The 54,086-nt window shown below is 62.7% G+C and carries 60 protein-coding genes (1 of these 60 running past the window's edge); 24 read left to right on the top strand and 36 right to left on the bottom strand.

What is annotated here, in order from left to right:
- Together OPC11_RS11215 and OPC11_RS11210 are read right to left on the bottom strand one after the other, a co-directional pair.
- Positions 1-1,679, bottom strand: partial view of a ribosome biogenesis/translation initiation ATPase RLI gene (locus OPC11_RS11215; RefSeq protein ID WP_069449523.1) — the 5' portion only. It extends 133 nt beyond the left edge of the window; only the first 1,679 of its 1,812 coding nucleotides appear in the window; its start codon is at positions 1,677-1,679; the stop codon falls past the left edge of the window.
- Between the two features lie 2 nt (positions 1,680-1,681).
- Complete coding sequence (locus OPC11_RS11210; RefSeq protein ID WP_026177831.1) at positions 1,682-1,993, bottom strand: hypothetical protein; 312 nt, start codon at positions 1,991-1,993, stop codon at positions 1,682-1,684.
- Positions 1,994-2,277: 284 nt separating this feature from the next.
- On the opposite strand from OPC11_RS11210, the gene OPC11_RS11205 reads away from it, so the two are divergent.
- Positions 2,278-2,556 (top strand): winged helix-turn-helix domain-containing protein, encoded by a 279-nt coding sequence (locus OPC11_RS11205; protein WP_026177832.1) that lies wholly within the window; start codon positions 2,278-2,280, stop codon positions 2,554-2,556.
- Positions 2,557-2,642: 86 nt separating this feature from the next.
- Complete coding sequence (locus OPC11_RS11200; protein WP_264781912.1) at positions 2,643-3,662, top strand: NAD-dependent epimerase/dehydratase family protein; 1,020 nt, start codon at positions 2,643-2,645, stop codon at positions 3,660-3,662.
- Between the two features lie 33 nt (positions 3,663-3,695).
- On the opposite strand, the gene OPC11_RS11195 is transcribed toward OPC11_RS11200, so the two are convergent.
- The gene (locus tag OPC11_RS11195; RefSeq protein WP_007979915.1) at positions 3,696-5,528 is read right to left on the bottom strand and encodes a PINc/VapC family ATPase; all 1,833 of its coding nucleotides are present in this window, start codon (positions 5,526-5,528) and stop codon (positions 3,696-3,698) included.
- An 81-nt stretch (positions 5,529-5,609) separates the two neighbouring features.
- On the opposite strand from OPC11_RS11195, the gene OPC11_RS11190 reads away from it, so the two are divergent.
- From OPC11_RS11190 to OPC11_RS11170, 5 genes are all read left to right on the top strand, one after another.
- Complete coding sequence (locus tag OPC11_RS11190) at positions 5,610-5,771, top strand: hypothetical protein (RefSeq protein ID WP_264781911.1); 162 nt, start codon at positions 5,610-5,612, stop codon at positions 5,769-5,771.
- A 59-nt stretch (positions 5,772-5,830) separates the two neighbouring features.
- Entirely contained in the window at positions 5,831-6,157 is a 327-nt protein-coding gene (locus tag OPC11_RS11185; RefSeq protein WP_007979912.1) for a hypothetical protein, read from the top strand.
- A 54-nt stretch (positions 6,158-6,211) separates the two neighbouring features.
- On the top strand, positions 6,212-6,472 hold the full coding sequence (locus OPC11_RS11180) for a hypothetical protein (protein ID WP_232423791.1): 261 nt from the start codon (positions 6,212-6,214) through the stop codon (positions 6,470-6,472).
- Positions 6,473-6,496: 24 nt separating this feature from the next.
- Positions 6,497-7,579: a M20/M25/M40 family metallo-hydrolase gene (locus tag OPC11_RS11175; protein ID WP_264781910.1), complete on the top strand. Its 1,083-nt coding sequence runs from the start codon at positions 6,497-6,499 to the stop codon at positions 7,577-7,579.
- 71 nt (positions 7,580-7,650) lie between these two features.
- Positions 7,651-9,162: a carboxypeptidase M32 gene (locus OPC11_RS11170; protein WP_264781909.1), complete on the top strand. Its 1,512-nt coding sequence runs from the start codon at positions 7,651-7,653 to the stop codon at positions 9,160-9,162.
- 127 nt (positions 9,163-9,289) lie between these two features.
- On the opposite strand, the gene OPC11_RS11165 is transcribed toward OPC11_RS11170, so the two are convergent.
- From OPC11_RS11165 to uvrA, 4 genes are all read right to left on the bottom strand, one after another.
- On the bottom strand, positions 9,290-9,886 hold the full coding sequence (locus tag OPC11_RS11165) for a peptidoglycan recognition family protein (protein ID WP_254662845.1): 597 nt from the start codon (positions 9,884-9,886) through the stop codon (positions 9,290-9,292).
- A 309-nt stretch (positions 9,887-10,195) separates the two neighbouring features.
- Complete coding sequence (locus OPC11_RS11160; protein WP_264781908.1) at positions 10,196-11,284, bottom strand: geranylgeranyl reductase family protein; 1,089 nt, start codon at positions 11,282-11,284, stop codon at positions 10,196-10,198.
- Between the two features lie 54 nt (positions 11,285-11,338).
- On the bottom strand, positions 11,339-11,884 hold the full coding sequence (locus OPC11_RS11155) for a hypothetical protein (protein WP_007979899.1): 546 nt from the start codon (positions 11,882-11,884) through the stop codon (positions 11,339-11,341).
- 253 nt (positions 11,885-12,137) lie between these two features.
- Complete coding sequence (gene uvrA / locus OPC11_RS11150) at positions 12,138-15,080, bottom strand: excinuclease ABC subunit UvrA (protein ID WP_007979897.1); 2,943 nt, start codon at positions 15,078-15,080, stop codon at positions 12,138-12,140.
- Between the two features lie 188 nt (positions 15,081-15,268).
- On the opposite strand from uvrA, the gene OPC11_RS11145 reads away from it, so the two are divergent.
- The gene (locus OPC11_RS11145) at positions 15,269-17,158 is read left to right on the top strand and encodes an ABC transporter ATP-binding protein (RefSeq protein ID WP_264782001.1); all 1,890 of its coding nucleotides are present in this window, start codon (positions 15,269-15,271) and stop codon (positions 17,156-17,158) included.
- Between the two features lie 45 nt (positions 17,159-17,203).
- The gene (locus OPC11_RS11140; RefSeq protein ID WP_264781907.1) at positions 17,204-17,782 is read left to right on the top strand and encodes an LURP-one-related family protein; all 579 of its coding nucleotides are present in this window, start codon (positions 17,204-17,206) and stop codon (positions 17,780-17,782) included.
- Between the two features lie 6 nt (positions 17,783-17,788).
- On the opposite strand, the gene OPC11_RS11135 is transcribed toward OPC11_RS11140, so the two are convergent.
- A complete protein-coding gene (locus tag OPC11_RS11135; RefSeq protein WP_264781906.1) occupies positions 17,789-18,526 on the bottom strand; it encodes an SDR family oxidoreductase in 738 nt (245 codons plus the stop codon).
- A gap of 105 nt (positions 18,527-18,631) precedes the next feature.
- On the opposite strand from OPC11_RS11135, the gene OPC11_RS11130 reads away from it, so the two are divergent.
- The gene (locus OPC11_RS11130) at positions 18,632-19,081 is read left to right on the top strand and encodes a universal stress protein (RefSeq protein ID WP_264781905.1); all 450 of its coding nucleotides are present in this window, start codon (positions 18,632-18,634) and stop codon (positions 19,079-19,081) included.
- Positions 19,082-19,115: 34 nt separating this feature from the next.
- Here the strand turns inward: OPC11_RS11130 and OPC11_RS11125 are convergent, their stop codons facing one another.
- Positions 19,116-19,508, bottom strand: coding sequence for a hypothetical protein (locus OPC11_RS11125; protein WP_007979886.1), 393 nt, complete (start codon positions 19,506-19,508; stop codon positions 19,116-19,118).
- A gap of 130 nt (positions 19,509-19,638) precedes the next feature.
- Here OPC11_RS11125 and OPC11_RS11120 point away from each other — a divergent pair, with 130 nt between their 5' ends.
- On the top strand, positions 19,639-20,616 hold the full coding sequence (locus OPC11_RS11120; protein ID WP_007979884.1) for an ROK family protein: 978 nt from the start codon (positions 19,639-19,641) through the stop codon (positions 20,614-20,616).
- A gap of 859 nt (positions 20,617-21,475) precedes the next feature.
- Here OPC11_RS11120 and OPC11_RS11115 read toward each other — a convergent pair.
- Positions 21,476-22,192: a DUF2103 domain-containing protein gene (locus OPC11_RS11115; protein WP_264781904.1), complete on the bottom strand. Its 717-nt coding sequence runs from the start codon at positions 22,190-22,192 to the stop codon at positions 21,476-21,478.
- A gap of 95 nt (positions 22,193-22,287) precedes the next feature.
- Here OPC11_RS11115 and OPC11_RS11110 point away from each other — a divergent pair, with 95 nt between their 5' ends.
- Entirely contained in the window at positions 22,288-23,718 is a 1,431-nt protein-coding gene (locus OPC11_RS11110; RefSeq protein WP_264781903.1) for a hypothetical protein, read from the top strand.
- A gap of 94 nt (positions 23,719-23,812) precedes the next feature.
- Here the strand turns inward: OPC11_RS11110 and truD are convergent, their stop codons facing one another.
- From truD to pth2, 4 genes are all read right to left on the bottom strand, one after another.
- A complete protein-coding gene (truD, locus tag OPC11_RS11105) occupies positions 23,813-25,138 on the bottom strand; it encodes a tRNA pseudouridine(13) synthase TruD (RefSeq protein ID WP_264781902.1) in 1,326 nt (441 codons plus the stop codon).
- 37 nt (positions 25,139-25,175) lie between these two features.
- Positions 25,176-25,535, bottom strand: a complete 360-nt coding sequence (locus OPC11_RS11100; RefSeq protein ID WP_264781901.1) for a hypothetical protein — start codon at positions 25,533-25,535, stop codon at positions 25,176-25,178.
- Positions 25,536-25,652: 117 nt separating this feature from the next.
- Entirely contained in the window at positions 25,653-27,644 is a 1,992-nt protein-coding gene (locus tag OPC11_RS11095; protein ID WP_264781900.1) for a PAS domain S-box protein, read from the bottom strand.
- Positions 27,645-27,755: 111 nt separating this feature from the next.
- Positions 27,756-28,094 carry a peptidyl-tRNA hydrolase Pth2 gene (gene pth2, locus OPC11_RS11090; RefSeq protein ID WP_007979870.1) on the bottom strand — a complete coding sequence of 113 codons (339 nt, stop codon included), beginning with the start codon at positions 28,092-28,094 and terminating at the stop codon, positions 27,756-27,758.
- An 81-nt stretch (positions 28,095-28,175) separates the two neighbouring features.
- Between pth2 and OPC11_RS11085 the strand changes: the two genes are divergently transcribed.
- From OPC11_RS11085 to OPC11_RS11075, 3 genes are read left to right on the top strand one after another with little or no spacing between them, the layout of a single operon-like run.
- On the top strand, positions 28,176-28,898 hold the full coding sequence (locus tag OPC11_RS11085; protein ID WP_007979868.1) for a Yip1 family protein: 723 nt from the start codon (positions 28,176-28,178) through the stop codon (positions 28,896-28,898).
- 42 nt (positions 28,899-28,940) lie between these two features.
- Positions 28,941-29,531 (top strand): dCTP deaminase, encoded by a 591-nt coding sequence (gene dcd / locus OPC11_RS11080; RefSeq protein WP_007979866.1) that lies wholly within the window; start codon positions 28,941-28,943, stop codon positions 29,529-29,531.
- On the top strand, positions 29,528-30,427 hold the full coding sequence (locus OPC11_RS11075; RefSeq protein ID WP_069450514.1) for a thiamine-phosphate synthase family protein: 900 nt from the start codon (positions 29,528-29,530) through the stop codon (positions 30,425-30,427). Before dcd ends, OPC11_RS11075 begins: the two co-directional genes overlap by 4 nt.
- On the opposite strand, the gene OPC11_RS11070 is transcribed toward OPC11_RS11075, so the two are convergent.
- The 4 genes from OPC11_RS11070 to OPC11_RS11055 all read right to left on the bottom strand — a co-directional run bounded on the left by OPC11_RS11070 (position 30,424) and on the right by OPC11_RS11055 (position 33,282).
- Complete coding sequence (locus OPC11_RS11070; protein WP_007979862.1) at positions 30,424-30,759, bottom strand: hypothetical protein; 336 nt, start codon at positions 30,757-30,759, stop codon at positions 30,424-30,426. The two genes, OPC11_RS11075 and OPC11_RS11070, sit on opposite strands and share 4 nt — an antisense overlap.
- 172 nt (positions 30,760-30,931) lie before the next feature.
- Positions 30,932-31,174 (bottom strand): PRC-barrel domain containing protein, encoded by a 243-nt coding sequence (locus OPC11_RS11065; protein ID WP_264781899.1) that lies wholly within the window; start codon positions 31,172-31,174, stop codon positions 30,932-30,934.
- A 28-nt stretch (positions 31,175-31,202) separates the two neighbouring features.
- Positions 31,203-32,141 carry a halocyanin domain-containing protein gene (locus OPC11_RS11060; protein WP_264781898.1) on the bottom strand — a complete coding sequence of 313 codons (939 nt, stop codon included), beginning with the start codon at positions 32,139-32,141 and terminating at the stop codon, positions 31,203-31,205.
- A gap of 4 nt (positions 32,142-32,145) precedes the next feature.
- Complete coding sequence (locus OPC11_RS11055; protein ID WP_264781897.1) at positions 32,146-33,282, bottom strand: multicopper oxidase domain-containing protein; 1,137 nt, start codon at positions 33,280-33,282, stop codon at positions 32,146-32,148.
- 139 nt (positions 33,283-33,421) lie between these two features.
- On the opposite strand from OPC11_RS11055, the gene OPC11_RS11050 reads away from it, so the two are divergent.
- Complete coding sequence (locus OPC11_RS11050) at positions 33,422-34,108, top strand: class I SAM-dependent methyltransferase (protein ID WP_264781896.1); 687 nt, start codon at positions 33,422-33,424, stop codon at positions 34,106-34,108.
- Here the strand turns inward: OPC11_RS11050 and OPC11_RS11045 are convergent.
- From OPC11_RS11045 to OPC11_RS11025, 5 genes are all read right to left on the bottom strand, one after another.
- Positions 34,102-34,506 carry a PIN domain-containing protein gene (locus OPC11_RS11045; protein WP_264781895.1) on the bottom strand — a complete coding sequence of 135 codons (405 nt, stop codon included), beginning with the start codon at positions 34,504-34,506 and terminating at the stop codon, positions 34,102-34,104. The two genes, OPC11_RS11050 and OPC11_RS11045, sit on opposite strands and share 7 nt — an antisense overlap.
- Positions 34,507-34,737, bottom strand: coding sequence for an antitoxin VapB family protein (locus tag OPC11_RS11040; RefSeq protein WP_264781894.1), 231 nt, complete (start codon positions 34,735-34,737; stop codon positions 34,507-34,509).
- A 51-nt stretch (positions 34,738-34,788) separates the two neighbouring features.
- Positions 34,789-35,715 (bottom strand): sulfide-dependent adenosine diphosphate thiazole synthase, encoded by a 927-nt coding sequence (locus OPC11_RS11035; RefSeq protein ID WP_264781893.1) that lies wholly within the window; start codon positions 35,713-35,715, stop codon positions 34,789-34,791.
- Positions 35,716-35,858: 143 nt separating this feature from the next.
- Positions 35,859-36,977 carry an aminomethyltransferase family protein gene (locus OPC11_RS11030; RefSeq protein ID WP_264781892.1) on the bottom strand — a complete coding sequence of 373 codons (1,119 nt, stop codon included), beginning with the start codon at positions 36,975-36,977 and terminating at the stop codon, positions 35,859-35,861.
- A gap of 42 nt (positions 36,978-37,019) precedes the next feature.
- Positions 37,020-37,316 (bottom strand): DUF6432 family protein, encoded by a 297-nt coding sequence (locus OPC11_RS11025; protein ID WP_007979856.1) that lies wholly within the window; start codon positions 37,314-37,316, stop codon positions 37,020-37,022.
- A 208-nt stretch (positions 37,317-37,524) separates the two neighbouring features.
- Between OPC11_RS11025 and OPC11_RS11020 the strand changes: the two genes are divergently transcribed.
- Positions 37,525-38,010, top strand: coding sequence for an Lrp/AsnC family transcriptional regulator (locus OPC11_RS11020; RefSeq protein WP_007979855.1), 486 nt, complete (start codon positions 37,525-37,527; stop codon positions 38,008-38,010).
- Positions 38,011-38,137: 127 nt separating this feature from the next.
- On the top strand, positions 38,138-38,503 hold the full coding sequence (locus OPC11_RS11015; protein ID WP_264781891.1) for a hypothetical protein: 366 nt from the start codon (positions 38,138-38,140) through the stop codon (positions 38,501-38,503).
- A 46-nt stretch (positions 38,504-38,549) separates the two neighbouring features.
- On the opposite strand, the gene OPC11_RS11010 is transcribed toward OPC11_RS11015, so the two are convergent.
- The 3 genes from OPC11_RS11010 to OPC11_RS11000 all read right to left on the bottom strand — a co-directional run bounded on the left by OPC11_RS11010 (position 38,550) and on the right by OPC11_RS11000 (position 42,401).
- Positions 38,550-39,998: an NAD(P)/FAD-dependent oxidoreductase gene (locus tag OPC11_RS11010; protein WP_264781890.1), complete on the bottom strand. Its 1,449-nt coding sequence runs from the start codon at positions 39,996-39,998 to the stop codon at positions 38,550-38,552.
- 545 nt (positions 39,999-40,543) lie between these two features.
- The gene (kdgK1, locus tag OPC11_RS11005; protein WP_026177835.1) at positions 40,544-41,497 is read right to left on the bottom strand and encodes a bifunctional 2-dehydro-3-deoxygluconokinase/2-dehydro-3-deoxygalactonokinase; all 954 of its coding nucleotides are present in this window, start codon (positions 41,495-41,497) and stop codon (positions 40,544-40,546) included.
- 88 nt (positions 41,498-41,585) lie between these two features.
- A complete protein-coding gene (locus OPC11_RS11000; RefSeq protein WP_264781889.1) occupies positions 41,586-42,401 on the bottom strand; it encodes an aldo/keto reductase in 816 nt (271 codons plus the stop codon).
- A 123-nt stretch (positions 42,402-42,524) separates the two neighbouring features.
- On the opposite strand from OPC11_RS11000, the gene npdG reads away from it, so the two are divergent.
- Positions 42,525-43,193 (top strand): NADPH-dependent F420 reductase, encoded by a 669-nt coding sequence (npdG, locus tag OPC11_RS10995; protein WP_007979847.1) that lies wholly within the window; start codon positions 42,525-42,527, stop codon positions 43,191-43,193.
- A gap of 70 nt (positions 43,194-43,263) precedes the next feature.
- On the opposite strand, the gene trxA is transcribed toward npdG, so the two are convergent.
- Complete coding sequence (trxA, locus tag OPC11_RS10990) at positions 43,264-43,533, bottom strand: thioredoxin (protein ID WP_007979845.1); 270 nt, start codon at positions 43,531-43,533, stop codon at positions 43,264-43,266.
- 102 nt (positions 43,534-43,635) lie between these two features.
- Positions 43,636-44,607 carry a phosphotransferase gene (locus OPC11_RS10985; RefSeq protein ID WP_264781888.1) on the bottom strand — a complete coding sequence of 324 codons (972 nt, stop codon included), beginning with the start codon at positions 44,605-44,607 and terminating at the stop codon, positions 43,636-43,638.
- Positions 44,608-44,709: 102 nt separating this feature from the next.
- Here OPC11_RS10985 and OPC11_RS10980 point away from each other — a divergent pair, with 102 nt between their 5' ends.
- From OPC11_RS10980 to hisE, 4 genes are all read left to right on the top strand, one after another.
- Complete coding sequence (locus tag OPC11_RS10980) at positions 44,710-44,874, top strand: preprotein translocase subunit Sec61beta (protein ID WP_264781887.1); 165 nt, start codon at positions 44,710-44,712, stop codon at positions 44,872-44,874.
- A gap of 36 nt (positions 44,875-44,910) precedes the next feature.
- Positions 44,911-45,495 carry a pyridoxal 5'-phosphate synthase glutaminase subunit PdxT gene (gene pdxT, locus OPC11_RS10975; protein WP_264781886.1) on the top strand — a complete coding sequence of 195 codons (585 nt, stop codon included), beginning with the start codon at positions 44,911-44,913 and terminating at the stop codon, positions 45,493-45,495.
- 86 nt (positions 45,496-45,581) lie between these two features.
- On the top strand, positions 45,582-46,034 hold the full coding sequence (locus OPC11_RS10970) for a bifunctional nuclease family protein (protein WP_264781885.1): 453 nt from the start codon (positions 45,582-45,584) through the stop codon (positions 46,032-46,034).
- A complete protein-coding gene (gene hisE / locus OPC11_RS10965; protein ID WP_007979835.1) occupies positions 46,031-46,315 on the top strand; it encodes a phosphoribosyl-ATP diphosphatase in 285 nt (94 codons plus the stop codon). Before OPC11_RS10970 ends, hisE begins: the two co-directional genes overlap by 4 nt.
- 56 nt (positions 46,316-46,371) lie before the next feature.
- Here the strand turns inward: hisE and OPC11_RS10960 are convergent, their stop codons facing one another.
- Both OPC11_RS10960 and OPC11_RS10955 read right to left on the bottom strand, forming a co-directional pair.
- Positions 46,372-46,902: a 50S ribosomal protein L16 gene (locus OPC11_RS10960; RefSeq protein WP_007979833.1), complete on the bottom strand. Its 531-nt coding sequence runs from the start codon at positions 46,900-46,902 to the stop codon at positions 46,372-46,374.
- A 59-nt stretch (positions 46,903-46,961) separates the two neighbouring features.
- Complete coding sequence (locus tag OPC11_RS10955; protein WP_007979831.1) at positions 46,962-47,576, bottom strand: hypothetical protein; 615 nt, start codon at positions 47,574-47,576, stop codon at positions 46,962-46,964.
- 111 nt (positions 47,577-47,687) lie between these two features.
- On the opposite strand from OPC11_RS10955, the gene OPC11_RS10950 reads away from it, so the two are divergent.
- The gene (locus OPC11_RS10950; protein WP_007979829.1) at positions 47,688-48,305 is read left to right on the top strand and encodes a hypothetical protein; all 618 of its coding nucleotides are present in this window, start codon (positions 47,688-47,690) and stop codon (positions 48,303-48,305) included.
- A 114-nt stretch (positions 48,306-48,419) separates the two neighbouring features.
- Here OPC11_RS10950 and OPC11_RS10945 read toward each other — a convergent pair whose 3' ends face one another.
- The 6 genes from OPC11_RS10945 to OPC11_RS10920 all read right to left on the bottom strand — a co-directional run bounded on the left by OPC11_RS10945 (position 48,420) and on the right by OPC11_RS10920 (position 54,001).
- A complete protein-coding gene (locus OPC11_RS10945; protein ID WP_007979826.1) occupies positions 48,420-49,130 on the bottom strand; it encodes a DUF2270 domain-containing protein in 711 nt (236 codons plus the stop codon).
- A 265-nt stretch (positions 49,131-49,395) separates the two neighbouring features.
- A complete protein-coding gene (locus tag OPC11_RS10940) occupies positions 49,396-49,590 on the bottom strand; it encodes a cold-shock protein (protein ID WP_007979825.1) in 195 nt (64 codons plus the stop codon).
- A 71-nt stretch (positions 49,591-49,661) separates the two neighbouring features.
- Positions 49,662-49,787, bottom strand: coding sequence for a hypothetical protein (locus OPC11_RS10935; RefSeq protein WP_264781884.1), 126 nt, complete (start codon positions 49,785-49,787; stop codon positions 49,662-49,664).
- 78 nt (positions 49,788-49,865) lie between these two features.
- Entirely contained in the window at positions 49,866-50,651 is a 786-nt protein-coding gene (locus OPC11_RS10930; protein ID WP_264781883.1) for a DUF2182 domain-containing protein, read from the bottom strand.
- An 85-nt stretch (positions 50,652-50,736) separates the two neighbouring features.
- Entirely contained in the window at positions 50,737-52,185 is a 1,449-nt protein-coding gene (locus tag OPC11_RS10925; protein WP_007979819.1) for an MATE family efflux transporter, read from the bottom strand.
- A gap of 118 nt (positions 52,186-52,303) precedes the next feature.
- Positions 52,304-54,001, bottom strand: a complete 1,698-nt coding sequence (locus OPC11_RS10920; RefSeq protein ID WP_264781882.1) for a glycosyltransferase family 39 protein — start codon at positions 53,999-54,001, stop codon at positions 52,304-52,306.
- Between the last annotated feature and the right edge of the window lie 85 nt (positions 54,002-54,086).

The raw sequence follows: 54,086 nt of genomic DNA, 5'->3' as shown, positions 1-54,086 counted from the left end.
CCGTCGCGCATTCCCTTCGGGCGTCCGGCGTGCCCGTGCTCCGCGGGTTCGCCGTCGAACACCATTAGGCGGTCCGAGAGCAGGTCTATCATGTACGTGTCGTGGTCGATGACCAACACCGTCGCGTCCTGAATCTCGGCGTAGCGGCGGATGGCGCGCGTCGCGCGGACGCGCTGTTCGACGTCGAGGTACGCCGACGGCTCGTCCAGCAGGTAGAGGTCGGCGGGCTTCGACAGGCAGGCCGCGATGGCGACTCGCTGGCGCTCGCCGCCGGAGAGGTCCGTGAGGTCCTGCTCCATGATGCGGTCGAGTTGGAGCGGTTGGGCAATTTCGGTATCCCAGTAGGACGTGCCCATGTCGTCGGTCAGCGACGAGAGGAAGACGTCCACGCGCATCGGCTGGTCGATTTCGATGTACTGCGGTTTGTACGAGATGTCGAGCGCGAAGTCCACGTCGCCCTCGTCCGGTTCGAGCCGTCCGGCGAGGAGCTTTGCGAACGTCGATTTCCCGATACCGTTCGGGCCGACGATGCCCAGCACTTCGTTCTCGTAAATCGTGCCGCCTTCGACGTCGAGCGAGAACTCGCCCTCGCCGTACGATTTTCTGAGGTCCGGGTACTCAACGAGCGGGTCGGCGGTGACCGTCTCCCGCGGGGCGTGTTCGTCGAACTCGATGGCGTTCGGACGAATCCGCATGTTCTCGTTGTTGAGGTACCCCTTGAGGTACTCGTTGATGCCGTTGCGCACCGATTTCGGCGTCGTGATGACACCGTACGCGCCGGGTTCGCCGTACGCGACGTGCAGGTTGTCGGCCACGAGGTCGAGGATGGCGAGGTCGTGTTCGACCACGAGCATGGAACGACCCTGCTCGTTCGCCATCTCCTGTAGCAGGCGGGCGACCGTGACCCGCTGGCTGATGTCGAGGTACGGCGTGATTTCGTCGAGGAAGTAGAAGTCGGCGTCCCGGGCGAGCGCCGCCGTCAGAGCGACGCGCTGGAGCTCACCGCCCGAGAGGCTGTCGATGTCCTGGTCCATCACGTGCTCGATTTCGAGCCGCTCGAGGAGGTCGTCGAGGACGCCGCGCTCGTCGGTTCGGGAGAGCAGGTCGGCGGTGCTTCCATCGAACTGGTCGGGAATCTTATCGACGTACTGCGGTTTTCGCGCGACTGTTACGTCGCCGTCGCGGACTTCGCTCAGGTAGTCCTGAAGCTCGGTTCCGCGGTAGCGGTCGAGGATGGTGTCCCATCCCGGCGGGTCGTCGAACTGGCCGAGGTTCGGCGCGAGTTCTCCCGCGAGAATTCGCACGGCCGTCGTTTTCCCGCTCCCGTTCGGTCCGAGAATCCCCGTGACCTGTCCCTCTTGGGGTACCGGCAGTCCGTAGAGCGAGAAGGCGTTTTCGCCGTAGCGGTGGACGGGGTCCTCCTGCAGCTCGCTCGGGAGGTTGATGATCTCGATGGCGTCGAACGGACACTTCTCGACGCAGATGCCGCAGGTTTCGCCGAGGCATATTTCCTCGCTGATGTGCACCTGGTCGGGCTGTCCCTCGGCGGTGTCCTCGCCACGGAGCGTGATACACTCCTTGCCCGTCCGGTTCGGCGGGCAGAAGTTCTTACACTCGTAGTTGCATCGGTCGGGGGAACACCGCTCGAGGTCCACGACCGCGATACTGTCGTCCGCCATGTTTAGAGGCTCACGTTGTTGATGAGGAGAATACCCCACGTGATGTACCAGAGCGAGAACGTCATGAACGCGACGAAGAGTGTGTCTTTGATTCCGTCCAACTCATAGCCCATGAGATACAATAGCGGGAGTTGGACGACCACGAACGCGAGCATGATGGTCAATCCCATCTGGTCTGTCGCCGCCGTCTCCGACGTCCCCACTATCATAGCGGAGGCGAACCCGGCAACGATGCCAGATATCGAAGCGAGCGACGTGACGGTGATGCTCCTGAGATGGGCCGCCCGTCGCTCTGATGCCTTTTCAGTCGCCATGAGTGGCAATCGGGTACCCGGCCTCAAAAGATGTTCGCTTGTCCATACCTCTTCTCGCCGTTCGAGATGCTCCCCGCGAACGCCGACCCGAATACTGACGGTGGGTGACTTTTGGGGCATGCGTGTGATACTGTACCAACGTCGGCACAGGGTGTCGTCGAAAACGCTCCGAGACCGGCTTCGTCATTCGAACTCGTCTTGCCGTAGCGGTGCCCTCGGAGCGTCTCCGTGCCATTGCGTCTCAATAGCTTTATCACGATGGCGTGTTTCGATTCGTAACGATGATGAGCCAGACCGAACGGGAGCAAATCGACGATCTCCCCCCAAGTGCCAAACTCGTTTTCAAGGTTCTCGAATACAAAGGGTCGCTCACCCAGAAGCAGATCGTGGACGAGTCGATGCTGTCCGCACGGACAGTCCGCTACGCGCTCGAACGACTCGAAGACATCGGCGTCGTGGACGAGGACATCTACTTCGCGGACGCGCGGCAGAACCTCTACGAAATCGACGTGCCGACCGAAGTGGAACCGGACCAGTGTGCGGACGCCCAGTGCGCGGAATAGTCGCGCCGTCTTTCTTTTCTGTCTCTCACAAAAGCCGCAGTGCCCGCTATCCACACCGCTTTGTGTTCCCGCGTGGATGACCGGATATGAACGTGTTCGTCATCGGCGGTACCGGACTCATCAGCACCGGAATCGTCGCTCGACTCGCCGACGACGGCGACACCGTGACGGTGTTCACGCGCGGGAATCACGACGAGGAACTGCCGGACGGAATCACGCACGTCGAAGGGGACCGACACGATACGGACGTCCTCGAAGCAGCGGTCGCGGACGCCGACCCCGACGCGATAGTGGACATGGTCTGTTTCTCGCCGGAAACGGCGCGTGAGACCGTCGATGCAGTCGCGCCCCACATCGACCAGTACGTCTTCTGTAGCACCGTCGATGTCTACCACCGCCCGCCAGAGCGCAACCCCATCACCGAGGACGCAGCTAGACACCCGAACGTGAGCGACTACGGCCGCAACAAGGCCGACGCCGAGGACGTGTTCATGGATGCCCACGAGGACGGGAGATTCGAGACGACCGTCATCCGCCCGTGGAGCACTTACGGCGAAGGCGGCGGCGTCCTCCACACCTTCGGCGACGACACGTACTACCTCGACCGCCTTCGGGCGGGAAAGCCCGTCGTCGTCCACGGCGACGGCACCTCGATTTGGGGGCCGTGCCACCGCGACGACGTGGCCCGCGCGTTCGTGAACGCCGTCGGCAACGAGGACGCCTTCGGCGAGGCCTACCACGTCACGAGCGAGGAGTTCATCACGTGGAACCAGTACCACCGCCGAGTCGCCAGCGCCATCGGCGCGCCCGAACCGGAACTCGTCCACGTCCCGACCGAGGTGCTGACCGCCGTCGCACCGGAACGAACCGCGATGCTCCGAGACCACTTCCAGTACGCGACGACGTTCGACAACCGCAAGGCGAAACGCGACCTCGATTTCGAGTACACGATAGACTTCGAGACGGGCGTCGCCCGGACGGTCGAATGGCTGGACGAGCGGGACCGAATCGACGACTGGGAGGAAGAACCGTTCGAGGACGCGCTCATCGAGGAGTGGCGGGCCGCCACGTCCGACGTGGTCGCGGAAATGGGGACGTATCGATAATCGAAAACCGAGAGACGACCGCGGTGTCGGCGGTTACGCCGACACGACCGTAATCTGCCGCTCCCGGTCGATGGCGTACTCCAGTTCCTCCGCGATGGCGCTGCCGCGGGAGACTTGAATGTCGCCGCCGCGGCCGACCGTCGCGGTGAACAGGTACTCGCCGTCGGCCTGCACTTCGACGGTTTCCCCGGCGTGACCGTCCAACGGGATGATGATGTGGCGGGAGGTGATTTCCGGCGTCACCACGTCGCCCTTCGGGGTCGTCGCCGTCGTGCCGACCGAGGACGGTTTCTCGTCGTGGGTGCGCACGTCGATGTCGATGCCGAGGCGGTTCTCGATGTCGTCGATTCGGCCGCCGCCCTTGCCGATGACGTAGGAGATGTCGTTTTCGTCCACGTAGACGACGGCCTTGTTCTGGCCCTGGAGGTCCACGTCGACGTGTCCGCGGGAGACGGACTGGATTTCGCGCTCGATTTCCTGTCGGGCGAGGCGCGAGACGCCGGTCTCCTTTTCGTCACCCTCCTCCAAAGGGACCGTGACGACCTGCCGGTTGAAGGTGTAGATTTCGTACTCCGGCGTTCCCGTCTCGAACTCCTCCACGAGGATGACGGGGCGGGCGAGGTCCTCCTCGGTCATGCCCGCGGGCACCTTGACCTGCGTCCGCACGTCGTAGACCTTCTCTATCTGTCCGGCCTCGATGTAGACGACGGTATCGACGATTTGCGGAATCATGCCGAGTTCGACCCGGCCGATGAGTCGCTGGAGCGCGTCGATGGGCCGCGTGGCGTGGACGACGCCGACCATGCCGACACCGGCGAGGCGCATGTCGGCGAACACCTCGAAGTCGTTCGTCTTGCGCACCTCGTCGTAGATGGTGTAGTCGGGGCGAACCATCAGCAGGGAGTCCGCCGTCTTCTCCATCTCGCCGGCCAGTTCGGTGTACTGGGTGACTTCCGGGCCGACCTGCAAGTCGCGGGGTTTCTCCATCGTCTTCACGGCGAAGTCGTTGTCCGCGAGGAACTCCGCGACGGCTTGCGCGAAGGTGGACTTCCCGGCACCGGGTGCGCCGGAGATGAGGACGCCGCGCTGGCGTTCGAGGAGTCGCCCGCGGAGTTCGTCCGCGTGCTCGTAGTCGTCCAACGAGGTCTTGACGATGGGTCGGACCGCGGTTATCTCCCACGCGTCGGCGAACGGCGGTTCCGCGATGGCGATGCGGTAATCGCGGAACTGGACGATGGTCATGCCGGGTTCGTCGATTTCGATGAACCCGTCGTGGCTCTGTTTCGCGCTCTGGATTATCTCCTGGGCGTACTCCTTCAACTGCTCGTCCGTCGAGGGGTCGTCGCGGATTCGCTGATAGTGCATCTCGCCGATTTCGCCGCGCTTCGCCATCGGCGGGACCCGCGACCGGAGGTGGACGCTCATCGTCTGCTCGTCGAAGAAGTCCTCGATGCTGAGTCGCCCCACGTCCTCCGTTTTCGGCGCGATGTACTCGACCTCCAATCCCTTGGCTTTCGCCACCTCGCTCTGCACGAGGTCGCTGGTGACGAACGTGGCGTCGTGTTCGTCCGCCAGTTCGCGGATGAGCGCGTCGATTTCTCCGCGGTGGGCGTAACCCTGTTCTTCGGGTCCGGGGCGCACCCCGACGTAATCGAGGTCGATGTCGCCAGCGTCCGCGAGGTCCGCGAGCCGCTGGAGTTCGGACAGTCCGTCCCACCCGCTCTCCTCTCCTTTGTTCGCCTGCGATTCGAGTTCGCTGACGACGGCCTCGGGGATGAGAACCGTCGCCCCGGCGAAGTCGCCGTCATCGACTCGTTGGGAAATGCGGCCATCGACGACGGCGCTCGTGTCCGGCACTACGTTCATGGCTGTCGGTTCGTGTGGTAGCCTGATAAGGGTTTCAGCGTGTGGGTCATCCTTTTGCCCCTCGGTGACGTACGACGGTCGATGCGCCACGCCCACATCGTGCTCACCGTCGACGAAGAGACTCGGGACCGAATCGAGGCCGACCTCGCGGACGAAACCGTCGACGAGTGGCTGCTGGACGCCATCGAGCGAAAACTCGACCGATACGACGAATACGAGTTCGTCGACGACTGCGCCATCTGAGCGGGTCCTTGCGAGTTCAGGCAGTAGGATTAGGGGAATGTTTTCCCAAACACTGGTAGATGTTGCCATTCGAATTCAGGGATTCCCCGGACTCGTCGAACCTCGACAGCGTGTTCGAAACCTTCTCCGACGACCAACGCCGCCAATTGCTGTGCCATCTCTCCGAATCGTCGGACGGGACCGCGACGGTCGACGAACTTCGAGACGTGCTCGATGGGGATTCGCGCCGGACCGAAACGCGTCTTCGACACGTCCACCTTCCGCACCTCGAATCGCTTTCGCTCGTCGAATACGACGAGCGGAGCGAGACGGTTCGGTATCGGGAGACCCCGCTTCTCGAGGAGCTATTGGACTGCTGTTTCGAACACCGAACGCCGCAAGCGTGAGACGGGACACTTCGGGCCAGCATCGATTTGTTTTCGGATGCCATCGTCCCGACCATGGCACGAGAACTCGACGAGATTCGGATGGATTTGGATTCGGTCGCCGACGACGCTTCGCCGGACGTCGCCGGAGAAATCCGGTCGATTCGGAAGGGGCTGACCAACATCCCGGAGGACAAGGAGGCGAGACGGACGCAATTCCGCGAGACGGAAGACAGGATTTCGGAAATCGAGCATCAAGCCGACAGGTCGGTCGCCGAACGGTTGCACACGCTGCAGGAGGACATCCACGTTCTTGCCGAGGACGTTGGATATTAACCCCCTCGCCGAACTGGAAGGTGCATGGACGAACTGGTCGAACTGACCCGTGACCTGGTTTCGATTCCGAGTCACGAGGACGAGACGGCGGCGGGGGATTTTATCGAAGAATGGCTTCGCTCCGAGACTGACGCGGACGTAACGCGGGACGACATCGGGAACGTCATCGCACGAAAACCGGCCACAGACGGCGACTCCGATACCTCTCTCGCCTTGGTCGGCCACCACGACGTCGTGCCCCCGGACGACTCGCAAGTGGATGGTGAAGAGTACGTGGTCGAGGAGCGCGACGGACGACTGTACGGCCGCGGCGCGGCGGACATGAAGGGTGCCGTGGCCGCGTCGATGCTCGCGTTCCGCGACGCCGACCCGTCATGTGACCTCGTGTTCGCCAGTTTCGTCGCCGAGGAGTTGGGCGGCGACGGCGCGCGTCACGCCATCGAGGGCGGCTTTTCGCCCGACTGCGCTATCGTCGCCGAAGGGTCAACGAACTACTCGGGGCCGGACGTCACGGACGTCGTTGTCGCCCACCGCGGACGGCGGGCGAGCACCGTCACGGCGCACGGAACCGCCGCGCACGCGAGCGAACCGGAAGCAGGAGTGAACGCCATCTACCGCGCCAGCGACGCCGTGGACGTCGTTCGGGACTGCGACGTCCCGACCGTCTCCGTGTTGGGCAACGACCTCTCGGGGAGCGTCGTCGCCACCGAAATCCACGGCGGGAGCGCGTGGAACGTCATCCCGGACACGTGCGAGATAACCATCGACGAGCGAACCGTCCCCGGCGAGCGCGCCGACCTCGACGCCGTGGAGGACATCGAAGGCGTCGAGTGGACCGTCGAACAGGACTTGCCGCCGATGGAGTGCGACGACCCCGACTTCGCGGACGCGGTGCTGGCCGCCGCCCGCGACGCGCAGGACGGCGACCCGGAACAGGTGACGAAACCCCACGCGACGGACGCCGGATGGCTGGCACAAGCGGGCGTCACGTGCGTCGTTTGCGGAGCTTCGGAACCCGGCGAGGCACACACGAAAGACGAGAGCGTCGGCATCGGCGTGCTGGAACGCTGCTACCGGATTTATCGGACCACGGCGGAGCGACTATAACGAACCGAGCCGCCGACCTATTTCGTACCGAAACCCATTCATTGATAATCGGTGACAGCAAACACCCGGTGATGGCAACTGAAGCCACCGCGGAAAACACCACGTACGAGGAGTTTCTCGGGAAAGTAAAACGGATTTCGAACGTCCAGAACGCCGCCGGAATTCTCGGCTGGGACCAAGAAGTCGTGATGCCCGAGGGTGGCACCCCCGCGCGGTCACAACAGCGGTCGGCCCTGTCGGCTATTTCGCACGAACTGCTCACCGACGACGAGATGGGTGAGCTGTTGGACGAACTGGAGAGCGAGGACTTGGACGACGAGCAGGCCGCCGTCGTCCGCGAGGTCCGACGCGAGTACGAGCGGGCGACCCGCGTCCCCGGCGAGTTGGTCGAGGAGATTTCGCGCACCACGTCCGAGGCGCTGCCGAAGTGGAAGAAGGCGCGCGAGGAGGACGACTTCTCGATTTTCGCCCCGACGCTCGAAAAACTGGTCGAGTTGGAGCGCGAGTACGCCGACCACATCGACCCGGACAAGGACCCCTACGAGGTCCTGTTCGAGGAGTACGAACCCTATCTCGGCATCGACACCGCCGAGGAGACGCTGGCCGAACTCCGCGACGAACTCGTCCCGCTCATCGAGGACGTCCGCGAGAGCGACGTCGAACTCGCCACGCCGTTCGAGGGCACCTACGACGCCGAGACGCAGGAGGAACTCTCGCGCGACGTGCTCGACACGCTCGGCTACGACTGGGACCGCGGCCGTCTCGACACCGCGCCGCACCCGTTCTCCAGCGGGACGCAGTTCGACGCCCGCGTGACGACGCGCTTCGACGAGAGCGACCCGCTCGGCGCGCTGATGAGCACCGTTCACGAGTTCGGTCACGCGACCTATACGCAGGGCCTGCCTGACGAGCAGTACGGCACGCCGCTCGGCCAAGCCCGCGACCTAACGGTCCACGAGTCCCAGTCCCGCGTCTGGGAGAACAACGTCGGTCGCTCGCGCGCCTTCTGGGAGAACTTCCTCCCGCTCGTCAAGGAGCGCTTCTCGGACGTCGAGGACGTCTCCGTCGAGGAGATGTACGAGGCCGCGAACGAGGTCTACGAAGATAACCTCATCCGCGTCGAGGCGGATGAACTGACCTACCACATGCACATCGTGGTGCGCTTCGAAATCGAGAAGGCGCTCATCCGCGGCGAAATCGAAGTGGACGAGGTGCCGGAACTCTGGAACGACAAGTACGAGGAGTACCTCGGCGTCCGTCCCGACACCGACGCCGACGGCTGCCTGCAGGACATCCACTGGAGCCACGGTAGCTTCGGTTACTTCCCGACCTACTCGCTCGGCAGCGTCCTCGCCGCCCAACTGTACGCGAAAGCCAACGAGGACATCGACGACCTCGACGGCCAGATTCGCGCGGGCGAGTTCGACGACTTCCACGACTGGCTCACCGAGAACATCCACGAGTACGGCTGTCTGTACACCACGGACGACCTCATCGAACACGCGACGGGCGAGTCGTTCACCGCCGAGTACTTCCTCGACTACGTGACCGAGAAGTACGGCGCGCTGTACGACCTCGAATAGGCGCGAAACCTTCTTTCCGTAACAATGGGTCGAGACTGATCTTTCTCCCGTCGTCGTTCGACCCCTCCCGCGGCTACTTCGCGTCCGTTTCGAAGCCGTCGCAAAATAATGCGGTTCGCTCCCTGTCTCAGTACGAGTTCACGAGGTCGATGTAGTAGTCCCAGTCCCAGTTGCTGCCGGGGTCGGTGTGACTGCTGGCCGGAACCTGCTCGTGGCCGATGATGCCGCCGTTGGCCGGGTTCGCCGCGTCGCTCGGGACGCTCGTCGGGTGCTGTTTCGGAATGCCGTACTGGTCACAGAGCCAACTGGCCAGTTTGGCCGACGCACGGTACTGAGCGTCCTCGTAGGTTCCGCTGACGTAGCCGCCGTGTTCGATGCCGACGGAGTACTGGTTGTAGTCCCAATCCCCGGCGTGCCACGCGATGTTGATGTCACTGACGCTCTGGTACTTGTAGCCGCTCTCGGAGACGGTGTAGTGGGCGCTGACGTCCGCGTCGGGGTTCTGGAACCAGCTGACCGCACCGCTGGCCGACCCCTGAACGGTGTGGATGATGACCCAATCGATTTCTGCCGCACCGCGGTTCGCTGCCGTGTAGTTGCTCGAATCCGCCACTTCCCAATCGACCGTCGGTTTGGCCGCGGCGGTTCCGCTGAACGCGGCCGCACCGAGACCTGCTGTTCCTGCCACTCCGATCGTCTTGAGTAGGTTACGTCTGGATGTCATGGTCCAATTAAACCTTACAAACTCTGATTTAAAATATTTTTCTAGAAATTTAATCAATTAATTATCTGTTGAATCGATAGATAGGACTGAAAATGGGCTAGCTCGCTCGACGTCACGCGTTGGAAACCGCTGTCGAGACCGTTCGGTCGATTCCGGTCTGCGCAGCGTGCGTCGTCCGGGACGGGCGTGGGGATGGCGGTGGTGCGCCGCTTCGAACGCGGAACGATGGGTCGGGCTATATCCCGAAACAGAGCGGGACGATGACCGCAGGTTCGGAACGGTGTCACACACCGTCGGGATAGTCCGACCCTACGACGAGCGCGAGAGGAGTTTCCGGAGGTGGTCCGTCGAGAAGAACGAGGTCGGTTTGTCCATGTGAACGCCGATTTCGCCCTCCATCGCCGTGAGTCCCACCTTCTGGACGGGTGTCGGGAGGGAGTACGCTCGGCGGACCCAGTGGCCCAGTCGAATCTCGTTTTTCAACTCCCCGCGCCACGCGCGCTCGTAGTCGGCGAGCGTGGCGGGGTCGTCGGGGTCCACGGTTTCGACGGCGTGGTCCGCCGCGGTCATGCCGTAGAGGATGCCGCCGCCGGTGAAGGGCTTCGTCTGTGCGGCGGCGTCCCCGATGAGGAAACCGCGGTGGGCGGTGACGCTCCGTGCCGGGCCGATGGGAATCATCCCGGCACAGAAATTCTCGGTTTCGACGCCGTAATCGGCCGTAAACCGGTCGAACAGCTCGCGGGCGTTCTCACCCGGCGGTGCGGCCAGTCCGTACTCGACACCGGCCGTCCCGCGGGGGATTCGCCACGCGAAGAATCGCGGCGCGGTGAGGTGGACGTCCACGAAATTACCGTTGTGCGTGTCGGTCGTGAACCCGAGTACGCCCTGCAGTTTCTCGCCCGGTTCCGGCAGGTGGAGTTCCCGACGGACGCGCGAGACGGGACCGTCACAGCCGACGACCATCTTCCCGCGAAACGTCTCGGTTCCGTCGGGCGTGTTGGCGGTGACGTCCACGTACTCGCCGTGTTCGTCCACGTCCGAGACGCTGTGTCCTTCGCGCAAATCGGCTCCAGCGTCCTCCGCGGCGCGCGCGAGCGTCCGGTCGAGTCCCACCCGGTCGATGACGTTCGAGATAACCTCGTCTTTGTAGAAGGGATGTTCGGGGGACCGCGGGCCGTCGATGTGGAAGCGCGCGCCGTAGACTTCGTTCTGGAGGAGGTCGTCACGGGCACCCTCGGGGGTGAACTTCCAGATATCGGTACTGACGTGACCGGAGCACGCGAGCGGCGTTCCCACCTGCCCGCGTTCGAGAACGAGAACGTCGTGTCCCGCGTCCGCGGCCCGTCGCGCGAACCGCGACCCGGCGGGACCGGCACCGACCACCACGAAATCGTACATTATCGTCGGTTGTTCGCCGCGGGGCAAAATAGCTTCTTTCTCGGGTCGGGGTCGCTACCGCGCCGATGGTGGTCGTTCTCCCGTCCCGAGTTGCCGACGTCGGAGGTAATGAACGAGCGCGGAGAGCGCGAACGCGGCGACGATGAGGACGCCCCAAATCTTGTCGGGGATGGCCGAAAACGGCGGAATACCGAGGAAGTCGGCGAAGACGAGAATCGCGCTCACGATGGCGAGACCGAGGTAATACCGAATCCACGGGAACTCGTCCTGTGGCCGCAAGTATCCCTCCAATTGCGCGGCGTTGTCGGAGAGTTCGACGATGCCGCGGCTCTGGTTGTACTCTACGATACCCGCATCCGAGAGCTTCGGGAGATGTGTCTGGTACAGCGAGGTGTACACCGACTTGCGCTCGTTCGCGGACAGGCCCTCGACCGTGGTGTCGTTCTCCCACGCGGCGACCTGTTCGGCAAGCTCGCTCAGTTCCACCGGCCGGCCCTGCTGCTTGAGGTAGTGGAGCGTGTACCGTCGTCGTCTATTTTTCAGAACGTCGAAGATGAGATCTTCGGACAGTTCTTGAGGGGTTCCATCAGTCGAACTCATGCCACCGGAGAGTCGCAATCGGTTGTTTCGGCTATGCCACCGCCACCCGGACGTAACACGAGTGCGAAGTTACCGCGGACGACACTTTGTTATCCAGTGCTTAGCTGCCTGTAGTTTTCAAACTAATTACGATAACCGGGCTTAAGCGGCCGATTCTCCCGGGTAAGCCCGCCATTCCGCTTCGAAAAATCGTTCCGTATCTCGCTCGAGAACAGTTGCATCCCGGTTTGCGAGCGGTCTCGCGCGCCGGTCCTCAATCGTCCATCGCCGCGGGTGCGGGTCTGTCCGCACGGGGCCCGTCGAGTTCGACGTGCGGGAGTTTATCGCGGAGATACTGCCCCGTGTAGGAGTCGTCGGCGCGCGCGATCTCCTCCGGCGTTCCGGTGGCGACGATTTCGCCGCCCTTCTCGCCGCCCTCGGGACCGAGGTCGATAACGTGGTCCGCGTTCTTCACGAGGTCGAGTTCGTGTTCGATGACGGCGATGGTGTTGCCCTTGTCCGTCAGTCGCTGGAGCACCGAGACGAGTTTGCGCTCGTCCTCGTGATGCAGGCCGGTCGTCGGTTCGTCCAGCAGGTACAGCGTCTCGCCCGTGTCCTTCTTGCCGAGTTCCTCGGCGAGTTTGATGCGCTGGGCTTCCCCGCCGGAGAGGGTCGTGGACGGCTGACCGAGTTTCATGTAGTCCAGTCCCACGTCCTTCAGCAGTTTCAGCCGCCGACGGATGCGCGAGTCGTGCTCGAAGAAGTCGTGGGCCTCCTCGACGGACATGTCGAGCACGTCCGCGATGGTCGCGCCGCGGTAGGTCACGTCCAGCGTCTCGTCGTTGTAGCGCGCGCCGTCACACTCCTCGCACGGAACGTACACGTCCGAGAGGAAGTTCATCTCGATTTTGACGGTGCCCTGCCCGCCACACTCCTCACAGCGCCCGCCCTTGACGTTGAACGAGAAGCGACCCTTCTCGTAGCCGCGCTGTTTGGCGAGTTTCGTCTCGGCGAACGATTTGCGGACGTAATCGAACACGCCCGTGTAGGTCGCGGGGTTCGACCGCGGCGTCCGACCGATTGGCGACTGGTCGATGAGTCGCACCTTCTCGATGTTCTCCATCCCCTCGATGGCGTCGTGCTCGCCGGGGTCCACCGAGGTGTTGTCGTTCATCTCGCGGGCCAGTCCCTTGTAGAGGATGTCGTGCATCAGCGTGGATTTGCCCGACCCGGACACGCCCGTGATGGCCGTGAACTTCCCGACCGGAATCTCCACGTCGAGGTCCTTGAGGTTGTGCTGGCGCGCTCCTCGAACCGTGAGATGTGCGTCGCTCTCCCGACGCTCCTCGGGCACGGGAATTTCCTTTCGTCCGGCGAGGTAGTCGCCCGTGATGCTCTCCTCGTGGGCCATCACGTCCTCCACGTCGCCCTGCACGACGACTTCGCCGCCGCGTCTGCCGGGGCCGGGACCGATGTCGATAACGTTGTCCGCCCGGCGCATCGTCTCCTCGTCGTGTTCGACGACGATGAGGGTGTTGCCCAAGTCGCGGAGTTCACACAGCGTGTTCAGCAGGCGGTCGTTGTCGCGCTGGTGAAGACCGATGGAGGGTTCGTCCAGCACGTAGAGGACACCGACCAGTCCCGATCCGATTTGGGTCGCAAGTCGAATCCGCTGACTCTCCCCGCCCGAGAGCGTCGAGGCCTCCCGGTCGAGCGTGAGATACTGCAGGCCGACCTCCTCCATGAAGCCGAGTCGCGCGCGAATCTCCTTGAGAATCTCCTCGGCGATGCGGTTCTGGCGGTCGGTCAGGTTCGCTTCGAGGTTTTCGAAGTGCTCCAGTGCGTCCCCGATGGACATCCGGTTGACTTCGGAAATCGACGTGCCGTCGACGTACACCGAGCGACTTTCGGGGCGGAGTCGCGTGCCGTCACAGGCCGGACACTCGGTTACGGCCATGTAGTCCTCGATGTGGCCGCGCGCCCGGTCGCTGTCAGTTTCGACGTAGCGTCGTTCGAGGTTCGGGATGACGCCCTCGAACGGTTCCTCCTTCCGGCGGATGCCGTTCTTCGTGTTCCACTTGAACAGCACGTCCTCGTCGGTTCCGTAGAGGAATCCCTGTCGAACCTCCTCGCTGAGGTCCTCGAACGGCGTCGTCAACTCCACGCCGAAGTGTTCGGCGACGGAATCGAGTTGGCGGCGGTAGTACGTCCGCTGGTAACTCCACGGCTCGAAGACGTGTTTGAGCTGTTTCGACGGGTCCTCCACGACGAGGTCCTCGTCTATCTCCTTCGTCTCGCCGATACCCTCACACTCGGGACACGCGCCGTGCGGACTGTTGAACGAGAAGCTCCGCGTCTCGATTTCGCGGAAGTCGATGCCGCAACTCGTGCAGGCCAACTCCTCGGAGAACTCCACGACGAGTCGGTCGTCGCCGTCCCCGGCCAAGTCGCCCGTCGAACGGGATTCGGACCCGAGATTCGCGTCTTCGGGTGCGTTCGGGACGATGAGTTTCATCACGCCTTCGGCCTCCTCCAGCGCGGTCTCCACGCTGTCGTTGATGCGGCTTCGGGCCTCCTCGCTGACCTTCACGCGGTCCACGATGACGTCGATGGTGTGGTCGTAGTTCTTGTCGAGGTCCGGCCGGTCGAGCGTCAAATCGAACTCCTCGCCGTCCACTTCGACGCGCGAGTAGCCGTCCGAAACGAGGTCGTCGAACAGGTCTGCGAACGCGCCCTTCTGGTCGCGGACGACCGGCGCGGCGATTTTCGCCTTGGTCCCTTCGGGCAAATCGAGCACCCGACGAACCATGTTCTGGGCGCTCTGTTCGCCGACCTCTCGTCCACACTGCGGACAGTGCGGCGTGCCGACGCGAGCGTAGAGCAGTCGCAAGTAGTCGTGCAGTTCCGTCACGGTACCGACCGTCGAACGCGGGTTGTTCGCCGCGTTCTTCTGGTCGATGGAGATGGCGGGCGACAGGCCTTCGACGTTCTCGACCTGCGGTTTGTCCATCTGCCCGAGGAAGTTCCGGGCGTAGGCCGACAGGCTCTCGATGTAGCGTCGCTGTCCCTCAGCGTACACCGTCTCGAAGGCGAGCGAGGACTTCCCCGACCCGGACAGGCCGGTGACGACGTTGAACTCCTCGCGCGGAATCTTCACATCGAGGTCTTTGAGGTTGTGCTCCTCGGCCCCCCGCACTTCGATGTAGTCCTTGCTCATCTATACTCAGACAGCGACTGGACGAGGGTATGCCTATCGGTTGGGAATGCAAGCGGAGTGAAAGTGAAGCGTGAGGAGACGGAACCGGGAGCCGAGACGGACCACCGAACGGGACATATTCGTTCGGTCCTTACCGAACGTAAGTGCCATCGAACACAGCGATACCGGAGGAAGCGGAACGGCACACGATGTGGCGACTCTTCGCCGAGTACGGCCGCGGCTACTGGCCGCAGTTCGTCGCGGGGTTCGTCGGGACGATACTCGGACGCCTCTCGGGTCTCCTGCCGCCGGTCATCCTCGGTATCGCCATCGACTCCATCTTCCTGAACGAACAGGCGTTCCACATTCGATTCATTCCGGCGGCGTGGACGCCGACGACGCCGAGCGGCCAGCTTTGGCTCTCCATCGGTATCGTCCTCGCCTCGTTCCTCGTCGGGGCGGCGTTCTCGTGGCTGGAAGGCTGGGGCTGGAACGCGTTCGCACAGGGAGTCCAGCACAGGCTCCGCGTGGACACCTACGACAGGATGCAACTGCTCGACATGAACTTCTTCGACGGCAAGCAGACGGGCGAGTTGATGTCCATCCTGAACAACGACGTGAACCAGTTGGAGACGTTTCTGAACGACGGGCTGAGTTCGGCGCTCCGAATCGGCGTCCTCATCGTCGGCATCGGCGGCATTCTGTTCACCCTCAATCCGGCGCTCGCGCTGGTGGCGCTGCTGCCGGTGCCCGTCCTCGCGGCGTTCACGTACCTGTTCGTCAGAACCATCCAGCCGAAGTACGCCGCGATGCGGGCGAGCGTCGGCGCGCTCAACTCCCGACTGGAGAACAACCTCGGCGGCATCCGCGTCATCAAGTCCGAAACCGCGGAGGACTACGAATCCGGCAGAATCGAGGAGGCGTCCGGCGACTACTACGACGCGAACTGGGACGCCATCACGACCCGAATCACCTTCTTCCCCGGCCTGAGCCTCCTGACCGGCATCGGCTACGCCGTCACCTTCGCAGTCGGCGGTTTTTGGCTGCTATCGGGCGCGCCGGGGCCGCTCACCGGCGCGCTCGAACCCGGCGTGTTCGTCACCTTCGTCATCCTGAGCCAGCAGTTCATCTGGCCCATGGCGCAGTTCGGACAGATAATCAATATCTACCAGCGCGCCGAGGCGTCGAGCGACCGGGTGTACTCGCTGATGAACGAACGGGGAACGCTGGACGAGAGCGCCGACGCGCCGGATTTGGTGGTCACGGACGGCACCGTCGAGTACGACGACGTGGGATTCGGCTACGACGAGGAGCAAGTCGTCTCGAACATCGACTTGCGTGCCGGACGCGGCGACACGCTGGCGCTCGTCGGTCCGACCGGGGCCGGGAAATCCACCGTCCTCAAACTCCTGCTCCGCATGTACGACGTTGACGAGGGGGCCATCCGCATCGACGGTACCGACATCCGCGACGTGAACCTCCGCAGTTTGCGGCGGGCGGTCGGTCACGTCAGTCAGGAACCGTTCCTGTTCTACGGGACGGTCAAGGAGAACATCGCCTACGGGACGTTCGACGCGACGGACGACGAAATCGAAGCGGCCGCGAAAGCCGCCGAAGCGCACGAGTTCATCGTCAATCTGCCCGACGGCTACGACACCAAGGTCGGCGAGCGCGGCGTGAAACTCTCGGGCGGTCAGCGCCAGCGACTCTCCATCGCGCGGACGGTTCTGAAGGACCCCGACATCCTCGTCCTCGACGAGGCGACGAGCCACGTCGATACCGAAACCGAAGCCCTCATCCAGCGAAGCCTCGCCTCGCTCGTGGACGAGAAGACCACGTTCGCCATCGCCCACCGCCTCTCGACTATCAAGGATGCGGACGAAATCGTCGTCTTGGACGAGGGCGAGATAGTCGAACGCGGCACTCACGACGAACTGCTGGCGTTCGAGGGCCTGTACGCGAACCTCTGGCACGTGCAGGCTGGCGAAATCGAAGCCCTTCCGCGGGAGTTCATCGAGCGGGCGATTCGACGGCGGGCGGAAATCGAAGACGACGATGTCGAGGGAACGGAGGCACAGGCGGACGGCGGAGAGCGATAGCCTCGCCCCCATATTTAAATACAATAACACGACAAGCTGTGAACAATGGAACCTCCAACGCAGCGCGACATCGGCGGCGTCGTTCTCGACGACGACACGTACACGGTCAAACAGAGCCACTTCCGGAACAAGTACAAGGTGTACGATTCCGCCGGAAACCTCGTCCTGAAGTCGAAACAGAAGCTGTTCAAGATGAAAGAGGAGTTCCCGTTTTACGACGCCGACGGGAACGTCGTCTTTCGGGTGAAGGCGAAGAACGTCTTCGATGTCGCCGGTGATTACGTCCTCGTGGACGAACGCTCTGGCGACCCCGTTTTAGTACTCAACAAGAACTTCACCTTCTTCCACCACCGCTGGACGATACAACTCCCGGACGGAACCGAACTCGCGGAAGTCGCCTCCAGAAGTGCGGTCCTCGAAGCGCTGCGGTCACTCATCGACGTCCTCTCGTTCCTCCCGCACAAGTACTCCATCACCTCGCCCGAGGGAGATTCCATCGGCGAAATCCAGGGCCATTTCTCGCTCCGCGATAAGTACGACGTTCGCATCCACGACACGGGGTCGATACCGAAAACGGCGCTCGTCGCGGGAGCGATAGCCATCGACGCGCTGGAAGGGAACTGACCGGACTCAGACCTTCTCCGGCAACCAACCGCCGTCCACTTCGACGTTCACGCCGCTCAGGTAGTCGCTGTCTTCGTCCACGAAGAAGCGCAGCGCCTGCCCCATGTCCTCGAACTTCGCCGGTTCGCCGCGAGGCAGGTCGTCGGGGAATACCTCCGAGTTTTCGACCACGTAGGGCGAAATCGCGTTGACGGTCACGCCGTCCGCTTGGGTGTCCGCGGCGAGCATCCGGGTGAACATCAGGACGCCCGCCTTGGCGATGAAGTACGGGGCGTTCTTCGGGTTGATGAGTCCCTTCTCCGCGCTGGCGTAGCCGACGTTGACGATTCGACCGAATCCCGCCTCGCGCATCTCCGGGAGCGCCCGCTTCGAACAGAGGTAGGTTCCGTTGATGTTGCCGTCGAGCACGGCGTTCCATCGGTCGAACGAGATGTCTTCCCAGTGGTCGGGAGCGAACGGGCCGACGTTGTTCACCAGCACGTCCACGCTTCCGAGTTCGGACTCGACGGTCGAAAAGAGGGCGTCCACTTCGTCCGGGTCGGTGACGTTCCCCTGCACGGTCGTCGCTTCGACGCCGTTCTCCCGTGCGGTCTCGGCGACGTCCCGCGCCTCGTCCGCACTCGAATGGTAGTGAACGGCCACGTCGGCCCCGCAGTCGGCGAGCGAGAGGAGGAGTTCCCGCCCGACGCCCTTCGAACTTCCCGTGACCAGCGCGACTCGTCCGTCCAGTTTCGGCGTTATCATACGGTCCGCTTCGCGGCGGAGTCCCAACTATCTTGACATCCCGATTATCTCGATTTTGAGTGAATCTCCCCCTATATTTAATATTCTCCATGGAGAGGTGCTACCATGGCAATAGAGACGATTCTTCTCGCGGTAGGACCGGGCGACGCGGACCGAACCGGGCGACTCGCAGACGCCGTTATCGACGTGGCCGGACCGACCGGCGCGACGGTCGTTTTGGCACACGTCTTCACCGACGACGAGTTCGACGACGTCGTGGACCAACTCGACTATGACCCCGCCGGGGCACCCAACTCGGACGAGGTGGCGGCGCGACACGCGACGATTCGCTCGCTTTCGGACGCGCTGGACGCCGAGGACATCGGCTACTCGGTCCGGGGCGCAATCGGCGAGCACGGCGAAACCATCGTCGAACTCGCCGAGGACGTGAACGCCGATAGCGTCTTCGTCGGCGGCCGCAAGCGCTCACCGACCGGGAAGGCCGTTTTCGGCAGCACCGCACAGGAAGTGATGCTTTCCGCTCCCTGCCCCGTGACGTTCGTCCGCGAGGACTGAACCCCCGCAATCGGACGTCGCGCTTTTTTGTCTCTCACTCCTCCGCGCGTTCCTGCCAGCGTCGTTGGATTCGTCGTTCGCGGATGTGTCGCTCCCCGTCGGCGACTTCCTCTCGCGTCGTGCGTTCGAACGCCTCGATGTTGCGGAGGAACTCCGTTTCGAACGATTCGACCAACTCGTAGGTCCACCGGTCGCCGCCGAGGACGCCGCACGGGAGGATTTCGTCGCGGATGTGGTCCGCGAGGTCGTCGTGCCCGGCGTCCCGGAGGTGGGTTTCGGCCTCGCTGAAGTGCTCCATCGCGTGGCCGGTGGCGTGATGGAACTGGACGAGGTAGCCGTGTCCCTTCCGGAGCCCTTCGATACCCAGTTCGAGTTCGTGGAGCGCGGATTCCGTTTCGTCGTCGATGGCCGGGAGGTCGTCCGCCATGTCCTGATTAACGCCGTCGAACCAGTTAACTCCGACAGGCGACCGTTCGAACCTCTCGCCCCGTCGAAAGAAACTCGACGGCGAGTAAATGCCTGTAGTTAAGTGGGACGGACGACGTTTGTTCACCTGAATGGCCTACTACGCGGGTGTAGACCTGGGGGCGACCAACGTCAGGGCGGCGGTTGCCGACGAAGGCGGCAACGTCGTCAGCACGTACGACCGCGGTACGCCACAGGGACCGACCGGCATCGCGGTTACTGAAGCAGTGCTCGAATGCATTCGTGGGGCGTGTTCGAACGCGACCATCGACCCCAGTGAGATTCGGGCGGCAGGCATCGGCAGCATCGGCCCGTTGGACCTCGCGGAGGGTGCGGTCGATAACCCGGCGAACCTGCCGGACACCATCGACCGAATCCCCCTGACGGGACCGGTGGGGAAACTCATCCACAGCGAGCGCGTGACCCTCCACAACGACACCAACGCGGGCGCTATCGGACAGCGGTTCTACAGCGACCGCAACCCCGACGACATGGTGTACATCACGATTTCGAGCGGTATCGGCGCGGGCGTCACCGTGGACGGCAACGTCCTCACCGGCTGGGACGGCAACGCGGGCGAAGTGGGGCACATGATAGTCGACCCACACGGCAGGCGAACCTGTGGCTGTGGCAAGGAGGGCCACTGGGAGGCCTACTGTTCCGGCAACAACATCCCGGAGTACGCCCGGATGCTCGCCGAGGAGGACGAAACCGTATCGACCGCACTCCCGCTCGACGACCCCGATTTCTCCGCGAAAGACGTGTTCGAGAACGCCGGTATCGACCCCTTCGCCGACCACGTTATCGAACAACTCGCCCACTGGAACACGGTCGGCGTGGCGAACGTCGTCCAAGCCTACGCGCCGCTGGTCGTCTACCTCGGCGGTGCCGTCGTGCTCAACAACGAGGAACTCGTCGTCGACCCGATTCGGGAGCGCGTCGGCAACCACCTGCTGAACAATCAGCCGGACGTCCAGCTCACGACGCTCGGCGATGAAGTCGTGTTGAAAGGTGCAATCGCGAGCGCGCTGACCGACGGTACCGGCGACGAAACACGTCTCGCCGACTGATTTTCGAGAGGAAGCTATTCGAGGGTACGGCTTATTCTGATCTCTATGCGAGTGCGACTGCCGTGGCTTCGTCTTCGACAGTTCTCTTGAGATACGTTGGTTGTGTCGAGATGCGTTGGTCGTTTTTTCTCTACGAGTGCAAGAGGCGTTGGCTGTAACTGCTCTACGAGTACAGACGTCAATGAGACCGCCACCGCACAGCATCAGCCACTCCCTCCCCAACCGATTCCTCCCATCGTCGCGCTGCTCCTCGGTCGTCATCCCTCACGTGATACTCAGACAGGTTCGTGGCCGACCGCTGACCACGAACCTGCTGGCGCACGCGCCACAGCGGCTATGGGTATCCGTGCATTCGAATTTCCGTCGTGGCGCGCGCTGACGAGGCGACGCGGCCACTCTCGGCCGCGTCGCCTCGTTACAGTTCGCGCGAGGGATGAGCGAAGCGAATCGGTTGGGGAGGATGTGGCTGATGCGGTGGCGGTATCGTGGGTGGAATGAAAGGGGCCGCCCGCTCGCGCTTGTCGTGGTCGTTTCGGCGACCTCTCTCGACGAGGCACGCGGTTTGTGCCGAGTCGAGATGTCGGCGAGCGGGTCACGCGAACGCAGTGAGTGTGAGCACGGAAGTCGCATGCCCGCACAGGGAGCGTGCGACCGAGCAGGACCGTCTTCCGGTGCCGCGAGCGTGGCGGGGGCTTTCAAGGCCGTCTCTCCGGTGGTCGTGATTCAGTTACTCTCGGCTATCACACGTAGCGAGCGTGGCGAGGGCTTTCGAAGTCCGCGTTTCAGTAATCTCGGTCACAGTCTCGGAAGCAAAACCATTTCGTACCGAGCGTTCGGAGGGATTCCCTGCCCTTCCCCGTCACCGAAAGCCGCTCTCTTGGAGGGCCTCGTTCAGGTCCTCCCGAATCCGCTCGCCGAGGTCGCGGTCCATGGCGGTGGTGACGACGCGGTTTTCCTGCACGCTGGACCCGTCGCGGAGGAGGAGTCGGACGTTCCCGTTCTCGTCGGCGCGGGTGGCCTTGGCGCGGACGCCGGAGTCGGAACTCGCACCCCCCGCGTTGATCGGGCCGGGGATGATTTTCTTGACGTGCGGGTGGCAGGCGACCTCACGAATCACGCGCATGCCGTCGCGGTTGCCGATGAGGGTTGTGTGCGTTCCGCCGATTTTCTCAGCCGGGTCGAGGTCCACGACTTCGAGCGAGCGCTCGCCGCGCCGCGCCAGCACCTCCTCGACGGGCTTCTCGTCGCCGACGCGGTAGAAGTCGTAGTGGAGTTGGGCGCGGACGGCGCGAATCACGTCGCGGGCGCCCGCCGCGTACACGTCCTCGGGGTGTTTCCGTCGCACTTCGTCGGCGATGCGTCCCGCGAAGTTACGGAGTTCGACGACCTCGGTTTCGCCCTCCTCGGGCGTGGTGCTGACGCCCGTCTTCCCGACCACGGTTTCGTCGCGGAGCATCGTGATGTCGGCGTGGTCGCGGGTCACGGCGAGGACGACGGAATCGGCGTTCTGCGTTCGACAGACGAGGCAGTAGTCGCCCGGGCGTTCGAGCGAGGACGCACACTGCCGACAGTTCATGCGCGTTCTTTCCCAATCGCGGCGTTTAACCTCGGCGTTTCGACGATGTGTTCGGTGAGGGAAAGAAAAATATCGGATGAAAGACAACTGTGGATATGCGTTTCCGAACGACCCTCTCCAAGCGGTCACTCTCCGCCCGGCGTTTACTCTTCTCCCTCACCGCTCGGCGCTCACTCCTCTCCCTTTTCGTCCTCCTGTCGATTCTCACGATGGTTGTGGCGACGCCCGCTTCGAGTAGGCCACCGCCGGAGCCGTTCTGTGGCCCGTGCGGGGGTAGTTTCACCGAAGGAGCACACCAGTACGCCGAAACCCTCGGCGTCGAAAACGTGACGTTCGACGTCGAGCGCACCACTGCCACGATTCGGGTCCACGACAACGGCACCGCGACGTGGACGGTGAAAAACCGGCTTGCGAGCGAGGAAGCGGCGCGGTACTTCCGCGAGAACGGATGGGTGCTCGACGAAATCGCCGAGAACGCTGCTCCCGATTCTCCCCTCGACCCCGAACCGTTCCTCGACGCTCGCGTCGTCGGCGCGAAGACGGTCGTCCTTCGGTATCGGACGACCGCCGCCGCGACTGCCCCGGGCGGCGTCGTCCGGTTCGACGGCTTCCGACACGCACGGGAGGGGTCGATTTCGGGACTCGGTGCCGACCGACTGATGGTCGTCGGGCCGCCCGGAACCGTCGTCACCCGCGCGCCGCGAGGGGCGAGCGTGGACGGCAATTCCTTCTCCCTGACCGCCTTCCGCGACACCGGAGACGGCCCGTTCGTCGCGTTCGCGCGGTCGGGCGGGAGTGCCGGTGAGGCGTGGAGTTTCGTGGCCGTCACGCTACCGCTGTCCGGTGACATCGCGTTCAACCTTCTCTTCGACGTTCTCCTCCCGGCGAGCGTCCTGTTCGCGCTCCTCGTCGGCTTCGTTCGACTCGGCGGTCGGGAGGAAAGTCGAAACGAACGGACGCCTCGTCTGGTCGCGGGTATCGTCAGCGTTCTCGGCGTTCTCGCGTTGTTCGTCGGAACCCTCCGATTGAACCACACCGTCTCGGGCTACTCGATGGGCATCGTCGTGGCCGGTGGGACCTACGCCGTCCTCGGGTTGCTGGCGTTCAGCCACGTCCGGCCGACGTTTTACCGTACGGTGGCCGCCGTCCTCCTCGCGTGGGTGGTCGGTCTCTGCGTGGCGATGCTGGCGGCCGTCGCCGTCGATTCGGCCGTCGCCGCTCGGCTCTTCGCCTCCAATCCGTACGCGATACGCAAATTCCTGTTCGCGGCGTTTTCGGTCCTTCTGGCGTCGTTCATGACCGCGGTCGGCTACGCCGCCGCTGTTCGTCGCTACAGGCGAGTGGCCCTCGGGATTCCGCCCGTCACGTTCGCCGTCGTACTCGCCCTGACGATACCGGTCACACGGGTCAGAGGTCCGAACGACTTCCTGTTCTCCGTTTTCTTGCTCGTGTACCTCCTCGTCTTCGTCGCGCTGGTCGGACTCCCGGCGTTCCTGCTCGGACGCACGATTCCGAACGGACGGTAGGCTCGGGGATGGTATGGTCGAGTAAATAGGGCGATAGAGCACGCGAGGTGGAGTCAAAGAAGGGAGCGTCGAGGCATAGGCGGCCCGCGGTCGCCTATCCCATATCGAGGGGATTCGCTTTCAGGAACTCCCGGAGGAAGACGGTGGCGTACGACCCGGAGGGGAGCGAAAATTCGAACGAGAGCGGGTCGTGGGAGAGCGAAAAGTCGCTTCCGAGCAGTATCGCGCGGCGGGTGCCGGTCGAGTGGAACTCGCCCGGGAGGTTGAAATCGTGCGGTTCGAGGTCGAGGTCGTCGAGGATTTCGCGTTCGATGTCTCCCTGCTCCCCCTCGGCGAGTTCCGTCTCGGTGCCGACCAGCGGCGCGGTGACGAACGCCCGGCCCCGCCGACAGTGGCGCTCGATGGTTCGGACGCGCTTTTCGCTCACGGTCTGCTGGCGGTCCATGTCGGGAACGGTGAAGCCGTCTACCTCCTCCGCGAAACACACCACGTCGCCCGCAACCGGCTCGTCGAACGGAAGCCCGCGCTGAAGCCGCTCGCTCAGGATGCGGTTGAACACGTACGACTGGGCGGCATTGACGAGCAACCGTTGGAGGTTCGTCGGGAGCGATTCGAGCGCGTCCCGGAAGTCCTCGGGGTCGGTACCGCCGTTTTCGACGAGGCGGTGGGCCATCGAGCGCTCGAACCCGAGTCGTCCCGGCAGGGCATCGAGCACGGCGTCCCAGTCCGGCGCAAGGTTCTCGACCCGCTCGCGGGCCTCCCGCGTGTCCTCCGGTTCCGTCTCGAACGGGTTGCCGACGTAGGCCATCACCGCCTCCTCCCACTCCTCGCGGACGACGTGCAGGCCGACCTCGTGCGTCACCGGCCGGAGACTGCCGAACCGTTGCTGGCCGAAGAAGTTGGGAACCGCGAGCGCCCCGTCCCCGCCGGCGAACGCGCGCAGTTGGGCCGCGATTTCGTCCGCGTTCTCCGGGTGGTCGGGATTCGAGACGGTGATTTCGAACTCGTTGCCCACGAGGTCGCCGAACAGGAGTTCCCGCCCCGCGCGGCCGACCGGTTCGAGTTCGGCGGCGCGCATCTCCGGCAGATCGTCCGGCTCGACCTTTCGGAGGCTGAACAGTTGGGTCGTCACCGCGCGCTTGTCCTTCGTCCCGGCCCACGACACCCGCTCGCGGCTGATTCCGAGCGCGCTGGAGAGGCTCCGGGCGAAGTCGTTCGTATCCCACCCGTGGAGCGTCGCGCGGAGTATCAGATACGGGTACGAGCCGGGGTCCGCGTCGAGCGGGTCGGCGTCGAATCGTTCTATCTCTCTCACTCGGAAGTCCTCGTTCGTCTCCCGAAGGGTTCCCCCCACGCCGTCCTCGTCGCTGACGTAATACTCCATGCCGACCGCGGTCTCGATGGGATGTGCCTCGCGCATTCGTCCGGACCTTACGTCCGAACCGAATTAAAAAACCCTACTCGCTCGCCGGGATGCAGTCCGTCGCCACTTCGATGCGCTCTCCGGGTTCGACGACCCCCGATTCGGCGTCGTAGTCGACGAGTCCGATGGTCTCCATCTTGGGAAGGTGGACGTGATACAGCAGTATCTCCGCCTCCGTCGCGTCCTCGTCGTCGATTTCGGTGATACTGGTGTCGGCCTCCCACGCCGCGACGTGGTAGGCGAGGTCTCCCATCGTGGTCGGCGTCGTCGCATCGGAGAGGAACGAAAGCACGTATCGTCGGTACGGGCTGCTAAGCACGTCGAACAACGTCTCGACCGATATCTCGGTTCGCGTGTTCGGCGGGGATGTTCGGGTCGTTGTTTGTCTCTCCATTACCCGTGTAGTGGTACGTCGTAGGTAAGTACGCAGTACCTACGTACGTTGGCTCGCCTCCCGCATCACGGGGAACATCGATACCGGGTCTCGATTCACCGTACTCGAAACCGCACCTCACTCCATCATGCTGTCAAAAAACGACGACGCGAGCTTCCCTTCCGCCTTTCGAAGGTGTTGATGAAGCGTCGCCGGTGCGATTCCCATCGACTCCGCGACCTGTTCGGCCGTGCTCTCGCGCGGCCAGTCGTAGTATCCGGCCAGATACGCGGCGTGGAACGCCGACCGCTGTCGGTCGGTGAGTTCCGTCGAAAGCACGTTTCGGGACCTCCGCTCCGACCGTTCGGTTCGCTCTACGTCACGCTTTGCGACGAGTTCGATATCGGGATAGGTGGACTGAATCGACGTTAATAGGGTTCGAATGTCGGTTTCCCGCGTCACCTCGACGACGACATCCTCCACGCCGTCGTGTGCCCGTGCCGTCAGCACCTTCGCGCTGGATTCGATGAAGTTCTCGACGAGCGACGACGAAACCGTCAACACGAGAAGCCCCTCGTCGTCGTGAATCCAGACGACGCGCGAATTGTTCACGGTCGAGAACGTTTCGGCGGTATCCGCCACCTGTTTCGGTTGCGCGTCCTCGACGCGGACGTAGTAGAGATATCGACCGCCGGACGTCGGGACGGTACCGTCGAGGACGAGCGTGCCGTCGATTTGGCGCGATAAGTCAACCAGCAGTGCTTCGTCCGTGACGCGGAACATCAGTTCGACGGCCGCTTGGTCCGTCGCCAGGAGTTTCTTGTTCTCGGTCGCGTTGATGGCGAACCCGACGAGTTCACCGAGCGTGTCGAACCCGGCGGCTTCCCGCTCGCTGAAGGCGTCGGTTCGTGTCGCATACACCACCAACACGCCGTACGTCGTCTGCCCGTACGAGAGCGGGACCGCGATTCCCGAATGGAGTCCACGCTCTAACGCCCCCTCACGGAGACGGTCGGTGAGGACGGTCGTTTTGGAGAAATCGCGGACGACGACGTGTCGTCCCGTCCGGAATGCCTTCGTCGCGGGGCGTTCCCACACCTCGTTCTCTCGCTCGACCTCTCCGACGAGTTCGTGGAACGCTTGGTCGTCCCCGGCGAGTGCTTGCGGGACGAGACTGCCCTCGACGAGGTCCTGATCGCCGACCCACGCGAACCGATAGAGGTCGGAGTCGGCGAGTCGAGTACACACCGTCTCTTCTATCTCCTCGCGCGTCGCCGCGCCGACGAGTTCGTGAATCACCTCCCGCACGAGTTCGTTGATACGGTTCAGCGTCTCCACTTCGTCGCGCTGCTGACGGAGCTCGCGTTCACGGTGGCGGCGGTCGGTGATGTTCGAAATCGACGCGACGACTTCCACGGGGGTTCCTTCGTCGTCGAATACCGGCGCGCTTTTGACCGATAGCCACACGCGCTCTCCGTCGGGCCGTTCGACACCCATCACCGTGTCGTACTCCGGTTCTTCGTTGCGGATGGTTTTGGCAAAGGGGCACTCGGCGGGTGGCATGGGTGCTCCCGTTTCGTCGGTGGCGTTCCAGCGGTCGTCGTCGTACGTTCGGTCGAGTATCTCTCTTTTCGAAAGGCCGAGAATGGTCGCGGCGCGCTCGTTCGCTTCGATGAACCGGCCGTCGCCGTCGAGGATGAGGATGCCGATAGGACTCGTTTCGAGCAGCTGTCTCGTTCGGTCGCGCTCCCTGCGAAGCGTGCGCTCGCGCTTTCGGCGTTTGGAGAGATTGCGTCCCGTTCCGGTGAACCCGGTGACGGTCCCGTCCTCGTCGGTGACCTGCGTCGCGTTGAACTCGTACGGAACGTGCTCGCCGTCCTTCGTTACGAGCGCCGACTGGCGCGTCTCGGTGCTCTCGCCCAGCAGTACCGCGTCGATGGCCGTCGCTATCTCCTGTTTGTCCTCCTTCGCGATAAAATCGAGCGGTGCCATTCCGTCGAGTTCGTCGTCATCGTAGCCTGTTACCTCCGTGAGCCGGTCGTTCCACTCGACGAGTGTCCCGTCCGCGTCGAAAACATAGAACACGTCCGGCAGCGTGTCGAGTACGGCGTTGACGGTCGATTCGTCCATCAGTGGTCGGGTGAGGTCTTTGGTAACACAGTTCGTAGCCTACCGGATGTGAGAAACTCGGTCAGCAAAAGGTTTGTGGCCTGATATATTTTGGTGAGGTTGCGCTCGATATCAATACAGCGACAGCGAGCCCGTCACTCGGTCCACGAGGTCGTCGTCGGCCGGGCCGACGGCGAGCGCCGTCACGGTTCCCGGGTCGAGTTGCGTGTGACCTGCGTCGCGGATGATGGCGTGCGGGAGTCCCTCCGCCCGCGCCTTCTCCGCGAGGCGGAACACTTCGTCCTCGCCTCCGGCCTTCAGGACGACCTTCTTCTGCCCTTCTCCCTTCCACTGCTTTCGCGCTCGCTCTCCGGTGTCCTCGTACGCCGAGAGGGACGCGTGTGCCACTTGCGCGGCCAGTTTTCCCTTGCCCATTCCGATGTCGGTTCGGGCGACGATTGCCTGCTTCATAGTCGAGCGTCGTAGTAGCGAACCAAAACGCTGGCTACTCGATTCGAGAAAGCTTATACCACATGACAAGCATCGAGAACTATGCTTTTAGATGCCCTCGTCCGTCCCGATCGGTTCTTCGAGAACCGTGCCCCCCGGCCGAGCCTCGCAAGCGCGTTCGGCGTCGTCCTCGTGGTCGCGCTCGTCACGACCGCCGTCTTCGGATTTGTCGGTTGGTCTATGAGCCAGCGGATGACCGGAACGACGAAGATAGACAATCCGAACCGCCCGGACGAAGTGTTCTGCGACGGGTTCGCGGCCGGTGGTGCGGCGAACTTCTCCACGGGGTGTGACAGACCCGAACAGAAGACCGTCGTCATCGGCGACCTCATCTGGGAAGGGTTCCAGAAGAAAATCCCGTTCGTCTTCATCACCGTCCTCCTGGCGTGGCCGCTGATTGCAGTCGGCCTTCACGTCGCGTCGGCGGTGGCGGGTGGTGAGGGGTCGTTCTCGAACACGCTCGCGGTCGCCGGATGGGGGATGCTCCCCTCCCTCGTCCAGATGCTCGTCGGTATCGGGTTGTTCTTCCTCGCGCTTCGGGGGGCGGACCTCTCGGGGAGCAACCCGCAGGTCGTCCTCGACCAACTGCAATCGCTCGTGGCGACGGCGCGCGGGGGAACGTTGTTCGTGTCCGCGCTCGGGACGGCGTGGCAGTGGGTCGTCTGGACGTTCGGATTGAAACACGCGCGACGGCTCTCGACGGCGGCGGCCGCGGCGGCCGCCGGAGCCATCGCCTTCCTCTCGTTCCTCCCCACGCTCGCCTGACGACCGGTGGGTCTTTACACACCCCCACCCCTGTTTCCGACAATGATACTCTCGGACGCGGACATCCGCCGCCGTCTCGATTCCGGCGACTTGGTGGTCGAACCGATTGACGAACCCGACCTGCAGATTCAACCGGCGAGTATCGACCTTCGACTCGGCGAGGAGTTCCTCGAATTCCAGCGCACCAACATCCCGTGCATCCACCCCGATAGCGAGGACGAGGTGGACAGCTACGTCACGGAAACCATCGTCCAGGAGGGCGACGAGTTCATCCTCCATCCGGGCGATTTCGTCCTCGGAACGACGAAGGAGCGCGTCGAAATCCCGTCGGACCTGCTGGCCCACGTCGAAGGGCGCTCGTCGCTCGGCCGACTCGCCGTCGTCGTCCACGCTACGGCGGGGGTCGTGGACCCCGGCTATCGCGGACAGATAACCCTCGAACTGTCGAACCTCGGGACCGCTCCCGTCGCGCTCAAACCCGGCACGCGCATCTCACAGCTCATCTTCACGGAACTCAAGAACCCGTCGGAGCGGCCGTACGGGTCCGAACGCGGGTCGAAATATCAGGACCAAGCCGGACCGCAGGCGTCCCGAATCGGGAGCGACCACGAGTTCGGTGGTGACCAACTGTGAAGTTCGCGGAGGAAGTCGTCGTCGAGGAGTTCCTCCCCACGTTTCGCTCGATGCTCGCGGAAGACCTGCGCGAGCGGGGCCTGACCCAGAGCGAGGTGGCCGACGCCCTCGGTATCAGCCAGAGCGCCGTCTCGAAGTACGCGCACGGCGACGTCGCGCAAAACGACCGTATTCGGGACGACGAGCGCGTCTCCCGCCTCGTAACCGAGGTCGGTGAGGGGCTGGCGACGGGAAGCATGAGTCAGGTGCAGGCGCTCGTGGAAGTGGAGGTACTCATCCGGCGGCTCGAAGACCACGACCTCATCGCGCAGCTGCACGAGGAGGCGATGCCCGAACTGGCGGGTCACGGCGGCGATTTCAACGTCCACGACCCGGACGACGAGCTCCGGGCGACCGAGCGCGTCCTCTCGTCCATGCGCCGCGGGATTCACATCGTGGAGGGAACGAGCGGTTTCACCTCGCTCATCCCCGCGGTTGGTTCGAACCTCTGTGAGAGTCTGCCCAACGCCGAGAGCATCGACGACGTGGCTGGTATCCCCGGCCGCATCTTCGACGTGAAGGGTCGGGCGACGATTCCGGCGGACCCCGAGTTCGGCGTCAGCGCACACGTCGCCTCCCTTCTGCTCGCGGCGCGGGACAACGGTGCCGACGTTCACGCCGCGCTCAACGTCCGCTACGACCCCGACATCGTGGCCCGCCTCGAATCGGCGGGCCACGCGACCGCCGAGTTCGACGCCGAGTACGACGACCTTGGCGAGGCGGTCGGCACCGCTCTCGACGAGTCGCCGGACGCGACGGTGCTCTATCACACCGGCGGCTACGGCATCGAACCCATCGTCTACATCCTCGGCGACTCCGCCGAGGCCGTGGCCGAAGTCGCGCGAAAAATCGTCTAAACGGGTACTCGCTCGCTGCGCTGTACTTCCCGAACGATGTCGTCCGGCAGCACCTCCCCGCGTTCGTGACGAAGGTCGTTGACCTCCCGTGCGAACGATACCAGCGCCGAAACAGCGCGGTCGCGCGTCGCCACGCGGCCGACCGGTCGAATCGTCGTGTATCTGTTGCCGATGCTGTCCTCCAGTTCGAGTTCCCACTCGTCCGAAATCGTCGCTTTGACCGCCTTCACCGCGATGCTCCCGTCCTCGTGCTGGAGTTGAATCTCGTCCCCCCTGATGGGTGCTCGTTCCCAGCCAGCGGGGATATCCCCGGAATCCGGCTGACCGTTCATGGTTCGTTTGTTTCTTCGTTGTCTCATTTATGTTTGCCTCGTGCTTGCCTGTGCGAGCTGTTTATCTCCAGCGATTGAATTGGCACACACAAAGTATATACCAATCCGGTCGCACTCTTTAGTTACCTCGGGTAGGGGTACACGAGGTAATTTTTTCTTCGAAACTATCCGCTCAGTCGCGAGTCCGGAGGACTATCGTGTCGTCCTCGATTCGTTCGATGTCCCCCTCCGAGAGGGCGTACGTGTTCTCGTTGTTTCCCCCCGTGTCGAGTTCGGTTTGTAACGTCTCGACGACGCTCGGATCGGCTTCGACGTGCGCCGTCCCGTGTCGTACCTCCGTGACCATTCCGACTGCCGTACCATCCGCCTCGATGACACGCTTTCCCTGGTCGTCTTCGGTCAGGGCAATTGTCATGTGATATAAATGGCGACCTGATCAATCTTTACTGCTGTGGCCGATTTCTTACCTGTGTAATATGTGATGTGTACCGATTCTTTCTAGACGAGAGAAAGAGTGCGAACGCGATGGGTGAGAGTAGTGCGGTCACGAAACCGCCACCGAGGGCGAGTTCTCCCGGGGAGATGCCCGCCGTCGCGTTCTTCGGTCCGTCCACGACGACCGCACCTTTCATTCCCATTCCGCGGTGCGGTTCACAGAAGTACTTCGTGATTCCACCGCTGTGGAAAGTGTGGGTGAACGTCGCGCTCGAATCGCCATACAGGTCGCTCTTGAACGACCCATCTTCCGCAACGACGTTGTGGATTCCGTCCCCCGACCACCGCCACGTCACTTTCGTCCCGGCGTCGACGCGAATCGCGGCCGGACCGAATCCGTACGGCCCTCCGTTCGCCCGTGCACCGACGTCGACCGTGACCGCATCTTTGCCGGTCATATCGACCGTTCCGTCGAAGTTATCGACGCCATCGAACCACCCGTCGTAGGTGGTTTTCGTCGTCCCGTTTTCGGCCGCCGCTCCGGGAAGCGCGGCGTCGCCGACGAGAACGACCCCCTCCATCCCCATCGCACGGTGCGGTTCGCAGTAGTAATCGATGGCACCGTCCGTCTCGAACGTGTGACTGAACGTCGCACCGGCCTTCTGCTGGAGGTCGCTCTTGAACGACCCATCCGCGGCCACGACGTTGTGCATTCCACCGTCTCCCGACCACTCCCAGACGACCCTCGTTCCGGGGTCGATTCTGACGGCGACAGGACCGAACGCATAGGTGCCGCCATTACCTTCGGCACCGACCACGACGGTGACTTCTTCCTTTCCGGTCTCGTCCACGACTGTCGGCGACTCTCCGGCGACCGGTGGCAGCAACGAGAGTGCCGCGATGCCCGCACCTCCGCGGAGAACGTCCCGACGTGCTACGTGCGTCATCGGTTCACCCCTCGTACCCCGCGTACTCCATCAGGTTGGCGAAGACGTCGGTGTTCATCGCTTCCTTGTAGACGACCGCCGAGAGCATCCCTCCGGGATAGGACGCGCCGTTTCGAACGTGATCCACCTTGTGACAGTGCATGAGGTAGATTCCCGGGTCCGCGTCCGCTTCGAACTCGATGGTGTAACGTTCTGCCGGTGAGACGTTCACCACGTCCTGCGGGAACTGCATCGCCTCGGGGTAGTTCGCGCCGTCCTTTTCGACGATGTGGAACCGGTGGTTGTGGATGTGAAGCGGATGCGACATGAACCCCGCATTGACGAAGTGAATCCGGACGGTATCGCCCGACTCAACGATAAACGGCGTCCCGTCTTCGGGGTGGAGTGTCCGCGGCGCGCTCTTTCCGTTGACCGTGAACACGTCGGGGCGACGGTTCGTGAGGTCGAAGGTCGCGTCCTCACCGGCGTACGCACGCGAGAGTCTCGAATCCCACTCTCGGACGGTTGCGAAATACTCCTTGTCGGCCTCCTCGTATCCTTCCGGGTCGACGCGGAGGATACCGAACATCCCCATCTCCATGTGCATCGGCGTTTGGAAGTGACAGTGATAGAGGTGGGTGCCGGGGACGTTCGCCGGGATGGTGTACGTGTGCTTCTTCCCCGGGGCGGCGGTGATACCCGTCGTCGTCGGCACGCCGTCGTTTTCCCATGTCTTTCGGACGCCGTGGAAGTGCAGCGTGTGGGGATTCTTCATGTTCGTGTTGTCGAGCGTTATCTCCAGGTCGTGTCCTTCGGTCGTCCGGAGAACTGGACCGGGAACGCTCGGCGGCAAGTCGTTCGCCTGAAACGCCCACACGTGCGGGAGCGTTACCGGTCCGCCCATGCTGTCGAGGGGATGAACTTCGTGTCGGGCGGAGACGGCCCGCATCGTTACCTCGTGACCGAGCTCGTCCAAATCGACGACTTGTGGCGCGCTCGTTTTCGGAAGGGCGGCGTTTCCGGTTGCCGCGGCGACGCCTTGCCGGTCCGGCTGTGACGGTGCCGTGCAACCGGCGGTGGCGACGACGCCAGCAGTGCCGGTCGCCTTTACGAAATCACGCCGCGAGATGCCCGTTCCGGGTGCGCCAATCTGTGGCCTCATAGTACATGTTTAGCTTCGGTGACGGGGGTGATATGACCGAAAGGTGCTTCTCACGGCTTGAGACTTCTTCTCAGAAGGTGAGAACGACGTGTATAAAATCACCCAGGCCCTTTTGCCCGCCTCCGTCGTACCGCAAACCATGTCACGGCGCGGACCGTCAACCGCCCAGCAGTTCTACGGCCGCTGGGCGCGACTCTACGACCTGCTCGCAGTAGCGACCCCCGGCCTCTCCCGACTCCGGAGTCGAGTCGTGGACGAACTCCGACTTTCGCCCGGCGATACCGTGGTCGAGATGGGATGTGGGACCGGAGCGAACTTCCCGCACCTCCGGCGGCGCGTCGGTCCCGAGGGCATGGTCATCGGCGTCGATTTCACCCGCGGAATGCTCGAACAGGCGCGGGACAGAATCGACCGCGAGGGGTGGGAGAACGTCCACATCGTGCAGGCCGACGCCGCCACGTTCTCGCTCCGCGAGGATGTGGACGCCGTGCTCGCCACGTTCGTCATCGGCATGCTGGACGACCCCTATAGCACCGTTTCCCGGTGGCTGGACGGCATCCGTCCGGGCGGGGGTCTCGCCCTGCTCGACGCCGGGCAGAGTTCGCGCGCCTACTCGTGGCCCGTGAATCAGGCTTTCCGCGGCCTCGTGCTCGCCTCGACGCCCGGCGGAACGAGCGGCTTCGAGAAACCGCCGTGGTACGTGCTGGACGAACGAATCGCGGAATCGCGGCGGGCGCTGTCGGACCGCACGGTGGCGGTGCGCGACAGCCAGCACGCGCTCGGGGTGGTGCGGATTACGGGTGGACGAGTGGCGGAGAATCAGTAGGGGTCGTACTCCGCCACGTCCAGCACTTCCTGTACCTCCTCGTTCCAGAAATGCTTCTCCGCCGTGGCGAACACCGCCCCGTGTACGCGTGCCGTCGCGGCGATGAGCGTGTCCGGGTGGTCGGCGGGGACGCCGCGCGCCATGAGGTCTTGCTGGAGTATCGCGGCTTCCGTCGCTGTTCTCTCGGTCACGTCCAGTACGTCCATCGACGTCGTAATCGCCTGTCGGACCTCTCGGGGAGTCCCGCCGATGTGCCCGTAGACGCTTCCCATCAACGCCTCGTAGAGGACGATACCGGAGACTCCCCACGGCTCCGATTCGTAGTCGGTAAGGAACTCTCGCGCTTCGTCTTTGCCATCGAGGTAGTCGCTGACGAGGTTGTTATCGAGGACGAGCATTCATCGACCCATATTCTCGATATCTTCGTCCATACCCTCACGCAGCTCGTTCCGCATTCTCGCTACCCCGGTGCGCGTATCGCGGTCATCATCGGACAGTGCGCCGAATCCGGCCCATTTGTCCCTCGCCGTGAGACGCATGATGACGTCCTCGTAGCTCTCCCCTTCTCGTTTCACGAGCCGTAACCGCTCTTTCGCGTCATCCGATAGCCGAATCGTCGTGTCTCCCATGTATACGAATACGTATTCGCATACAAAATATGTTTCCGTCGGTCGTACCGTTCAGTCGTCAGCGGGTGACGGACTACCCGTCATCTCCACCGTGCCGCCGACCTCTAACTCGTCAAGCGCGACCTGTGCGGCGCGCTTACCGGAGAGCAACATCGCGCCGAACGTCGGTCCCATCCGGGTGAGGCCGTACGTCGTCGCGGTGGCGAGGCCGGTCGAGACGAGGCCGTCGTGAACTTTGCCCGCGTGTTCGACCACCTCGTCTTCGCTCTTTGCGACCCACATGGAGTCGTGACCGGGCGAGTCGTGGCCGGGCGCGCCGTACTCCCCGTCTCCCGACTTGTCCATGCCCGTGTTGTGCTCGCGCGCGTGGCGAAGGCCGGGTGCGTCGAGCACGCCGCGCTCTTGGAGTTTCGAGACGACGACCGCTTCGTGGCCCGTGGCGTCGATAACGAGGTCGGACTCGACCGCGATGGGGTCCACGCAGGTGAGTTCCCGCGGCAGGGCGTGGACCGGTGTCCAGTTCATGACGATGCCGCCGACGCGGTGACCTTCGCGGACCACGACGTCGGTGAACTCGGTCATATTCTGCATCTTCGCGCCAGCGGCACAGGTCGACTCGATGAGCGCGGAACAGGCGTGCGGGCCGTTTGCGACGTACAGTCCGTCGGCCTCGTCCGATTCCTCGTAGGGGACGCCGAGGTCGTCGAGGACGGCCTGCGACGGGTCGCGGACCGTCACCTTGTTCATCAGGAATCCGCCGAGCCAGAACCCGCCGCCGAGGTAGTTGTTCTTCTCCACGACCATGGTCTCGACGCCGCGCTCGGCGAGTTCCTTCGCCGCGACCAACCCGGACGGGCCGCCGCCGACGATGATGACGTCCGTCTCCGAGAACTCGGTGAACTCGTCGCTCCACGCGGTGCCGATCGCTCGCGTCACTTCCGCCTCGCTCACGTCCGCAAAGCCATCGAATGCTTGCATACCACTCAGTAATATCACTAAGTTGTTGAAAAGGGTTTTCCTCCGTCGGTGACACGCGGCCGTCGCTATCGGTTCGAATCGATTTTCCCGAAAAACCTCGGTTTAGTGACGTCTCGCGTCGATTTCGGACACGGGGAGACCCGCTAGTCGTAGGTCGGTACGCGCCCGGACTCGTCGCTGCCGTCCACCAGCGGCAGGGACACCAATTCCGCGCCGACGTCCTCACCATCGACGCGGACGGTCAGTCCCGACCCGATTTCCACGTCGTAGTCCACCAGCGTCATCGCGGCCGGTTCCCCGCGCGACGGACTCTCGATTCCGCGGGTGACTTCGCCGACGACTTCATCGCCCGCGAAGACCGCCGCGCCCGCTTCCGGTACGGATTCGGGGAGCAGTCCCGCGAGTCGCCGACTCGGTTGCCCGCGGTTTTCGACGCGCGAGACGACTTCCTGGCCGACGTAACACCCCTTCTCGAAGTCGAGGGCGTTCCGGAGGCCGAGCACGTTCGGAATTTCACCCCGTAGTTCGTACTCGAACAGCGGCGTTCCGGCTTCGAGCGTCAGCGACTCCCACGTCACCCGGCCGAAGGGAGCGGCGTTCATCCCTCGCGTGACGAGGGCGTCGAAGACGAGTTCGACGTTCGGCCGCTCGCGTCCGATTTCGTCCGCCGTCTCGTCCGTCGTGCAGACCACTTCGTAACCCTCCTCGCCCGTCGGCGCGTCGGTTCGAATGACCGTGACGCCCACGTCGGCCATCTTCCCGCGGATGAACGAGAGCTGTTCGTCCGGGGTGCTCGCGCCGTTCAGCACGCTGGCGACCTTTTCGGTGGCGTACGGCCCGTGGACGCCGAAGACGGCGAAGCGCTCGGTCGCGACGGAAATTTCTACGTCCTGAATGAACACCTTCTCTCGCCACTCCTCGGCGAGCGGTGTCGCCTCCCCGGGCGGCACGAAGAGCAGTAGTTGCTCGCCCGCACAGTAGACGTACATGTCGAGTTCGACCTTTCCTTGCGGGTCGAGCAGAAGAGCGTAGGTTCCGCGTCCGTCCTCCCTCGGAACCGTGTTCGAGACGATGTTATCGACGTACTCGATTCTGTCGTCGCCCGAGACGACGAGGACGCCGTAGGGCATCTCCGTGAGTCCGACGCCGTTCCTGACCGCACTGTGTGCCCGTTCGGGTCGGCCGTAGTCGCGTGGCACCCGACGATTCCCGACCGAGCAAAACGTCGCTCCGTGGTCTTCGTGTAGCGCTTCGAGGCTCATACACGTAGTCGGGTGCGTAGGGGAGTAAAAACGTCGGATGCGCTACAGCGGCAGGCGCTCGATGAGCTTGTCCACGAACGACGGCTCCTCGTCTACCTCCTCGGGGTCGGGAACGACGCGCTCGTCCGGGCGGATGAGCGTTCGTCCCTCCTCCATTCCGGCTTCTATCAGCCCATCCTGTTTCAGGTTCGCGAGCGCGTCCTCCAACTCGTCGATGCCCGCCTCCACGTGAGAGCGCAGTTCGAAGACCGTCATGCCGTCTTCACTCCGGTCGACGAGGGCGTCGAGTACCCGGACCTCGATGTCCGGCCGACGTCGGTACTCCCGCTTGGCCTTCATGTTTGTCCCTATGTCACCCCGGTTTTTAGCCTTACCTCCCGTTCGACCTCGGCGACCGATGACCCCGAAAAAATCAGCACGCCGTCGGCCTCGACGGAGCGTCTCGCCGCACGGTTTCGACGTGCTCCGGAACGCGACTGTCGATAGCGGAACCGTATCAAATATTCTCCAGGAAACTATCATGGTGTATGATAACATTTGATAACTCATGACATCCAGCGCGCTCGACGAAATCGACGAAGGAATCCTGTACGCGCTCCAGCGCGATGCCCGCGGTTCGACCACGACCGACCTCGGAAACCGATTCGGCGTGTCGGCCAGCACGGTGAGTAACCGAATCGACCAACTCGAATCCGACGGCATCATCACGGGGTATCAAGCGACGGTCGATTACGAACGGGCCGGATTTCCGCTGAACGTGTTGATGGTCTGTTCCGCGCCCGTCGGCGAACGGAGCGAATTGGCTCAACGGGTGCTCGACATCCCCGGCGTCGTGAACGTGCGCGAACTGATGATCGGCGAGAACAACATACGGATAGAAACCGTCGGCACGTCGAACGACGATTTGACGAGAATCGCAACCGCGCTCCCCGAGTTGGGGCTGGTACTCAAAGACGAGATTCTGATTCGGGACCAGTACTTTCAGCCGTTGAAGCAGTTCAGAATCGACGAGGACCGAACCGGCGAGGAATGACCCGTCTTCCGCCGCGGTCGAAACAGTTTCGACTGGGTATAAGTCGAATTGAAACTTTCACAGCTTCTGTGCCCGAGCCGTCAAAATGAGTTATGCGATTGGCATATCGATACGTCATCGTCGAACGATGCCCAGCGCACCGAAGCGACTCACGAACCGAGAACTCGCGGAACGGTCTCACTCGACGTCCCGTTCCGACGTCCCATTGAACGTGCTCTTCCGGATACTGAGCGACCGGGTACGGCGGCGGCTACTCCTCCTGTTGTCCTCCGTCGACGGGTGGATTTCCATCGACGAACTGGCGGACGAACTGCTTGCCGAACGGGACGCGACGTCCCGAGAGTCGCTGCTGGTCGCGCTGCACCACACCCACCTCCCACAGATGGCCGATGCAGGGCTACTGGCATACGACTCCGAGACCGATGCCGTGCGATATCGGTCCGACGCTCGGCTCGAACGCCTGTTGGACGAGATTACGGCGTTCGACGGGTGACCGTCGCCCGCTAGAACACGGTTTTGACGGCCAGCGGTAGGGCTTCCTATTCTCCGACCCGCTCGCTCGCGTCCCGAAGCAAGCCGTCCAGAATCTCCGGCGTCGTCGGGTGATACGCCCTGTCCGGCACGTCGCGGACGTCCATACCACGCTCTATCACGACCTGCATCGTCTTCGCCATCACGTCGGCGTGGTAGTGCAACCCCTGATAGCCGAGAACGGTGCCGTCGTCCGCATCCACCACGAGTTTCGCCAGCCCTCTCGACGCCTGTTTCGTCTTGAACACGCCGTCGTCCGCCGTGCGTCGGCTAACGGCGACGTAGTTCCTCCCAGTCGCTTCCGCCGCCGTCTCCGACAGTCCCACTCTGGCGAAGGGATACACCCCGACCGCCGAGAAGATGACGTGGTGGCGGACGTTCTCGTACGGTTCGAGGTCGTCTCCGCGAGCGTGTGCGAGGATGTTCTCGGCGGCTTTGAAGCCCTGTTCTTTTGCCACGTGGAGAATCGGCTCCTTGCCGTTCACGTCCCCCACGACGAACGTTCGGGGGTCGTCGCGGGCCTGCATCGTGTCTTCGACCCACCCGCCACCGAATTCGAGCGCGGTGTTCTCCAGTCCGAGTCCGTCGAGGTTTGGCCGCCGTCCCGTAAAGAGGAACAACTCGTCCGCGTCGATGGTCCTCGATTCCCCGTCCCCGTCTCTGCCTCCGCCGCCGTTTCTACCTCCGTTCCCACTCCCTCTTTGTTCGACGTGGAGCCGAACCCCGTCCCCCGTCGATTCGACCCGCTTTTCGTACGTTCGGGTCAGTATCTCGATTCCGAACTCCTCGCGGTAGATGTCGAGCAGTTCGTCGCCGAACGGCGAATCGGCCTCGTCCAGCGGATGCTCGTCGTGTTCGATGACGGTGAGGTCCATCCCCGCCGCCTCGCTGAGGTACGGGACGAGTTCGAGGCCGGTGTATCCGAACCCCATCACGACGCCCGAGTCGGGGAACTCGGTCGCGTCCAGCACGTCCGCGCTGGTCATGTAGTCCACGTCGTCCATGCCGGGTAGGTCGGGCACGTTCACTTTCGACCCCGTGGCGATGACGACGTAATCGGCCTCGATTTCTCGCCCGTCGATTTCGACCGTGTGGTCGTCTACGAGCCGTGCGGTGTCGTGATAGAACGCCACGTTCTCCCGCTCGGCGAGGTCGTGTACCGCGGCGCGCCGGTGTTCCGCGAAGCCGAGCACGTGGTCGTTTTTCAGCTCCACCACCGACTCCAAATCAACCTCCGGCGTCCCGGACAGCCGCGGGTCGTGACGCGCTTGATACCGATGACTCGCCGCCGACAGCACCTCCTTCGACGGCATACAGCCGCGGAGGATGCACAACCCGCCGCCGGGGTCGCCGTCATCGACGAGGGTCAGTCGAACGGTCGGGTCCTCCGCGAGACTCTGTGCCACGGCGACCCCCGCGCTTCCATACGCGCCGATGATGACGACGTGCGTTGTCATGTGTATCCAGTCTCGGTCAGGGATGTTAGCGGTTTAGGCGGCGGCGAGGATGGTGGGTTTCTCGAACCGCCTCTGGCGGCTCGAAATCGGTTTTCCAGTACTATACAGGAGGTTTTAGTATCTTTTAGTATTATTCAGTGCACTTTGGGATTTTGAACTGGAGTTCAGTATTACGCGATGTGATTCAGTATCACCGCTCGCTCGGAAATGAGTTCGCTTACGGGAGTCTTCCGAACGGGACTGCCGTAACGAAGACGCCGAAAGCCACCGCCACGCTCGTTACGAGTTGGTATTGGTTTGTCCGGGACTGCAAATACAGACGTCACTGAAACCGCAACCGCAAACCGCATCAGCCACACCCTCCCCAACCGATTCGCTTCGCTCATCCCTCGCGCAACTTCACCGAGGCGACGCGGCCGACAGCTGGCCGCGTCGCCCCGCCAGCGCGCGCCACGATGAACGGACGAGATGCGGGGAACGAGTCAATCGCTACGGTGCGTGTACCGGCAGGTCGAAACGGCCGTGAACAGTGCGGTCGCGCGGTGCTATCTGGAAATCTCGCGCGCTTCCGTGTCCATCACGCCCTCGACTTCCGCCCGCGTGACGACGGCCACGTCGCCGGGAATCGTCCGTTTGAGGGCGGCGGTGGCGGCCCCGTATTCCAGCGCGGTCGGGACGGATTCGCCGTCGAGGCGGCGGGCGAGGAACGCGCCGACGAAGGCGTCGCCGGTGCCGATGGGGTCCACGGTGTCCGTGTCGAAGGCGGACTGCTCGTGAATCTCGCCGTCGTGGAGCGCCAGCGCGCCGTTCGACCCGCGGGTGACGACGACGGTTTCGAAGTCCCAGTCGTCAGCGAGGCCGCGGGCGATGTCGGCGGCGTCGCCGGAGCGGTCGAGGACGGTTCTGGCGTCGCGCTCGGCCGTGACGAGCACGTCGATGCGGGGGAACAGCGCGGTGAGCGACTCGCGCGCTTCGGCGGGCGACCAGAGTTTCGACCGGTAGTTCACGTCGAAGGCGGTGGTCGTCCCGGCGTCCTGTGCCGCCGCGAGCACCTCGTCCACGGTGGATTCGAGCGTCGCGGACAGCGCGGGCGTGATGCCGCTGGTGTAGAAGGTTCGGGCGTCTCGAATCCGGTCGAGCGCCACGTCGTCGGCGGTTGCCGTCGTGACCGCGGCGTCGGCGCGGTCGTAGATGACGTTCGTGCCGCGCGGGTCGGTGCCGTGTTCGAGGTAGTAGGTCCCCTGTCGTCCCTCGTCGCTCCACGCGATTTCGGTGTCGATGCCGTACCGTCGGAGTCCGGCGACGACGCGCCGTCCGAGCGGCGAGTCGGGGAGCTTCGAGGTCCACATCGCCTCGGCACCGAGTCGGTGGGCGGCGATAGCGACGTTGCTCTCCGCGCCGGCGGCACGGAGTTCGAGCGACGAGGTGCTCTCGATGCGTTCGCGGTCGGGCGGCGAGAGCCGCAACATGGTCTCGCCGAATGTCACGAGGTCGGTCATACCCGCGAGATGCACCCCGGTGCCCATAGTTTCCCCGGTGCGGGGTCGAAAAACGAGTTCGTTTCAGCTCCGTGCCGACTTCAGCGAGTCAGTTCCACGGTCCGAAGTCGGGGTCAACTTGGCGCTCTTCCCGCTCGATGTTGTCGATTTTCTCGATGTCCTCGTCGTCCAGTTCGAGGGTGAGCGCGTCGTAGTTGTCCTCGATGTGGTCCTCGCCCGTGGCCTTCGGGATGGCGACCACGTTGTCCTTCGACATGAGCCACGCGAGGCTGACCTGCGCTTCGCTGGTCTCGTGCTTCTCGGCGATGTCGGTCAGTTCGGGCACGTTAAACACGTTGCCGCGGGCGAGCGGCGAGTACGCGACGAGCGTGATGTCGTTTTCCTGCGCGTACTCGACCAGCTCGTCCTGCTGGAGGAGCGGGTGCATCTCGACCTGATTGGCGTAGATGGGTGCGTCGAGGATTTCCTTCGCCTCTTCCAGATGCTCGGGTTCGAAGTTGCTCAGGCCGACGTGCTTGATTTTGCCCTCGTCGTACAGTTCGTCGAACGCCGCGAGCGTCTCTTCGGGGTCGTACTCGCGGGCGGGCCAGTGGACGTAGAGCAGGTCAACGTAGTCCGTGCCGAGTTTGTCCAGACTCTTCTCGGTCGTTTCGAGCACGTCGTCGTGTGCGAGGTTGTCTATCCAGACCTTCGTGGCGAGGAAGAAGTCCTCGCGGTCCACCGACGAGTCGGCGATTCCCCTGCCGACGTCCTCCTCGTTGCCGTAGATTTGGGCGGTATCGACGTGTTCGTAGCCCAAATCGAGGGCGTAGGCGACGCTGTGTGCACACTCGTCGCTGTCCGTGTTCTCCCACGTTCCGAGTCCGAGTTTCGGAATTCCGTCGCTGTTGGCGTCGTATGTCATCGTATTTCCTGCAAGGGGAAGCAACGAAAAAGGGGTTGTGGCGGCGGAAATCCTGTGGGGGGAATCGTCCCTTAGATTCCCGCTTCCGGAGAACTTAACCGCGCTCCGACAGACTGGCCGTGTATGCGAATCGCACTCTTAGGGGGTACCGGCGACATCGGGCAGGGACTCGCGCTCCGTTGGGCGTACGACACGGACCACGAGGTCATCATCGGCTCGCGCGACCCCGAAAAAGCCCGCACGAAGGCGACAGAGTACGAAACCGAACTCGACAGTCTGGGCGTCTCCCGCTCCATCAACGGCTTCGCCAACGGCATGGCCGCCGAACGCGGAGATATGGTCGTGCTCGCCGTTCCGCCGTTCCACATCCGCGACACTATCGAGGCGGTCGCGGACCGCCTCGACGACGTGGACGTCCTCGTCACCCCCGCCGTGGGGATGGACCGCGACGAAACCGGGTTCCACTACAAGCCGCCGAACGTCGGAAGCGTCAGCGAACTCGTCGCGGACACCGCACCGGACGGCGTTCCCGTGGTCGGCGCGTTCCACAACCTCTCGGCCGACCGTCTCGCCGACCTCAGCCTCGACCTCGACCAGGACACGCTCCTCGTCGGTGACGACGACGATGCCAAGGAACTCGTCGGACGACTCGCCGAAGAGATAGACGGACTGCGGGCGCTCGACGCCGGTGGCATCGGAAACAGCGCGGAAGTCGAGAGCATGACGCCGCTCCTCATCAATCTCGCGCTCGAAAACGAGGGGATGCACGACGTCGGCGTGCGGTTCGAATAGCGTCCGCTGGTCGTGAATCCCGGACGGTTCGTAGCTGTTCGAAAAAGACTGCGTTGTGGCGGGACCGGAATTATGCGCCGGCTTTCTCCAAGACGCGTTCCAAGTCGTCGCGCTGGGTCACGCCGACGAAGCGCTCGACGACGCCCTCGTCGTCCTCGATGACGATGGTCGGAATCGAGCGAACCTGGTACTCGTTGGCGATGTCTTGGTGCTCGTCCACGTCTACTTTCTCGAATTCGACGCTCTCGTCCCAGTCCTCTTCGAGTTCGTCGAGGATCGGGTCTTGTGTCTTGCACGGCCCACACCAATCTGCGTAGAAGTCGAGTAACTTGACGGTCATGCGTTGCTCTTGGAAGGTTCCGTCGCCGCGTGCATAAGGGTTTCTTCCTCCTCGTCCTCTGCTGCCTGTTCGTCACTCTCAGTCGCATCGGCCGCCCTCCAGTCAGGTGATTTTCTCTATTCGTCGCTCCATCTCTCCGTCCATCCACGCGGCGAGTTCCTCGGGGTCCTCGTCGCGGAACGAGGCGTACTTGTCATAGAATCCCGTGTGTCCCAGAAACCGAACCGCGTCGTAGATGGGGCGGCGCTCCTCGAACCCGTCCGGGAGGCCGCCCGCCCGGTCCCGATAGCCGTCGTAGAACGCGCGGACTATCTCCTCGGGACCGTCGGCACGGAGCGAGTCGAACTGGAGGCCCCGCGTGCGCTCTACGTCCCGCACCGGGTCGCCGACGTGCGCGATTTCCCAGTCGAGAAATCCGATTTCCCCCTCGTTTCGCCCCTCGGCGTGGAAGCAGTTCGGACGCGCCGGGTCGCCGTGGAGGAGCGTCGCTGGTGTGTCGTCCAGCAGTTCTCGGTTGTCCTCCACGGCCTCGATAACGGCGTCGAAGTGGTGTGAAAAGCGGTCTTGCGACCCGATGTCGCTCATCTCGGTCATCGTCTCGACGAGCACGTCCGTCCACGGTTTCGCCTCCAGTTCCAGACCGTCCGCGCTCCCGCCGACGATGCGGCCGTGTTCCTCGAAACGAAGCGCGTGGACGTTCGCCAGCGAGAGTCCGACCTGTCGGGCCAGTTCCGCGCGCTCCGTCGCGTTCGCGTCGGACCACGAAGACAGCAGGTTCTCTCCGACAACCGGTGCCGTCACGAGATACGGAACCGCTCCGGCACTGTCGCTCGCCAGCACCGTCGGGACTGGTACGTCGCCGTGTTCGTCCACGTAATCGATTACGGCCCGTTCGCGGGCGATACGCGACCCGTCGCCGACGTTCGACATCTTCAGATACACCGACTCGCCGTCGCGGAAGTCGATGCCGACGGTTCGATTCTCGTCGTTCCATGAGGGGCCGGAGGGATGTACCGCGTCCACGTCGCGGTCGGGGAACGCGTCGTCGAGCGCCGCCGCGATCTGTTCGTCCATAGACATCACTTCTCCTGCCTCGATAAATGGGTTGGGTGTCTGGAGAACCGGATTCGATAGCATTGCGAAAGGTTTACCCCGACCGCTCTCGGACCCGAAACCATGAGCAGTGGTCAAAACTCCGGTGGGCTGATGTCCAGCGCCGGACTCGTGCGATACTTCGATGCCGAAGACCGGAACGCGATTCGAATCAACCCCAAGACGGTCTTCGCGTTCGGTGTCTTCTTCGGCGTCTTCATCATGGTGCTGAACTTCCTCGCGCTGTAACGAGGCCCTTTTCCCGACCTGTTCCGAAATGCCGGTATGAGTCTCAACGCTGGCGTCATCGCCGTCCAAGGCGACGTGAGCGAACACGCCGACGCGATTCGACGGGCCGGAACCGCCCACGGCGAATCCGTCGCAGTCACCGAAATCCGCCAGTCCGGTATCGTCCCGGACTGTGACCTCCTCTGTATGCCGGGCGGCGAATCGACCGCCATCTCTCGACTCCTGCAGTCGGAGGGTATCGCCCCCGAGATACAGGCTCACGTGGAGGCCGGAAAGCCGGTTCTCGCCACCTGTGCCGGTCTCATCGTCGCCGCGACCGACGCCGATGACGAGCGAGTCGATAACCTCGGCCTGCTGGACGTAACCGTCGAGCGCAACGCCTTCGGCCGCCAGAAGGACAGTTTCGAAGCTCCCCTCGACGTGACCGGATTAGACGACCCGTACCCGGCCGTCTTCATCCGTGCGCCGCTCATCAGCGACGTCGGGTCGGCGACCGTCCTCGCCGAGTGGGACGGCCGACCCGTCGCCGTCCAGGACGGACCGGTGGTCGGGACGTCGTTCCACCCTGAACTCACCCCCGACAGTCGGATTCACGGCCTCGCGTTTTTCGCCGACGAGTAGGGCGTTCGGCGGTCGGCGCGGGTTTTGTGGCGCTTCCATTCGCCCGCGGTAAGCAGGTTTTTGCCGCTGGGCCGCCACGGTTCGCTATGGACGTTACAATCGACGCGGTACGTGTCGCCGCCACGGGGGAGGGTCCGCTCCCCGTGGTCGTCCTCGCACCGGACGACGGCGACGACGTGCTTCCGATTTTTATTCGATTCGAGGAGGGTATCAGCATCGCCCGTGGCATGGAAGCCGAGGATATCGGGCGACCGCTGACCCACGACCTCCTGCTCGACGTGATGGAGGAACTCGGTGGCCGCATCGAGCGCGTCGTCGTCACCGAGTTGGACGACAACACGTACATCGCCGACCTTCACATCCAGACGCCACGCGGTCACGAAGTCGTGGACGCCCGCCCCAGCGACTCGCTCGCGCTCGCCGCCCGTACCGGCACGCCCATCGAAGTCGCTGACGAGGTGTTCGACCACGGCCACCAGGAACGCGCACAGTTCGACGAACTGCAGGACATCCGAGAAGTCGCCCAAATAGGCCAATGAACGACGTACTTGACGACCTGTTCGAGGTCATCGAAGACCGGAAGGAAACGCTCCCCGAGGACTCCTACACCGCCTCGCTGTTCACCCACGAGAAGGGCGAGAACGCCGTCCTCGAAAAGTTGGGCGAGGAGATGACGGAACTCATCCTCGCCGCGAAGGACGACGACCGGGAGGAGATGGCCTACGAGGGTGCGGACGTCATCTACCACCTGCTCGTTCTGCTCTCGATGAAGGACATGGAACCCGCGGACTTGCGCGCGGAACTGGAATCGCGGCGCTGAATCGCGGCGCTATCGCTCACCTGAAAGCACGTCGCAGCAAAAAGAACGAATCGGATTTAGCTGACGAGTTTCTCTTCACCGCGCTCGACGATGATGCGGCACGGCGGGGAGATCTTGTTGTAGGCACGGCGGAGCGCGTCCTTCACGAGGGGCGCGTCGTCCACGGTACACCACGCGGTGAACACTCGATCACCGTTGGCGATTCGTGCTGCCGTTCCGACCGGCTTACCGAACGCCTGTCGCATTCCGTCGGAAACACGGTCCGCACCCGCACCGGTCGCCTGCTTGTTCTCGCGCAGGACCTGGTGGGGGAACTTGCGGAGAATCATCTTGTAGCCGGTTTCGCCGATGTTCTTGAGCAGGAAGCGGTTCGCGGACAGGCGGGAGGCCTCCAGCGCACCGTGGCGAATCTGGCATTCTTCTTCGACGATGAGGGAAATCTGAACGGGGTAGTCGTCCTCGTTGCTGTCCACTTCGCCCATCTTGTGCTGTGCGATCTTCGAACCCGGAATTCCGGTGATGTATTCGCGTCGCGTGTACGAGGGCTTGTCGATGGCCCGGTACATCGAGGCAGGTTTGTCGGACATAGTTACTACTGAATCTGTTGGTCAGGGCGTGAATAAACCCTTCGAAGCGCGTTCGACCCTTACTGGACGAAATCGCCGACGAAGCGGTCAGGGACGTACGCCAGCATGTGCGACGGAATCCGCCCGACCAGCCATTCCGCGATGTTCACGAGGGGCTTCCGAAGGAGCGCGTAAACCCCCGAAATCATGACCGCGAGGACGACGAGCGTCTGAATCGTCCCGTCGTAGAGCACGAGGCTCGGCACCGCGAGTGTGACTCCCAGCGCGAAGTCCTCCGGCGCGCCGTCGTACCGAATCCAGCGACGCGGCGGAATCCACTGCCCGTGGAAGTGGCTGTACACCGCACGTTCGGACTGGCCGAGCCACGGTTTCAGTTCCAATCCGCCTCCGAAGGCGTCCGAAACGGAGTGTGCGGCCGCCGCGAGGAGGAAGAACCCGAGCGCGAAGGTCCACGGGTTCGGTACCAACATCGCCCCGGCGAGCGCCGCTGTCGCCGCAATCGAGTAGTACACCGGGAAGTGCAGCGTCTTCCTGTGTCCCGAATACAGGTCGAAATCGGGAAACACCCCGCCGGCGAGCCCGGCGAAAACGGCGACGGGAGCCAACTCCGGTGCGACGAAGAGCGAGGCACTCCCGAGCAGCACGCCGATAAGGGCGTGCGTCGTTGCCATCATAGTACCATCGATACGCAAGGTTCGCATAAACACCTGTCGGAAATTCGTGGTACTACATAGCACACGCCGATAGCCACTGTTTACTTCTTCCGACACTTAGCGCAAATCGGGATGAAAATCGGCATCTCTTCGTCTCGTCTCGTCCGACTGATGCAGTTGGCCATCCTCGGCATCACGTTCGTCGGCCTCGTGACGAGGAACGTCGGAGTGTTCGTGAACGGCGTCTTCGCGTTCGGCATCACCGTTCTCCCCGGGGTGTTGCGGCGCGACTATCGCCTCTCGCTCGACACGTCGCTGACGCTGTGGATTACGGCCGCCGTCTTCCTCCACGCAATCGGCATGCTCGGACTCTACGACGAGGTTTGGTGGTGGGACCACCTCACGCACCTGCTCTCCGCGACGCTCGTCGCGGGCGTCGGATACTCCACCGCGCGCGCCTTCGACGAACACTCCGACGCGGTGTTCTTCCCGCCCCGGTTCATGTTCGTCTACGTCCTCCTGTTCACGCTCGCGTCCGGCGTCCTCTGGGAAGTTCTGGAGTTCGCCGCGCGAGGGAGTGCTCACATCATCGGTGTAAAACCCGTGCTCATTCAGTACGGACTCGACGACACCATCGTCGACCTCATCTTCGACGCCGCGGGCGCGGTGCTAGTCGCGCTGTTCGGAACCAGCGTCCTCTCCGAGACGGTCGAGACGCTCCTCGCCCGGTTTTCGAGGGAGAGCGACTGACCGACACCGTTCGTGCCCGTTCGCTGGGGCGAAATATCGATAAAAATCAGTGCTGCTGTTCCGTTTCGTTCCCGACCCGGAACGGGACGTGGCTCGCGGCGAAGCCGTTCCGACTCACTCCCGCGAGTAATCCCACCCCGTCACGTCGCTCGGGAGGATTTCGCCGTTGATGTGCCACGTCCGGGGCCGGTAGGCGACGACGAGGATGCCCGCGTAGAATGCGACGACGATGCCCGTGACGATGGTTCCGGGAATGTGACCGATGGCGGCCGCTTCCGGCCACGTGTCGTTCGTGTAGGCCGTCAGCTGGAACACCCACGCCACGAGCAGGACGAAGAAGAGCGGCGTGTACACTCGACGGAGACGGTGTGCCAGCGCCTCTTCCAGTGAGACCTTCATCTTCGGATAGCGGTAGTCCTCGCTGAGCTTTCGTCGCCACTCCTCGTCCACGACGCCTTTGGAGTCGTCGAGTCCGAGTGCGAACACGTTCTGCTGGAGCATCCGGACCCGCGAGCGCCAGATGTCGTAGGCGCGGTAGCGACGCGCCTCGATGAGCAGAAAGATGCTCACCGTGATGATGGCGAGGAGGACGATGTAATGGGGATTGCTTCGACTGGAGAACGCCCACGTCAGGATGGCCGCCATCAGCGTTATCGCCCAGTTGCTCGTCCGGTCCAACCGCTCGCGCCAGAACTTCATTCGGTGAATCTCGCCACGGTACAGGTGCGCGAGCGAGGAACTCGGCCCCATGTTCTGCTCCAGCAGTCCCGCGCCGATCTCTGTGCCACTGGTATCCGGTGGTTCGGGTGTATCTTCGTCAGTCATAATCGGTGAGAGGTGTCGGTTTCTATGTCTACAGTATTGTGCTGTAGAGTAAAAACCGTCGTGGTTCCGTATCGCCGACCTTCGTCTCACCGTGTCCCTTTCTCGGTCGTTTGTCGTCTCTCTCTCCGTCGATAACCGTCGCTCTCGCGTTCAGATTCGTGATTAGTTCCAACTGACGCAAACGAACCGCTCGGCCGCGCTGCTATGCGGTTTCGCGTCGGTAAAAGTGTTGTAGTAGGGTATTCCTCACAAAATCGTCGCCCGATTACAGACGGGTGACGTTCTTCGCTCGGGGGCCTTTGGGGGCCTGTTCGATATCGAATTCGATCTCCTGTCCCTCTTCGAGGTCAGCGCCGCCCACGTCTTCCATGTGGAAGAAAACGTCGTCGTCCGCGTCGTCCGTCGAGATGAAACCGTAGCCGCCAGTGTCGTTGAAGAAATCAACTTTGCCTTTCGCCATTGCTTTTGTATGGAATGGGGCCCCACTGATAACACTTCCGAGAGTGGTGTTACCACGACCGTCGGGTTTTTTTACTCTCCGAGGATTCGTGCAACTACCCCCGCGATGAGGACGAGCGCACCGGTGATGAACGTCCCGGGAACCGGGAGGACGAACAGAACGAGACCGAGGAACAGAATGGGCGTGGATGTTTTCATGACGAACTGGGATTCATCCGGCCCACGGTTACGGTTTGTGGGCGAAAAGGGACATGACGTGAGTCGAGCGAGGATTCGTCAGACGACCGCGAAGACCACCAGTCCGACTCCGACGGCACCCGAGAGTGCCCCGATGCCTCGTGCCAGTCGTTCGCCGTCGGGTGCCAGTATCTCGACGGATATCAGCGCGGTGACGGCGACCATCCAGAGAAGGTTCATCGACCCCACGACGACCATCAACGCCATCAGCGCCCAACAGCATCCGACGCTATCCACGCTCAGTCGCCATCCGGAACGGAGCGCACCGCGAATCCCCGAAACGTCCCCCTCGAAGACCCCGCTGGGTCGCCGACAGTGTTCCAGATGGTGGCGTTTGAACGGCGACAGTTGATACGCGGACAGCACCAACAGCGTCGCCGCCAGCAGGAAAACGCGGTTCTCCGGCGCGATGGATCCGATGGGAACGACGAGATTGAACGCGAGCGGGACGACCCCCGTGAGGACCCAGACGAGCGTGTACGTTCCCATCACCGACACGACGGTCGCCGTCCGTCTCACCTTCGTCGTCTGCCCAACCGCGTCGGCGTACGCTCGAAACGCGTGTGCGGACGACGGGTACATCATCGCGGTCATCATGGCCCCCCACAGGACCAGATAGAGGCCGACACCGGCCACCCCGTTCGACAGCGCCATCGCCTCCGGGACTCCGGGAGCGGACATGTGCATCGCCATCGCCGACCCCGGCATGGGAAGGACGCGAGTTGCGAGCAGTATCCACGCGAGAAGCGCGACGCCGTAGGTGAACAGGACGACGGGATGTCGTTGGCGGGCGAAGAACCGACGTGAGGTATTCCAGACGTGCATAGTTTCCTCCGAGCGGTTCCGCCATCGCTCAACAGACATACGATAGCAGTCGGCATAAGACTGCTCTGCTCTCGCTGAATCCCGCTCAGTCGTCCGCGTACGACGCTTCGGGGCGGAACTGTCGGCTGATGACTTTCCACCGTCCCGTCGAGAACCGATAGTAGTTGAGGACCGCCGGAATCGTCGTCTCGGCGACGAACGAGAGGTACAACCCCGTGATTCCGAGCGCCGTCGTCGCCCCGAGGTACGCCAGCGGAATCGAACAGCAGAACATCCCAACCGCCTGTGCCATGAACGGCCAGCGGGTGTCGCCGCTGGCGTCGAGCGGCCCCGCGACCGACCCGTTCACTCCCTGTGCTAGGATGGCGACGCACGAGACGTACACGAGCGACACCGCGACGGGAATCGACGGGTCTCCCGAGTCGGCGACGAACGAGAGCACGATGGGTTTTGCAAACGCGAACACGAGAGCGGCCGCGACGACGTACGTCGCCACGGAGAAGAGAATGACATCGCGGGCGTACGTCTCGGCACTCCGCTCGTCTCCCGCTCCGAGTTCTTGCCCCACGAGGCTGCTCGACGCCAAGCCGAATCCCCAGCCGGGCGTGTTCATCAGGCCCCAAATCCGACGGCTGATGACGTACGCCGCCGCGACGCTCGGGCCGAACAGGGCGACGATGGCGAGCATCGGAAACTTGGCGACCGTCCACACCATGTTCCGCCCGACGACCGGCAAGCCGATGTGCACCACCTGCCGGACCGTTTCCACGTCGAGATACGTCCCGGTCGGGTCCACCTTCACGGGCAGTTCGCCCACGCCGGGAAGCCGACCGGCGACGACCCCGACGGCGAACACCGCGGTCACGACGACGTTCGAGAGGACCGTTCCCCACGCCGCACCGGCGACGCCCATCCCGAACTGGAAGACGAACACGGCGCTCAGGACGATGTTCGTCACCGCGCCGCCCGCCCGAAGCAGCATCGGCGTCCACGCGTCGTCAGCGCCGATGTAAATCCGACTTCCGACGAGGTTGAGGGCGGCGAGCGGAACTCCGAGCGAGACGATGTGCAGATATCGCGCACCCAGTTCGACGGTCATCTCGTCGCCCGTCATCAACGAGACGAGTTCCGTTGGAAATAGCCAGAAGGCGGCCGCAACCGGAAGCGAGACCAGCAGCACGAGCGCGACGCTCGACCGAATCGCTTGGCCCATCTCCTCGTACGCGCCCGCCCCGTATCGCTGTGAGACGAGCGCGATTGTCCCGCCCGCAAAGCCGCCGCCGAGCGAGAACGCCATGCCCCAAAACGGTGCCGCGAAGCCGACGCCCGCGATGGCCGCCGGTCCGATGGCGATGCCGACGAACGCCACGTCGACGGCGTTTTTCGACATTCGGGCGATGCCGGTGACGATGCGCGGCCACGCTAAATCCGTCGTTCGCCGCACGTTTTTCGCGTCGACGAGGCCCAGACGGGAGAGTACGAGACCGATTGCGAGAATAGTCCACCGTGCCGGGTTCGGGAAACGAGCGTCCACAGAGGTTGTTTCGAATCGAAACTAAAAGTTCTTTTCAGATGCGGTAAGAGACTGGGGTGTTTGGATATTCCGATATATTCTCTCTATATCATTCGATTTGAATGGTTCCCATTCAGAATTATTCGCAACCTGATTTGAATCGGTACAGCACGAGTTTCTTTCCTTTACTGGACCTCTCAAGTTCAAGCACGGCTGTTCCGTTCGACGATATCAATTTTCGCATCGTGTCATCGCGTTTTGGTGTCCGGCCAACCGTATCAATCGCGAAGCAAAGTTTATTTTCCTGTATCGCTTTCCGTGTCTTTTTTTCGACGCTAGCGTTTTGATATCCGATTCCTGATAGAACCAGATCCGTGGATCCGTCATTATCGATGTCATAGCGTTTTGTCGCTTCTGATTCAAACGAGTAGTCGATAGTTCGTTTATCTCCGAGATACCAACGAATGGGAAGTGGGACACCCGCAGCAACGCGGACCGGTTGCTTTGATTCTCGTGTCACCGTGTCATTTATTACGTATGATGTCACATCATCGTACTGAGAATCCGAACGAGGGGATTTAGTGAAAGTTCCGCTGATTCCAAGAACTGGCGCAGAAAACACTAACAAAAGAGCGATAGCTATGGTTGCCATGTGCCGATAGGGAACTATATTTTTGAAGTCTAGTATTTCATCGAGAATTCCGAAGACGAACCCGGACGCAATGATGATGAGGAGAGGATAGAGTGGAAGAACGTATTTCGGATTTTTAACGCTGACGGAACTGATGAGTATCAGTGGGGACAATGTAACGATGGTGATCAGAACGATTTTTTGGCGTTTGATTACGGGAACTCTCTTTTTGATACCCGAGCGGAGGAACAGGTATGGCAGTCCGATAAGACCTAGTGCTGGAATAATCCCGTTTCCGTTGGCCATCCAGTAGAGATACGACCAAAACGGCGGCTTCTGATACTCTTTTCCTGCGACTAGAACTCGATGCCCCGTATTTATGTGGTCCATGTTGTGTGCGAAGGCTTCTCCAAAAGCATACACGATGTTACTCAAAAGTGGAATCTGAAATATCAACTCAACCACCAACGGGAAACTATGTCCCGCATAGTAGTCGGGATGCGGTGAGAACAGAAATGGAATGTAGATAACTACGAGACTGATGACTCCTCCCGTAAGCAGTCTTTTAACATCTTCCAGTGCCTCGCGCCTATCGTTCATTCGATGTTTGATAGTATAGAGAACCCCGACGGCGATTGCAAGCGCGAATATCGCCCCTTGTAGTTTCGTTGCAGCAGTCGTTACTATCAACGCACCTACGAGGAGTCCGTATTTCGTGTGTAGTGAGTTGGTAGAACTCCATCTGACGAGGGAATACATAAGGAGCACTACGAAAAACGTGAACGTTATATCGAGATAGGCGGTTGCGGTCCATCGTGTGAACACTGGGTTGCCAGCAAGCGCGACTGCTGCTACTATTCCTACTCGTCGTGAAAAGAGTTCTTCCCCAAGGTGGTATGTTACATACAGTGTTCCGAGTGCGAATACGACGCTTGGTAATTTCACTCCGAATTCGGTCGGACCAAACACTGCCTGACTAATCGCCATAAAATATTTTGCTACGGGTGCATGCGAATGAGTCGGATTTCCATATATGTATCCTTCTAACATCGATTTACTTGCTCGTGCAAATATGGCTCCATCCATGAAGATGGCTCCGTCCATGTTCATCCCGTACCAAATCCCAGCAAATAATAGAATAAGCCAAATCTCTCCTTCGCTTTGGAGTCTATGCCGAAGAGTTTGATGTATGTCTCTAACAACCATATCCCGAATATTTGACCTACTGGAAATGAGTATTTTGCTTTTCACCACTCTACTGTTTCACATATCTAAACACACCTTGCGATTC

The organism is Haladaptatus sp. T7, assembly GCF_026008575.1.
Classification (GTDB): domain Archaea; phylum Halobacteriota; class Halobacteria; order Halobacteriales; family Haladaptataceae; genus Haladaptatus; species Haladaptatus paucihalophilus.
This window is presented reverse-complemented; position numbering and strand designations above follow the sequence as displayed.

What these genes read in the sequence shown, in the direction of transcription:
- OPC11_RS11210 (WP_026177831.1), bottom strand. Translation starts at nt 1,993, where the DNA reads ATGGCGACTGAAAAGGCATCAGAGCGACGGGCGGCCCATCTCAGGAGC.
- OPC11_RS11205 (WP_026177832.1), top strand. Translation starts at nt 2,278, where the DNA reads ATGAGCCAGACCGAACGGGAGCAAATCGACGATCTCCCCCCAAGTGCC.
- OPC11_RS11200 (WP_264781912.1), top strand. Translation starts at nt 2,643, where the DNA reads ATGAACGTGTTCGTCATCGGCGGTACCGGACTCATCAGCACCGGAATC.
- OPC11_RS11195 (WP_007979915.1), bottom strand. Translation starts at nt 5,528, where the DNA reads ATGAACGTAGTGCCGGACACGAGCGCCGTCGTCGATGGCCGCATTTCC.
- OPC11_RS11190 (WP_264781911.1), top strand. Translation starts at nt 5,610, where the DNA reads ATGCGCCACGCCCACATCGTGCTCACCGTCGACGAAGAGACTCGGGAC.
- OPC11_RS11185 (WP_007979912.1), top strand. Translation starts at nt 5,831, where the DNA reads ATGTTGCCATTCGAATTCAGGGATTCCCCGGACTCGTCGAACCTCGAC.
- OPC11_RS11180 (WP_232423791.1), top strand. Translation starts at nt 6,212, where the DNA reads ATGGCACGAGAACTCGACGAGATTCGGATGGATTTGGATTCGGTCGCC.
- OPC11_RS11175 (WP_264781910.1), top strand. Translation starts at nt 6,497, where the DNA reads ATGGACGAACTGGTCGAACTGACCCGTGACCTGGTTTCGATTCCGAGT.
- OPC11_RS11170 (WP_264781909.1), top strand. Translation starts at nt 7,651, where the DNA reads ATGGCAACTGAAGCCACCGCGGAAAACACCACGTACGAGGAGTTTCTC.
- OPC11_RS11165 (WP_254662845.1), bottom strand. Translation starts at nt 9,886, where the DNA reads ATGACATCCAGACGTAACCTACTCAAGACGATCGGAGTGGCAGGAACA.
- OPC11_RS11160 (WP_264781908.1), bottom strand. Translation starts at nt 11,284, where the DNA reads ATGTACGATTTCGTGGTGGTCGGTGCCGGTCCCGCCGGGTCGCGGTTC.
- OPC11_RS11155 (WP_007979899.1), bottom strand. Translation starts at nt 11,884, where the DNA reads ATGAGTTCGACTGATGGAACCCCTCAAGAACTGTCCGAAGATCTCATC.
- uvrA (WP_007979897.1), bottom strand. Translation starts at nt 15,080, where the DNA reads ATGAGCAAGGACTACATCGAAGTGCGGGGGGCCGAGGAGCACAACCTC.
- OPC11_RS11145 (WP_264782001.1), top strand. Translation starts at nt 15,269, where the DNA reads ATGTGGCGACTCTTCGCCGAGTACGGCCGCGGCTACTGGCCGCAGTTC.
- OPC11_RS11140 (WP_264781907.1), top strand. Translation starts at nt 17,204, where the DNA reads ATGGAACCTCCAACGCAGCGCGACATCGGCGGCGTCGTTCTCGACGAC.
- OPC11_RS11135 (WP_264781906.1), bottom strand. Translation starts at nt 18,526, where the DNA reads ATGATAACGCCGAAACTGGACGGACGAGTCGCGCTGGTCACGGGAAGT.
- OPC11_RS11130 (WP_264781905.1), top strand. Translation starts at nt 18,632, where the DNA reads ATGGCAATAGAGACGATTCTTCTCGCGGTAGGACCGGGCGACGCGGAC.
- OPC11_RS11125 (WP_007979886.1), bottom strand. Translation starts at nt 19,508, where the DNA reads ATGGCGGACGACCTCCCGGCCATCGACGACGAAACGGAATCCGCGCTC.
- OPC11_RS11120 (WP_007979884.1), top strand. Translation starts at nt 19,639, where the DNA reads ATGGCCTACTACGCGGGTGTAGACCTGGGGGCGACCAACGTCAGGGCG.
- OPC11_RS11115 (WP_264781904.1), bottom strand. Translation starts at nt 22,192, where the DNA reads ATGAACTGTCGGCAGTGTGCGTCCTCGCTCGAACGCCCGGGCGACTAC.
- OPC11_RS11110 (WP_264781903.1), top strand. Translation starts at nt 22,288, where the DNA reads ATGCGTTTCCGAACGACCCTCTCCAAGCGGTCACTCTCCGCCCGGCGT.
- truD (WP_264781902.1), bottom strand. Translation starts at nt 25,138, where the DNA reads ATGCGCGAGGCACATCCCATCGAGACCGCGGTCGGCATGGAGTATTAC.
- OPC11_RS11100 (WP_264781901.1), bottom strand. Translation starts at nt 25,535, where the DNA reads ATGGAGAGACAAACAACGACCCGAACATCCCCGCCGAACACGCGAACC.
- OPC11_RS11095 (WP_264781900.1), bottom strand. Translation starts at nt 27,644, where the DNA reads ATGGACGAATCGACCGTCAACGCCGTACTCGACACGCTGCCGGACGTG.
- pth2 (WP_007979870.1), bottom strand. Translation starts at nt 28,094, where the DNA reads ATGAAGCAGGCAATCGTCGCCCGAACCGACATCGGAATGGGCAAGGGA.
- OPC11_RS11085 (WP_007979868.1), top strand. Translation starts at nt 28,176, where the DNA reads ATGCTTTTAGATGCCCTCGTCCGTCCCGATCGGTTCTTCGAGAACCGT.
- dcd (WP_007979866.1), top strand. Translation starts at nt 28,941, where the DNA reads ATGATACTCTCGGACGCGGACATCCGCCGCCGTCTCGATTCCGGCGAC.
- OPC11_RS11070 (WP_007979862.1), bottom strand. Translation starts at nt 30,759, where the DNA reads ATGAACGGTCAGCCGGATTCCGGGGATATCCCCGCTGGCTGGGAACGA.
- OPC11_RS11065 (WP_264781899.1), bottom strand. Translation starts at nt 31,174, where the DNA reads ATGACAATTGCCCTGACCGAAGACGACCAGGGAAAGCGTGTCATCGAG.
- OPC11_RS11060 (WP_264781898.1), bottom strand. Translation starts at nt 32,141, where the DNA reads ATGACGCACGTAGCACGTCGGGACGTTCTCCGCGGAGGTGCGGGCATC.
- OPC11_RS11055 (WP_264781897.1), bottom strand. Translation starts at nt 33,282, where the DNA reads ATGAGGCCACAGATTGGCGCACCCGGAACGGGCATCTCGCGGCGTGAT.
- OPC11_RS11050 (WP_264781896.1), top strand. Translation starts at nt 33,422, where the DNA reads ATGTCACGGCGCGGACCGTCAACCGCCCAGCAGTTCTACGGCCGCTGG.
- OPC11_RS11045 (WP_264781895.1), bottom strand. Translation starts at nt 34,506, where the DNA reads ATGCTCGTCCTCGATAACAACCTCGTCAGCGACTACCTCGATGGCAAA.
- OPC11_RS11040 (WP_264781894.1), bottom strand. Translation starts at nt 34,737, where the DNA reads ATGGGAGACACGACGATTCGGCTATCGGATGACGCGAAAGAGCGGTTA.
- OPC11_RS11035 (WP_264781893.1), bottom strand. Translation starts at nt 35,715, where the DNA reads ATGCAAGCATTCGATGGCTTTGCGGACGTGAGCGAGGCGGAAGTGACG.
- OPC11_RS11030 (WP_264781892.1), bottom strand. Translation starts at nt 36,977, where the DNA reads ATGAGCCTCGAAGCGCTACACGAAGACCACGGAGCGACGTTTTGCTCG.
- OPC11_RS11025 (WP_007979856.1), bottom strand. Translation starts at nt 37,316, where the DNA reads ATGAAGGCCAAGCGGGAGTACCGACGTCGGCCGGACATCGAGGTCCGG.
- OPC11_RS11020 (WP_007979855.1), top strand. Translation starts at nt 37,525, where the DNA reads ATGACATCCAGCGCGCTCGACGAAATCGACGAAGGAATCCTGTACGCG.
- OPC11_RS11015 (WP_264781891.1), top strand. Translation starts at nt 38,138, where the DNA reads ATGCCCAGCGCACCGAAGCGACTCACGAACCGAGAACTCGCGGAACGG.
- OPC11_RS11010 (WP_264781890.1), bottom strand. Translation starts at nt 39,998, where the DNA reads ATGACAACGCACGTCGTCATCATCGGCGCGTATGGAAGCGCGGGGGTC.
- kdgK1 (WP_026177835.1), bottom strand. Translation starts at nt 41,497, where the DNA reads ATGACCGACCTCGTGACATTCGGCGAGACCATGTTGCGGCTCTCGCCG.
- OPC11_RS11000 (WP_264781889.1), bottom strand. Translation starts at nt 42,401, where the DNA reads ATGACATACGACGCCAACAGCGACGGAATTCCGAAACTCGGACTCGGA.
- npdG (WP_007979847.1), top strand. Translation starts at nt 42,525, where the DNA reads ATGCGAATCGCACTCTTAGGGGGTACCGGCGACATCGGGCAGGGACTC.
- trxA (WP_007979845.1), bottom strand. Translation starts at nt 43,533, where the DNA reads ATGACCGTCAAGTTACTCGACTTCTACGCAGATTGGTGTGGGCCGTGC.
- OPC11_RS10985 (WP_264781888.1), bottom strand. Translation starts at nt 44,607, where the DNA reads ATGGACGAACAGATCGCGGCGGCGCTCGACGACGCGTTCCCCGACCGC.
- OPC11_RS10980 (WP_264781887.1), top strand. Translation starts at nt 44,710, where the DNA reads ATGAGCAGTGGTCAAAACTCCGGTGGGCTGATGTCCAGCGCCGGACTC.
- pdxT (WP_264781886.1), top strand. Translation starts at nt 44,911, where the DNA reads ATGAGTCTCAACGCTGGCGTCATCGCCGTCCAAGGCGACGTGAGCGAA.
- OPC11_RS10970 (WP_264781885.1), top strand. Translation starts at nt 45,582, where the DNA reads ATGGACGTTACAATCGACGCGGTACGTGTCGCCGCCACGGGGGAGGGT.
- hisE (WP_007979835.1), top strand. Translation starts at nt 46,031, where the DNA reads ATGAACGACGTACTTGACGACCTGTTCGAGGTCATCGAAGACCGGAAG.
- OPC11_RS10960 (WP_007979833.1), bottom strand. Translation starts at nt 46,902, where the DNA reads ATGTCCGACAAACCTGCCTCGATGTACCGGGCCATCGACAAGCCCTCG.
- OPC11_RS10955 (WP_007979831.1), bottom strand. Translation starts at nt 47,576, where the DNA reads ATGATGGCAACGACGCACGCCCTTATCGGCGTGCTGCTCGGGAGTGCC.
- OPC11_RS10950 (WP_007979829.1), top strand. Translation starts at nt 47,688, where the DNA reads ATGAAAATCGGCATCTCTTCGTCTCGTCTCGTCCGACTGATGCAGTTG.
- OPC11_RS10945 (WP_007979826.1), bottom strand. Translation starts at nt 49,130, where the DNA reads ATGACTGACGAAGATACACCCGAACCACCGGATACCAGTGGCACAGAG.
- OPC11_RS10940 (WP_007979825.1), bottom strand. Translation starts at nt 49,590, where the DNA reads ATGGCGAAAGGCAAAGTTGATTTCTTCAACGACACTGGCGGCTACGGT.
- OPC11_RS10935 (WP_264781884.1), bottom strand. Translation starts at nt 49,787, where the DNA reads ATGAAAACATCCACGCCCATTCTGTTCCTCGGTCTCGTTCTGTTCGTC.
- OPC11_RS10930 (WP_264781883.1), bottom strand. Translation starts at nt 50,651, where the DNA reads ATGCACGTCTGGAATACCTCACGTCGGTTCTTCGCCCGCCAACGACAT.
- OPC11_RS10920 (WP_264781882.1), bottom strand. Translation starts at nt 54,001, where the DNA reads ATGGTTGTTAGAGACATACATCAAACTCTTCGGCATAGACTCCAAAGC.